The organism is Bradyrhizobium sp. SZCCHNS30572 (assembly GCF_032484415.1).
Classification (GTDB): domain Bacteria; phylum Pseudomonadota; class Alphaproteobacteria; order Rhizobiales; family Xanthobacteraceae; genus Bradyrhizobium.
Map to the genome: position 1 here is coordinate 1 of NZ_JAUESY010000004.1, position 57671 is coordinate 57671.

Annotated in this window: 50 protein-coding genes; 18 read left to right on the top strand and 32 right to left on the bottom strand. The window is 65.2% G+C overall.

Annotated elements, in window-relative coordinates; translation table 11 throughout:
• Window positions 1-583: 583 nt before the first annotated feature.
• The 5 genes from QX048_RS11280 to QX048_RS11300 all read right to left on the bottom strand — a co-directional run bounded on the left by QX048_RS11280 (window position 584) and on the right by QX048_RS11300 (window position 4516).
• The gene (locus QX048_RS11280; protein WP_042340409.1) at window positions 584-1309 is read right to left on the bottom strand and encodes an alpha/beta hydrolase; all 726 of its coding nucleotides are present in this window, start codon (window positions 1307-1309) and stop codon (window positions 584-586) included.
• 97 nt (window positions 1310-1406) lie between these two features.
• Window positions 1407-2297: an alpha/beta hydrolase gene (locus QX048_RS11285; RefSeq protein ID WP_316159288.1), complete on the bottom strand. Its 891-nt coding sequence runs from the start codon at window positions 2295-2297 to the stop codon at window positions 1407-1409.
• A gap of 159 nt (window positions 2298-2456) precedes the next feature.
• Window positions 2457-2747, bottom strand: a complete 291-nt coding sequence (locus QX048_RS11290; protein WP_315706373.1) for a putative quinol monooxygenase — start codon at window positions 2745-2747, stop codon at window positions 2457-2459.
• A 70-nt stretch (window positions 2748-2817) separates the two neighbouring features.
• Window positions 2818-3489 (bottom strand): type 1 glutamine amidotransferase domain-containing protein, encoded by a 672-nt coding sequence (locus QX048_RS11295; RefSeq protein ID WP_015669964.1) that lies wholly within the window; start codon window positions 3487-3489, stop codon window positions 2818-2820.
• Between the two features lie 91 nt (window positions 3490-3580).
• Window positions 3581-4516, bottom strand: coding sequence for a helix-turn-helix domain-containing protein (locus QX048_RS11300; protein WP_015669965.1), 936 nt, complete (start codon window positions 4514-4516; stop codon window positions 3581-3583).
• 338 nt (window positions 4517-4854) lie between these two features.
• On the opposite strand from QX048_RS11300, the gene QX048_RS11305 reads away from it, so the two are divergent.
• The 6 genes from QX048_RS11305 to QX048_RS11330 all read left to right on the top strand — a co-directional run bounded on the left by QX048_RS11305 (window position 4855) and on the right by QX048_RS11330 (window position 11638).
• Window positions 4855-5610, top strand: coding sequence for an alpha/beta fold hydrolase (locus tag QX048_RS11305; protein ID WP_015669966.1), 756 nt, complete (start codon window positions 4855-4857; stop codon window positions 5608-5610).
• A gap of 55 nt (window positions 5611-5665) precedes the next feature.
• Complete coding sequence (locus QX048_RS11310) at window positions 5666-6673, top strand: aldo/keto reductase (RefSeq protein WP_316159289.1); 1008 nt, start codon at window positions 5666-5668, stop codon at window positions 6671-6673.
• Window positions 6674-6875: 202 nt separating this feature from the next.
• A complete protein-coding gene (locus QX048_RS11315; RefSeq protein ID WP_316159290.1) occupies window positions 6876-9764 on the top strand; it encodes an ATP-binding protein in 2889 nt (962 codons plus the stop codon).
• A gap of 512 nt (window positions 9765-10276) precedes the next feature.
• On the top strand, window positions 10277-10507 hold the full coding sequence (locus QX048_RS11320) for a helix-turn-helix domain-containing protein (protein ID WP_083938734.1): 231 nt from the start codon (window positions 10277-10279) through the stop codon (window positions 10505-10507).
• 73 nt (window positions 10508-10580) lie between these two features.
• Window positions 10581-10775 (top strand): JAB domain-containing protein, encoded by a 195-nt coding sequence (locus QX048_RS11325; protein ID WP_315752322.1) that lies wholly within the window; start codon window positions 10581-10583, stop codon window positions 10773-10775.
• A gap of 149 nt (window positions 10776-10924) precedes the next feature.
• A complete protein-coding gene (locus tag QX048_RS11330; protein WP_315825481.1) occupies window positions 10925-11638 on the top strand; it encodes a hypothetical protein in 714 nt (237 codons plus the stop codon).
• Window positions 11639-11649: 11 nt separating this feature from the next.
• Here QX048_RS11330 and QX048_RS11335 read toward each other — a convergent pair whose 3' ends face one another.
• Window positions 11650-12510, bottom strand: a complete 861-nt coding sequence (locus QX048_RS11335; protein ID WP_315715304.1) for a DMT family transporter — start codon at window positions 12508-12510, stop codon at window positions 11650-11652.
• 85 nt (window positions 12511-12595) lie between these two features.
• Between QX048_RS11335 and QX048_RS11340 the strand changes: the two genes are divergently transcribed.
• Window positions 12596-14071, top strand: coding sequence for a PLP-dependent aminotransferase family protein (locus QX048_RS11340; protein WP_315752255.1), 1476 nt, complete (start codon window positions 12596-12598; stop codon window positions 14069-14071).
• A gap of 3 nt (window positions 14072-14074) precedes the next feature.
• Here the strand turns inward: QX048_RS11340 and QX048_RS11345 are convergent, their stop codons facing one another.
• The 7 genes from QX048_RS11345 to QX048_RS11375 all read right to left on the bottom strand — a co-directional run bounded on the left by QX048_RS11345 (window position 14075) and on the right by QX048_RS11375 (window position 20635).
• Entirely contained in the window at window positions 14075-14404 is a 330-nt protein-coding gene (locus QX048_RS11345; protein WP_315715302.1) for a hypothetical protein, read from the bottom strand.
• Between the two features lie 107 nt (window positions 14405-14511).
• Window positions 14512-16164 carry a PAS-domain containing protein gene (locus tag QX048_RS11350; protein WP_316200507.1) on the bottom strand — a complete coding sequence of 551 codons (1653 nt, stop codon included), beginning with the start codon at window positions 16162-16164 and terminating at the stop codon, window positions 14512-14514.
• A 159-nt stretch (window positions 16165-16323) separates the two neighbouring features.
• Window positions 16324-16920 (bottom strand): AprI/Inh family metalloprotease inhibitor, encoded by a 597-nt coding sequence (locus QX048_RS11355; protein ID WP_315715433.1) that lies wholly within the window; start codon window positions 16918-16920, stop codon window positions 16324-16326.
• A gap of 92 nt (window positions 16921-17012) precedes the next feature.
• Window positions 17013-17996, bottom strand: coding sequence for a 2-hydroxyacid dehydrogenase (locus tag QX048_RS11360; protein WP_315825482.1), 984 nt, complete (start codon window positions 17994-17996; stop codon window positions 17013-17015).
• Complete coding sequence (locus QX048_RS11365; RefSeq protein ID WP_315715432.1) at window positions 17996-18724, bottom strand: ABC transporter permease; 729 nt, start codon at window positions 18722-18724, stop codon at window positions 17996-17998. Before QX048_RS11365 ends, QX048_RS11360 begins: the two co-directional genes overlap by 1 nt.
• Window positions 18725-18807: 83 nt before the next feature.
• Window positions 18808-19608, bottom strand: coding sequence for an ABC transporter ATP-binding protein (locus QX048_RS11370; protein WP_315752258.1), 801 nt, complete (start codon window positions 19606-19608; stop codon window positions 18808-18810).
• A gap of 25 nt (window positions 19609-19633) precedes the next feature.
• Complete coding sequence (locus QX048_RS11375; protein WP_315752323.1) at window positions 19634-20635, bottom strand: ABC transporter substrate-binding protein; 1002 nt, start codon at window positions 20633-20635, stop codon at window positions 19634-19636.
• A 122-nt stretch (window positions 20636-20757) separates the two neighbouring features.
• On the opposite strand from QX048_RS11375, the gene QX048_RS11380 reads away from it, so the two are divergent.
• The 6 genes from QX048_RS11380 (at window position 20758) to QX048_RS11405 (ending at window position 29336) form a co-directional block, all read left to right on the top strand.
• Window positions 20758-21588 carry a creatininase family protein gene (locus tag QX048_RS11380; protein ID WP_316200506.1) on the top strand — a complete coding sequence of 277 codons (831 nt, stop codon included), beginning with the start codon at window positions 20758-20760 and terminating at the stop codon, window positions 21586-21588.
• Between the two features lie 146 nt (window positions 21589-21734).
• Window positions 21735-22016, top strand: coding sequence for a hypothetical protein (locus QX048_RS11385; protein WP_315752260.1), 282 nt, complete (start codon window positions 21735-21737; stop codon window positions 22014-22016).
• 345 nt (window positions 22017-22361) lie between these two features.
• Entirely contained in the window at window positions 22362-24347 is a 1986-nt protein-coding gene (locus QX048_RS11390) for a carbohydrate porin (RefSeq protein ID WP_316200505.1), read from the top strand.
• 257 nt (window positions 24348-24604) lie between these two features.
• Complete coding sequence (locus QX048_RS11395; protein ID WP_315752262.1) at window positions 24605-25915, top strand: hemolysin family protein; 1311 nt, start codon at window positions 24605-24607, stop codon at window positions 25913-25915.
• A gap of 370 nt (window positions 25916-26285) precedes the next feature.
• Window positions 26286-28019: an ABC transporter permease subunit gene (locus QX048_RS11400; RefSeq protein WP_315825485.1), complete on the top strand. Its 1734-nt coding sequence runs from the start codon at window positions 26286-26288 to the stop codon at window positions 28017-28019.
• A 15-nt stretch (window positions 28020-28034) separates the two neighbouring features.
• A complete protein-coding gene (locus QX048_RS11405; RefSeq protein ID WP_315752264.1) occupies window positions 28035-29336 on the top strand; it encodes a nitrate/sulfonate/bicarbonate ABC transporter ATP-binding protein in 1302 nt (433 codons plus the stop codon).
• A gap of 11 nt (window positions 29337-29347) precedes the next feature.
• Here QX048_RS11405 and QX048_RS11410 read toward each other — a convergent pair whose 3' ends face one another.
• The 6 genes from QX048_RS11410 to QX048_RS11435 all read right to left on the bottom strand — a co-directional run bounded on the left by QX048_RS11410 (window position 29348) and on the right by QX048_RS11435 (window position 35452).
• On the bottom strand, window positions 29348-29665 hold the full coding sequence (locus QX048_RS11410) for a cupredoxin domain-containing protein (RefSeq protein WP_315825486.1): 318 nt from the start codon (window positions 29663-29665) through the stop codon (window positions 29348-29350).
• A 9-nt stretch (window positions 29666-29674) separates the two neighbouring features.
• Window positions 29675-30196 carry a DUF4142 domain-containing protein gene (locus QX048_RS11415; RefSeq protein ID WP_315825487.1) on the bottom strand — a complete coding sequence of 174 codons (522 nt, stop codon included), beginning with the start codon at window positions 30194-30196 and terminating at the stop codon, window positions 29675-29677.
• Window positions 30197-30292: 96 nt separating this feature from the next.
• A complete protein-coding gene (locus QX048_RS11420) occupies window positions 30293-30979 on the bottom strand; it encodes an RNA polymerase sigma factor (protein WP_315752266.1) in 687 nt (228 codons plus the stop codon).
• 81 nt (window positions 30980-31060) lie between these two features.
• Complete coding sequence (locus tag QX048_RS11425) at window positions 31061-32686, bottom strand: FMN-binding glutamate synthase family protein (RefSeq protein WP_315752267.1); 1626 nt, start codon at window positions 32684-32686, stop codon at window positions 31061-31063.
• Between the two features lie 216 nt (window positions 32687-32902).
• Window positions 32903-34468: an acyl-CoA synthetase gene (locus QX048_RS11430; protein WP_315752268.1), complete on the bottom strand. Its 1566-nt coding sequence runs from the start codon at window positions 34466-34468 to the stop codon at window positions 32903-32905.
• 210 nt (window positions 34469-34678) lie between these two features.
• Entirely contained in the window at window positions 34679-35452 is a 774-nt protein-coding gene (locus QX048_RS11435) for a ferredoxin--NADP reductase (protein WP_315715287.1), read from the bottom strand.
• Window positions 35453-35739: 287 nt separating this feature from the next.
• Between QX048_RS11435 and QX048_RS11440 the strand changes: the two genes are divergently transcribed.
• The 3 genes from QX048_RS11440 to QX048_RS11450 all read left to right on the top strand — a co-directional run bounded on the left by QX048_RS11440 (window position 35740) and on the right by QX048_RS11450 (window position 39555).
• Window positions 35740-36693 (top strand): RimK-like protein, encoded by a 954-nt coding sequence (locus tag QX048_RS11440; protein WP_315825488.1) that lies wholly within the window; start codon window positions 35740-35742, stop codon window positions 36691-36693.
• A gap of 112 nt (window positions 36694-36805) precedes the next feature.
• A complete protein-coding gene (locus QX048_RS11445; protein WP_315825489.1) occupies window positions 36806-37945 on the top strand; it encodes an FAD-dependent monooxygenase in 1140 nt (379 codons plus the stop codon).
• Window positions 37942-39555, top strand: coding sequence for a benzoate-CoA ligase family protein (locus QX048_RS11450; RefSeq protein ID WP_315715283.1), 1614 nt, complete (start codon window positions 37942-37944; stop codon window positions 39553-39555). The genes QX048_RS11445 and QX048_RS11450 overlap by 4 nt, the downstream gene beginning before the upstream one ends.
• Window positions 39556-39593: 38 nt before the next feature.
• On the opposite strand, the gene QX048_RS11455 is transcribed toward QX048_RS11450, so the two are convergent.
• Together QX048_RS11455 and maiA are read right to left on the bottom strand one after the other, a co-directional pair.
• Window positions 39594-40103, bottom strand: a complete 510-nt coding sequence (locus QX048_RS11455) for a MarR family transcriptional regulator (RefSeq protein ID WP_315825490.1) — start codon at window positions 40101-40103, stop codon at window positions 39594-39596.
• Window positions 40093-40725: a maleylacetoacetate isomerase gene (gene maiA / locus QX048_RS11460; RefSeq protein ID WP_315752324.1), complete on the bottom strand. Its 633-nt coding sequence runs from the start codon at window positions 40723-40725 to the stop codon at window positions 40093-40095. The genes QX048_RS11455 and maiA overlap by 11 nt, the downstream gene beginning before the upstream one ends.
• A gap of 102 nt (window positions 40726-40827) precedes the next feature.
• Here maiA and gtdA point away from each other — a divergent pair, with 102 nt between their 5' ends.
• Window positions 40828-41865, top strand: coding sequence for a gentisate 1,2-dioxygenase (gene gtdA, locus QX048_RS11465; protein WP_315825491.1), 1038 nt, complete (start codon window positions 40828-40830; stop codon window positions 41863-41865).
• A gap of 10 nt (window positions 41866-41875) precedes the next feature.
• Here gtdA and QX048_RS11470 read toward each other — a convergent pair whose 3' ends face one another.
• The 9 genes from QX048_RS11470 to QX048_RS11510 form a co-directional block, all read right to left on the bottom strand.
• Window positions 41876-42703 carry an ABC transporter permease gene (locus QX048_RS11470; protein WP_315825492.1) on the bottom strand — a complete coding sequence of 276 codons (828 nt, stop codon included), beginning with the start codon at window positions 42701-42703 and terminating at the stop codon, window positions 41876-41878.
• Window positions 42696-43469, bottom strand: coding sequence for an ABC transporter ATP-binding protein (locus QX048_RS11475; protein WP_315825493.1), 774 nt, complete (start codon window positions 43467-43469; stop codon window positions 42696-42698). The genes QX048_RS11470 and QX048_RS11475 overlap by 8 nt, the downstream gene beginning before the upstream one ends.
• A 42-nt stretch (window positions 43470-43511) precedes the next feature.
• Window positions 43512-44513, bottom strand: a complete 1002-nt coding sequence (locus QX048_RS11480) for an ABC transporter substrate-binding protein (protein ID WP_315715278.1) — start codon at window positions 44511-44513, stop codon at window positions 43512-43514.
• 481 nt (window positions 44514-44994) lie between these two features.
• Window positions 44995-45477: a hypothetical protein gene (locus tag QX048_RS11485; protein WP_315715276.1), complete on the bottom strand. Its 483-nt coding sequence runs from the start codon at window positions 45475-45477 to the stop codon at window positions 44995-44997.
• A 107-nt stretch (window positions 45478-45584) separates the two neighbouring features.
• Complete coding sequence (locus tag QX048_RS11490; protein ID WP_315825494.1) at window positions 45585-46277, bottom strand: alpha/beta family hydrolase; 693 nt, start codon at window positions 46275-46277, stop codon at window positions 45585-45587.
• Window positions 46278-46336: 59 nt separating this feature from the next.
• Window positions 46337-48352 (bottom strand): HAMP domain-containing methyl-accepting chemotaxis protein, encoded by a 2016-nt coding sequence (locus tag QX048_RS11495; RefSeq protein ID WP_315825816.1) that lies wholly within the window; start codon window positions 48350-48352, stop codon window positions 46337-46339.
• A 35-nt stretch (window positions 48353-48387) separates the two neighbouring features.
• On the bottom strand, window positions 48388-49365 hold the full coding sequence (locus QX048_RS11500) for a TRAP transporter substrate-binding protein (RefSeq protein WP_409999200.1): 978 nt from the start codon (window positions 49363-49365) through the stop codon (window positions 48388-48390).
• Between the two features lie 244 nt (window positions 49366-49609).
• Entirely contained in the window at window positions 49610-50254 is a 645-nt protein-coding gene (locus tag QX048_RS11505; RefSeq protein WP_315825496.1) for an NAD(P)H-binding protein, read from the bottom strand.
• A gap of 150 nt (window positions 50255-50404) precedes the next feature.
• On the bottom strand, window positions 50405-52717 hold the full coding sequence (locus QX048_RS11510) for a Tex family protein (protein WP_315825497.1): 2313 nt from the start codon (window positions 52715-52717) through the stop codon (window positions 50405-50407).
• A gap of 196 nt (window positions 52718-52913) precedes the next feature.
• Between QX048_RS11510 and QX048_RS11515 the strand changes: the two genes are divergently transcribed.
• Complete coding sequence (locus QX048_RS11515; RefSeq protein WP_315825498.1) at window positions 52914-54974, top strand: ATP-dependent helicase; 2061 nt, start codon at window positions 52914-52916, stop codon at window positions 54972-54974.
• Between the two features lie 292 nt (window positions 54975-55266).
• On the opposite strand, the gene QX048_RS11520 is transcribed toward QX048_RS11515, so the two are convergent.
• The gene (locus QX048_RS11520; protein WP_315825499.1) at window positions 55267-56226 is read right to left on the bottom strand and encodes a fatty acid desaturase family protein; all 960 of its coding nucleotides are present in this window, start codon (window positions 56224-56226) and stop codon (window positions 55267-55269) included.
• A 14-nt stretch (window positions 56227-56240) separates the two neighbouring features.
• Window positions 56241-57272: an alpha/beta fold hydrolase gene (locus tag QX048_RS11525; protein ID WP_315825500.1), complete on the bottom strand. Its 1032-nt coding sequence runs from the start codon at window positions 57270-57272 to the stop codon at window positions 56241-56243.
• Window positions 57273-57671 lie beyond the last annotated feature (399 nt).

The window sequence follows — 57671 nt, forward strand, 5'->3', positions numbered from 1 at the left end:
ACCACAACGCGCCAATTCGTCCTCGAAACAGATGGCGTTCACGACGAAACTACTGCCGACTTTTTCAACGGAATCGACCCAAAGCCGATCAGCGGCAGCATCCCCGGCGAAAGACTGGTTTTGGTCCAGAGACATCCGCACTTTGTTCAACGGCTCCTTAGCCCACGCGGACGGTATAGAGAAATTTTGGCGAATTAGACCAGCAATCGGTTACTATCACCAGACGATACTGAGCAGCTGCTTCCACACGCTATAGCCGCAACTCGCGAAAGCACTCTGCCAGCGAATGACGCACCCCAGCCTGTTCTAATCAATCCAGTTGCTGAATGTATTTGCAGCGCTGGGCCGAGCATATGCGCGATCAGAATTGCGATCTGTCTGGGCATCGCTGAGAGGACAAACAACCTGCGCCCGCGCTTCGTTGGTTGCGGATAGACGAGCTGTACGACGGGCTTGGCGTACGAAGGCCATAATCCTTCGCGCGCCCCGAGGTTGATGCATCCTGCGCTGACCCATCAGCACACAACCCGCCGTCTTCATTAGCGTCGCTAGGCCTCGAATAAGTTGATCCGTTTTGCGTCGATTACCGGTCGGCAGACTCGATAAACGCGGCCACCTCCCGCGGATGAGACAGCATCACTGCGTGGCTGCTATTTATTTCTTCCACTCGCGCACCGCTTCGCTTAGCCATCTTTCTCTGTGAACTGGGGGTTATCATGCGGTCCTGAGACGGGATCAGGAAGGAACTCGGCTTTGCCTTCCAGCCCACTTTTGTGGTCTTGGCTTCGACGGCTTTCAGTCCCCATGGCACTTGCGCGGCCGCCATGAACTCAGTCAGCGCCGCAGGGGAATCCGCCGCAAAGGAAGTCGGGAACTTCACGGGATCGACCAGCAGGTAACCGTCTTGCGGCGGCAGCAGGGGCGCCTTCGCCTCGCCAGGCTCTGCCGGCCAGTCATTCAGGGATGCGGCAGATTCGCCAGCGTCCGGCGCAAAGGCCGCGATGTAAGCCAGGCTCTTGACCTTCGGATTGTCGCCAGCCTGTGTGATCACCATGCCGCCATACGAGTGGCCAACCAGCACAACAGGGTATTTGGCTGCTGCGATCACGGCTTCCGTGGCGGCGACGTCACCCTCGAGCGTGATGGTCGGATTCTGGACCACCAGCACTTCGTATCCGCCCTTTTTAAGGAGATCGTATACCGCTTGCCAGCCTGAGCCATCGACAAACGCGCCGTGCACAAGGACGACCGATGTCGTTTTCTGTTGCTGAGCTCCCGCGGAGTTCGACGTGATAGCGAGCGCGCACATTGCCAGCAGAGATGCCAAATAGTTCACAGGAATTCCTTTCGTGTTGTGGGGCGTCGTGATAGATCGGCTACCTTTAAGTTCGTGCGAAAGTCTTGCGTCAGGGCCGTTCATTCGTTCGGTCGAGGAAGTCGCTGATCAGCGGCGCCATCACGTCGAGTTGGTCCTCAAGTGCGAAGTGACCGGTGTCGAGGATGTGTAACTCGGCGTCTGGCAAGTCGCGCAAATAGGAATGTGCGCCGGCTTCAGCGAAGACCTTGTCGTTCTTGCCCCAGAGGATTAGAGCGGGCGGCTTCCTTTCGCGGAAAAACGCTTGGAACGCCGGATAAAGCGGGATATTGGTCGCGTGGTCGTAGAGCAGGTCGAGCTGAATGTCCTTATTGCCGGGACGATCCAGCAGCGCTTGGTCTTGCACCCAATTGTCAGGACTTATGCGCGTCAGATCGCGGACGCCATCGGTGTATAGGAATTTAGTCGCGCGGAGAGAGACGAGGGATGAAAGCGCATTCCTCCGCTCCTCCGTTCCTTCCCTCCAATACGCCTTGATCGGGTCCCAAGCTTCCCGCAATCCTTCTTCGTAAGCGTTGCCGTTCTGGATGATGAGGGAAGTCACGCGCTCCGGATGCTTGAGGGCGAGGCGATAGCCGACCGGTGCGCCGTAATCCATGACGTACATGGTGTAGCGTTTCGCTCCGAGTTGATTCAGCAAGGCGTCGATCATCTCGGCATAGTTCGCAAAACTATAGGAAAAGCGGTTGCGATCCGGCGCATCGCTTTGCCCGAAGCCGGGGTAATCGGGCGCGATGATACGGTATCGGTGGGCTAGATTCGGAATCAGATTGCGGAACATGTGTGAGGACGTCGGAAAGCCGTGCAGAAGGAGAACGACGGGCCCATCTGCTGGCCCAGCTTCGCGGTAGAACACGTTCACGCCGCTGATGGCGGCCGTGCGGTAATGAACGGTTAAATCGCCTACGCTGCCGCCGGGCATTGGCCCGCAACGATGAGCGGGCGTTGCCCCCGGTCCACATGCAGAAGCCGTGGACCTCCCGAGCGATGGATGTGCGCTTACAATGGTTAAGGCGATGAGAGTCGCGCAAGAAAGGCGCATGGCAACTCCTTTATACGGTACGTCGTTCCTCAAACCCGATTATCTCACGTCTACGGATTCCGCGATTACTGCCGTACGTTCGGCCAGTTCGGGAACCCTGGCCAAGTAGGCCTGGTAATGTTGCGAGGCGCGATGTGCTTCGACCGCAGTGATATCTCGGTAGAGCTCATCAAGGACGTAACGATGATCGTTCGAAGTGTCGCGCCAAACGTCCCAACGCAGATTACCGGGCTCTGCCCTGCAATGCGGCGCAAGGCCGACCAGAAGTTCTCTCAGCTCATCGCTTTTGCCGGGGTGAGCAACCAGAAGAGCAGTAATCTTCGACGGCATCGCGATCGACCAAAACTTTTCAGAGTGACTGCTGGCTTCAGTTCAGCCAGGCGATGTTCGGCTGCCTGTCTTATAATTTTCTCAGTGCTGCCAGCAGCTCTTTTGCCAGGCGCCCGGCTGAGGCGGGATTCTGGCCGGTGATGAGACGTCCATCGACGACAACGTGAGGTTCCCAGTTTGCCACGGACGTATATTCGGCGCCCTCTGCCCGCAGGGCGTCCTCAAGTTCGTAGGGAACATCTTCGCGCGCGTAGTCGTACTCTTCCTTCTTCGAGAACGAAGTCAGCTTCTTGCCCTGCACGAATGGCTTGCCATCGCCAAGGTCCACCCCGAGAAGCGCGCACGGACCGTGACAAACGGCCGTCACGAATTTTCCCGTGCTCCAGGCGCGCACGACTGCATTTTGAACGATGGGGTTACGCTGGATGTCGACCATCGGCCCGAGCCCGCCGGGCACGAGAATGGCATCAAAATCCGCAGCATCCACCTCGGCAAGTTTGCGGCTGCGATTGAGGCGGCGAAAAGCCTTGCTTTCAAGAAAGGCCTTTTCCGCAGGATCTTTCTCGTCGTAGGCATCGTAGGGCGTCCATCCGCCTCTCAAGGAAGCGAACTCAACGGCGATGCCTGCCTTGTCAAGAACATCGAACGGATGCGCGACCTCGGCGAAAAAGAAGCCCGTCTTACGATTTTGCGGGCCGATCACCGCTGCGTTGCTGACGATAAACAGGACGTGTTGAGTCATGATTCGTTTCCTGGAGGTATCCATAAAGTCGAAGAGCGCCGCAACGACACTACCCGCGCGGCCCAGAACCGTATTTCCGAATCCTGCGGGATCATGAGCAATCCCTGCGGTACTCCGCATCGGAACGATCGGCATTCACCTCGATCTGGCCGCAGCACAACTCGCGATACTGCCCCGGCGTAAGGCTTGCGGCCTTGCGGAAGACGCGCGTGAAGTTTGCTTGCGAGCCAAAACCGAACTCCAGGGCGATTTCGACCAGCGACAGTCGGTTGCGCGCGAGCTCGTGCCGCGCAGCCTGGACGCGCCGATCGGTCACGTATCGGTGCGGTGACAATCCCGTCGCCTCGCGAAACAGCCGGGAGAAATGATAGGGGCTGAGACAGGCCTGAGCCGCCAGATCCTCGAGTCTGATTTCGTCTCCCAGAGACGACTCGATATAATCGAGCACGCGCTGCAGGCGCCGTGGATCGAGCGACGGAGACCTGTCGGGCGCACGCCAGCGGTCGATCGTATAGTTGCCCAGGAGATGCGCTGCAAGCGCGACTTGAATTCCCTCCACGAACAGCGCGTCAGTCGACTGGCGCGGACGATGAAGCAGATCCCGAAGCGGCGAGCAGATGTGGAAGAGCACCTGGTCCGTCAGACCGTGGGCGTAGGCGATCTCGATCCTTGCCGGATCGATATTGAAGTCCGCAAGCGCGCTCTGGTCCAGCAGCGCCGGCGGGAGGTAGAGGTGAAGACACTCCATCCGGTCCGAAAGCTCGAGATGGCTCTCCTGCGTCCCGACCGGAACGAGGTAGCTCATGCCGGGGCGCGCGAGGCTTTTCTGGACTTCACCGTTGCCGGTGCGACACACCATCCCGCCGCCGGACAGTAGCATTACCAGTTCGGTGCAGATAGGCACCGGCGTCGCCTGGCGCCCCGCTTCGAACTTGCGATGTTCGATGCTCAGCCCTGGCCAATCGTTGGCCGCCGCGAGCTTCTCGCTGTTCTGGTACTTCTGATCTCCATGAGTCACGAGTGCCATCACGACCTCCGCAAGTTGCGGCGAATCCCGGCCCCGTATCGCAAGAGAGCGATCATTCCATCCGGTAAATGAGTGCAGCCCCGGCCCGCTGCCACGCCGATCCTGAATTTCTCACAAGGACCGATAGCGAAGTCCAGAGGCGGCACGGTTAAAAGAAGTAAAAGGCAAGCAAAGCAAAAGGTTGGAGCACGCGCACCGCCGCTTCGAAAGCTGCTCTCATCGAAGATGAGCAAGATGCGTCCATCGTCGCGCAGGAATCGGGAATACCGCAACTTCTCAGCTGCGCTAATGAAGCTCATCAAACGGCAATGTCGCCGTATCAAGGATCGGAGCCTGCTATGAAGCCGCTTATTTCCGCGCTTGTTGCAATGTCGATCGCAACGGCCGTCCCCGCGGTGGCCGCCGAGAAAACCGTTTCCATCGTCCTTGTCCACGGCGCTTTCGTCGACGGCTCGGGCTGGAAGGACACCTACGACATTCTCTCGAATGCGGGCTATGAAGTGCTCGTCGTCCAGCAGCCGACGATCTCGCTTCGTGACGATGTCGCGGAGACCGAACGCGTGATCGCCAAGGCGCGGCATCCGGTCATCCTCGTCGGACATTCCTATGGTGGCATGGTCATCACGGAGGCCGGCGACAATCCGAAGGTTCAGAGCCTTGTCTATCTCGCGGCATATGCTCCCGACGCCGGAGAGTCTGTCAGCACGCTGTCGGAAGGCTCAGTGCCCGCCGGCGAGCAAAAGGGTCCGCTCGTCGTCGAAGGCAACTTTATCTTCGTCGACCGCGACAAATTCCCGACCTCTTTCGCCGGCGGCGTCGACGCTGCGACCGCGCGCTTCATGGCTGCGGCGCAATTGCCGTTTGGATTGCAGGCGGTGCAGTCCAAGGTCGACCGCGTGGCCTGGAAGACCAAGCCGACCTATTACATGGTCACGATGGAGGATCACATTATCCCGCCGACCTGGCTGCGCACCATGGCCAAGCGCTCGGGCGCGAAGGTGACGGAGATCAAAAGCGGCCACGCGGTGATGCTGTCGCATCCGCGCGAGGTCGCGGCCTTCATCAGAAGCGCGGATACCTCCGCGACCGAATGAGACGGGCGGCGCCGCGCACGGGCGGACTTGCCTGTCGCAGACGAGGACACGCAACATGGCCCTCAAGAATATTCTGCCGGGAAGATTGGGCTTCGGCGCGGCGCCGCTCGGCAACATGTTTCGCGACATCCCGGAGCAGGAAGCGCTCGCGACGGTGAGTGCGGCCTGGGACGACGGCATCCGCTATTTCGACACCGCGCCCTTCTATGGCGCGGGTCTTGCCGAGATCCGCATGGGCGCCGCGCTCGCCGACCGGCCGCGAAGCGATTATGTCGTCAGCACCAAGGTCGGAAGATTGATCCTGGACGAGATCGAGGATGTCGGCGCCCGCGACCTCGGCGAGAAGGGGGATGTGTTCAAATACGGGCGTCCGAACAAGATTGTGAACGACTATTCCGAAGACGCGACGCTGCGCTCGATCGAAGACAGTCTGAAGCGGCTCGCGACCTCCCACATCGACATCGCCTTCGTGCATGACGTGGCGCAGGACTTCTACGGCGACGAATGGCTTTCGGTGTTCGAAAGCGCACGCAAGGGGGCGTTCAAGGCGCTCGACCGGCTACGCGACGAAGGCGTGATCAAGGCGTGGGGCCTCGGCGTCAACCGGGTCGAGCCGATCGAACTGCTGCTGGCGCTGGAAGAGCCGCGCCCCGACGGCTTCCTTCTCGCGGGCCGCTACACGCTGCTCGACCATGCGAGGGCGCTTCAGCGTGTGATCCCGATGGTTGCGGAGCATGAGCTCGCGATTGTCGTCGGCGGCCCCTACAGTTCGGGCGCGTTCGTCGGCGGCCCGAATTTTGAATATGCGCCGGCGCCCCCGGAAATCATCGACAAGGTGGGGAGGATCAAGGCAATCGCCGACCGCTACGGCATCAGCATGAAGGCGGCGGGCCTCCAGTTCGTGCTGGCTAACCCGGTGGTGGCTGCCGTCATTCCCGGCGCGAGCCGTCCAGGCCGCATTGCCGAGGATCGCGCCGCGCTCGAGGAAGTCGTCCCCGTCGATTTCTGGCGCGAGCTGCGCTCGCAGGCGCTCGTCAACTCCGCAGCTCCGCTCCCCGGTTGAAGTGGGTGTGAGAGGGTGGTTCGCCGAGGTTCCGACCAATGAAGCGTCGAGATTGTGAGCACAGCGGTTCTTCGCAAGCCAAAAAAATAGCCACACCCGCGTGGTTTTGCGCAGCGGTCGTGAAAGTCAGAACGGCTCACTTCAACAAGTTTGCAGTGCATGATAATACCAAGCGATCTCTTCGATCGATTGGCAATGCGAAATGCGGACGGCCAGACGGCAACGGGGCGCACCTCGACAGAAGCTGACATTCAGCTTCGGCCCGTTTCGACTGGTCCCCGGCCGTCAGTTGCTTCTTCTAGACGAGCGCCCCGTCAAGATTGGCGGACGCGCCTTCGAGCTCTTGCGGCTGCTGGTGCAGCGCCGCGGCGAGCTGGTCAGCAAGAACGAGCTGATGGCGGCAGCCTGGCCGGGCACGTTCGTCCACGACAGCAATCTTAAGGTCAATATGTGGAGCTTGCGGCGCTCGCTGGGAGATACCCAGATCGAGCCCATCTACATCGCGACCGTGGCGCGGCGTGGGTACAAGTTCATCGCCGATGTCCGGGTCGGCATCGGCGAGATCGAGGGGGAGCCTGCGCTGGCCGATCCGCTCCCGCTTTCGCATGCGCCATCGCCGCGCGGCATCGTCGGCCGCGAAGCCGATATCGTTGAAATCGCCGATCTGCTCGCCGAGGACAGGCACGTGACCCTGACCGGCGCAGGAGGGATCGGTAAGACGACCGTAGCCCTGGCCGTCGCCCAGGCGTTCGTGTCAAGGTATCGCGACGGCGTCTGCTTCATCGATCTCGCGACAATCTCCGATCCTACTCTGTTCGGCGCGGCGCTCGTGACGGCACTCGGTATCCGAGGCAATACGGACATGGGGCTGGCTGCTGTCCTCGACTATCTGAGGCCGCGGCAGATGCTGCTCATCCTCGACAATTGCGAGCATGTGCTGCCAGCCGCCACGATCTTTGCCAGCAAGTTCATGACGGACACATCGCCATCCCGGCTGCTTGCCACGAGTCGCGAGCCGCTCGGCACCACCACTGAGCACGTCGTGCGGCTTGGCTCTCTATCTGCTCCGAGTTCAGGCCTTGGGCTGTCGGTGGATCAGGCCGTCAGATTCCCGGCGGTGGAGTTGTTCGTTCGACGCGCCGCCGAATGGTCGGATTACGAGTTCGTCGACGAGGATTGCGACGCCATCGCAGCGGTCTGTCATTCGCTGGACGGGCTTCCCCTAGCCATCGAATTGGCTGCCGCCCAGATCGGCAGGTTCACCCCGCGGGAGCTGTTGGTCGTCCTCGATCAGAGGCTTGGCTTTAGCGCGACCGGGGCCGCCGCCGGGCCGCCGCGCCATGAAACCCTGATGGCAACGATCGATTGGAGCTACCGGCTGCTGTCGCAGACGGAAGCCAGGCTCTTCGCCCTGCTGTCAGTGTTCAGTGACGGGTTCGAGCACGAGGATGCGGTCTTCGTCGCGGAAGCGGCAGGTCTCACGCCGATCGACGTCGCGACCGCACTCGGCAGTCTCGTCGCCAAATCACTGTTGAGCGCGCAGGCGCGGGGCGCGAGCCTGCGCTACCGGCTGCTCGATAGCACGCGTCGCTATGCCGCCGAGCGGCGTCGGGGCGATCCGGCGTGCAGCGGGGCGATGCGCCGCCATGCGGAGCGCATGGCTGCGCTGTTCGAGCAATCCGAGGAGGATTGGAAATGGCGCGAGCCGACCGATTGGACCGAGCGCTACCTTGGCCGCATTGCCGATTTGAGAAGTGCGCTTTCATGGTCGTTCGGCGAGCAGGGCGATGACATCCTCGGAATCAGGCTTGCGGTTGCTGCGATCACCCTGTGGTCGGAGACCTCCATCCTGTCGGAGGCGCAAGCGCGGTTGGAGGTCGCACTCGCGTTGGCCAAGCGCGTTCCATGCGACGATCTGTCCAAGGCAAAGCTCGCCTGTGCCCTCGGATGGAGCCTCTTCTACGCCCGCAAGAGTTCGAACGAGAACGAAGTCACCTGGCTTGACGCAATCGCATTCGCAAGGCGTGCTGACAGTGTCGACCTTCAGCAGCGCGCGCTGACGGGTTTTGCGTTCTATCTGCTCCAGATCGGCGAGATCGCACGTGCCATCACTTATCTCGAGGAGGCCACCTCGCTGGCCGACCGAGACCCCGATTCGACGGCGACATCCGAAGCCGACAAGGCCCTGGCCTGGGCCCACGCCTTCGCCGGCGAATTAAGCAAAAGCCGCCCGGTTCTCGATCGTCTCGCGTCAACCCATTCGCTAGTCCGGGGGCGTTCGCGCAAGGATGCGAATGAGGTCTACCGCTTCATCACCGTCCGCACCAACATGCCTTTTGTAGTGTGGATGCAGGGGCAGGCCGACTACGCCGCTCGACTGGCGCGTGAGGCCGTTGATGCTGCGGACCGCGGTGGCCATTGGGTGTCGCAGTCGAACGCACTTGGGCTCGCCGCACTTCCTATCTCGCTTGAAATCGGCGATCTTGACGCGCTCGATATGTTCACGGAACGCCTGCGTCGCAATCTGGAACGCGAGCGCATCTGGCGCTGGGTTTCGGTCGAGCGCTATTTCTCCGCCTGCCTGCGCGAATTGCGCAGCGATCCGCGCGCGGTGGAGGATATTCGGGCCGCGATTGACGAACTGATCGAATGCCGCTTTCTGATGCGGATCGGCAGCTATCTGGCTTTCCTCGCTCGTGCTTATCTGCGGCAAGGGCGGATCGCGCAAGCGCGTGACGCCGTCACGCGCGCCATCGACTATCAGGAAAGGCAGGGCGAGCGCTGGTGCCGCTCGGAACTTCAGCGAGTCAATGCATCTATCCTTCTTGAGGATGGCGAAACAGTCCGCGCTGAAAAGCTATTAAAGGAGGCGCTGGCTGAAGCTCGCGCTATCGGCGCGTTAACTTTCGCGCTTCGGATCGCCACCGACCTCGCCGCTCATTGGGCGGCGACAAACCGCGAGATGGACGCGGTTCAATTGCTCGCTCCGATTTTTGGCGAATTCACCGAAGGGTTTGGTACGCAAGACCTTGTTCGTGCCTCCCGATTGTTGGCTCAGATAGAGAACCGTACAAGTGGCGTAGGACTCTAAAAACATGCCCCCGAGCACAAGTTGGTGCAACTGGCAAGCCATCGGTCAGAAGGGCTACGAGTTCTGATTGGATTTTTACTCGACTTCTGGAGCGCGGCAAATGCCTCGGGCATCCGCTACTCTCGCGGATACTTCCGCTTCTGGTCCATCTCTGACCTTGCCACCGACGCCGGCTGCGTCCGGTGTTGGAGGGAAAGCGGACCAAAACGCGATTGCGCTGTGACGGTCGCTTTTGACCCTAACTCTGTGAAAACGCCGCGGGTCCGAGTTCCGAGCTCGATCCGGGCTGACGAGAAGGATCTTCCGGAGGTCCTTCGGCTCGAGCATGTCCTTCGTGATTTTCACGTGCTCGATCTCGTCGAAATATTCGGCTCGATCTCGGGTTGACGTGGACGATACGCCTTTGCGTGGCCGTTAGCCTTCTCTTTCACTATCGACAATGCATCCAGCTTCCGAGAGCGTTCAGGACCGTGAATTACTGAATTCATGGTCGCGTGATCGGGAGTGCGGCAATGGACGATCGAAAATATCTGACGCCAGAGGAAGTCTCGGAGCGCTACCGTGGCGCGGTCAGCGTCGGGACCCTTCGCAACTGGCGAGCGATGCGCGTCGGACCCGCCTTCGTCAAAATCGGGAAAGCGGTCCTATATCCGGTTGGCGAACTCGATGCTTGGGACAAGAGAAACATGGTGTCCTGCCGTGCGCCAGGACGATCACCGATGACTGGGCCTGATCAGGCGTGATGATCACGATTTGGCGTGCACTACCGTCCCCACTCTCCGTCCCCCGCTTGATGGTCGGCCTGCTAAATCCGTTATTCTTCAATTACATAGCTGCGGCGCTACGCTCATGCACAACCATCCCTCCGGCGATCCGACGCCGTCGCAGGCCGACATCCGGATGACCAAGACGATCGTGGAGATCGCCAAGCCGCTGGGCATCACGGTCCACGACCACATCATCGTCGGAAGGAATGGCCACACCAGCCTGAAGAGCATCGGGGTGATGTGAAGGCGCGACGCCGACGAGACGACGCATGCAGCGTGCTGCGGTCGAAGCTGCCAAAAGATCGCCGCGGGATGGACGAAACGTCGGGCCGGTTTGAACCGGCCGTCTTCCCACGTCGGCTAATACTGGCGAAGCGTGGAGAGGAATGACGGATGCGCGCGGCCTTCATCGGACTGATCCTCGGCGTCCTGACCGTCACGGCGGCGGCTGCCTACGACGCCAACGATCCCGCCAATTGCAATGGCATCGGCTGGGACGATGCGCGGCCGCTCGTCGTCGCCAAAGTGAGTGGCCAGCCGCGCGTGAATTTCGTCAAGAGTCCCTATGACGATGACTTCAAGGCCGCAGGCTGTCCGGCCGCGACCGAGGCCTGCCGGAAGAAGGCGTACCTCGTCGGCGACGACCTCGTGCTGGTCGGCAGGACCCACGGCGATTTCGTCTGCGTCAGCTACCAGGCGCCGCGTGCGAAGGCCCAGATCTGGACCACCGGCTGGCTGCCGCGCGCAGCCCTCACCACCGTCGCGCCAATGGCCGCGCCGGCAATGTCCGACTGGGCCGGAAGCTGGGAGCACCCTGGAGGGGGACTGACGATCAGGAAAGAGACCGGCAACCGGCTCAGGATCGAAGGCGATCAGGTGTTGCCGGCCGGGCGCGAGTTGCGCAACGGATCGCTCGGCGCGACGGCAGAGCCCAAGGGCGGCCTGATCGCCTTCGTCGACGACGGCAGCACACCGTTCGAGCGGCCGAATGCCGGCGACGAGTGCCGCGTGCGCCTGCAGCGAATCGGCGCGCTTCTGCTGGTCGAGGACAACAATGATTGCGGCGGTGCCGGCGTCAGCTTCACTGGACTCTATCATCGCAAATAGCCGCCGACGGCTCATGCCCAGCGGCGCGCCATTGCCACACAGAGGACGACGATTCCGGCTGCGGCAATCATCGTTGCCGACACCGGCTCATGCAGCAGCAGGCTCGCGAAACCGAGGCCGAGGAAGGGCTGCAGCAGTTGCAGTTGGCCCACCGTCGCAGTGCCGCCGCGCGCGAGCCCGCGGTACCAGAAGGCGAAGCCGACGAACATGCTGAAGACGGAGACGTAGGCGAGGCCCAGCCACGCCGCGGCCGTGATGTCGTGTGACGCGCCGGGCAGCGTCAGCACCGCCATCGACAGCATCAGCGGTGCAGACAACAGCAGCGCCCACGAGATCACCTGCCAGCCGCCGAGCCGGCGGGTGAGCATGGCGCCCTCGGCATAGCCCAGGCCGCAGACGACGATCGCAGCGATCATCGCGAGATCGCCGATCGGCGCCGCGACGCCGTCCCGCGACAGGGCGAAGCCCGAGACCGCCGCAGCGCCAAGTGCTGCGAACAGCCAGAACAACGGCCGCGGCCGCTCGCCGCCGCGCAGCACGCCGAACAAGGCGGTCGACAACGGCAGCAGACCGACGAACACGATCGCATGGGCCGAGGTGATGTGCTGGAGCGCCAGGGCGGTGAGCAGCGGAAAGCCGATGACGACACCGAGCGACACGACCGCCAGCGACATCAGGTCGCGCCGGCCGGGAAGCGGCTGCCGCAACAGCGTGAGACAAAGCGCGCCCAGCACGGCCGCGAGCGTCGCGCGTGCGCCCGTCAGGAACAGCGGCGAAAAACCCTCCAGTGCCGCCCGCGTCGCCGGCAGCGAGCCGCTGAAGATCGTCATGCCGATGATGCCGCTCCCCCAGCCTTCGATCGATCCCTTCATGCACGGCTCCTCCTTGCAGATCCCATAGCCCGATCGGGCTTGTTGCGGCAGCGACAGACCGATACAATTTTGACAATCTGTACTGATGCAAAGGGCAACACACTTGGGACCAGGGACGCCCGATTCCCGCCGAGGCGGCTCGCGGACCATCGCCGTGGTCGATGCGATCCGGCAGCGTCTGGCGACGCGCGCGCTCAGCGCCGGCCAGCGCCTGCCCTCGATCCGCGCCTTCGCCGCGGCGATGGGCGTGTCGCCGGCCACGGTGGTCGAGGCCTATGACCGGCTCGCCGCCGAGGGCGTGATCCGTGCCCGGCGCGGCTCCGGCTTCTATGTCGCCGACACGGCGCTGCCGCCGCTGGCCCTCGCCGATCGCGAGCCGCGCCGTCCGCGCGCGGTCGACCCGTTCTGGGTGTCGCGGCAGTCGCTCGACGCCGGACCGGGAACGCTGACGCCCGGCTGCGGCTGGCTGCCGGCCGAGTGGATGCCGCAGGACGCGCTGCGGCGCGCGGTCCGCGCGCTGGCGCGCAGCGCCGGCCCTGTTCTGAGCGATTATGGCGGAGCGCGAGGATCGCCGGCGCTACGACGGCTGCTGCAGGGCCGCCTTGCCGGCATCGGCATCGACGCGTTCAGCGAGCAGTTGGTGCTGACCTCGTCCGGCACGCAGGCGATCGACCTGATCTGCCGCATGCTGCTGCGTGCCGGCGACGCCGTGCTGGTCGACGATCCCTGCTATTTCAACTTCCTCGCGCTGCTGCGCGCGCATCAGGCGCGGATCATCAGCGTGCCGATGACGCCGGGCGGACCCGACATCGCGCAGTTCGAGGCGATACTCGCGGCCGAGCGCCCGCGGCTCTACATCACCAATTCCGGCCTGCACAATCCGACTGGGGCGACGCTGTCGCTGCAGACGGCGCACCGGCTGCTCAACGCCGCGTCGGCGCATGACACGATCATCGTCGAGGACGACATCTACGGCGATTTCGAACCCGAGCCGTCGCCGCGGCTCGCCGCACTCGACGGGCTGACGCGGGTGATCCTGGTCGGCAGCTTCTCCAAGACACTGTCGGCCTCGGTGCGCTGCGGATACATCGCGGCGCGCGCGGACTGGATCGAACCGCTGATCGACCTGCAGATCGCGACCGGCTTCGGCGGTCCCGGACAATTCGCCGCGGAGACCCTGACCCAGGTGCTGACCAGCGGCAGCTACCGCAAGCACGTCGAGGAGCTGCGCGCACGGCTTGGGCGAGCACGGCCGCGCGTGGCGGCACGGCTGCAGCGCATCGGTATCGCCCCATGGCTGATGCCGCGCGGCGGCTTTCATCTGTGGTGCAGGTTGCCGGACGGCTGTACGGCAATCGAGGTGGCCCAGGCCGCGCTCGATGAACACGTGGTGCTCGCGCCCGGCGACGTCTTCAGCGCGGCGCAATCCGCCGCGACGATGATGCGCTTCAACGTCGCGCATTGCGAGGATCCGCGCGTCATCAACGCGCTGGAGCGCGCGACAAAGCCACCGGCCGCGCGTTCGTTGCGCCGCCAAGCGGCCGATTCGACCGGCGGATAAGGCTTAGTAGCAGTAGCGCGGGTGTGCGCGGACCCATGAGCCGTCGCCGCGCTGCAAATAGCAGCCATTGCGATAGGAATAATAGCCGCCACGACGGCGCTCGCCATCGGCCGCGATTGCAGCTCCGGTACCGGCCCCGATCACGGCGCCGATCGCAGCGCCCCGGCCGCCGCCGATCGCGCCGCCCAGGATCGCTCCGCCGGCGCCGCCGAGGATCGCTCCGCCGAGTACGTCCTGCGCGGCAGCCTGATGCACCGGCGCGACGACGGCGAGCGTGAGCAGCGCCGCAGCGCCGAGGCGGGTAGCAAAGGGAATCCCCAGACGTCGGATCATGGACAGGCCTCCGTTCCGGGCACGCTAGTCCGCCCGGCGTGGCCGTTCTTGATGCAGATCAAGGCGACGTCAAGGCAGGGCAATCCACGGCCTTGCCACGTGACGCATCATGCCGCCACGCGCTGATCCTGGGTGCGGTCCTCGATGATGCTGAGGAGATATTTCGGCTCGCCCTCGCCGATCGAGACCGGCAGCCGGCGCACGACGATGTCGCGCGGACCGTTCCCGGGTGTGAGGATGCTATGGGCTCGCGGCTCATCGTCGCCGCGCCCTGCGAGCTGGTCGCGGGCGGCTTCCTCGAGGATTGCGCCGGTCGGCGCGGAGAACAGTTCGCCCGGCGTGCGGCCGATGATGTCGGTGCGTGGCACGCCGAACAGGCGCTCGGCGGCGCGATTGACGAACATGTAGCGCAGCGACTGCGCATCCTTGGCCAGCACCGCCTGCGGGATGTTCTCCAGCAATGCGGCGAGGAAATATTCGGCGCGCGCGAGCTTGCGCTCGGCACGGCGCTGCGCGGTGAAATCCTCATGAGTGGCGATCCAGCCGCCGCCGTCCATCGGACGCTCCGAGATGCGGATGATGCGGCCGTCGGCGAGCTCGACCTCGACGATCTCGGCCCGTCGCTCCTTCATGCGCTCCCGTAGCGCGGCGAGGAACTCCGACGGCTTCTCGCGCAGCAGGCCCAGCTTGGCGCGATGTGCGAGAATCTCGCGTACATGCGCACCGGGCTTCGCAACCGAGGCAGGAAGGCCGTAGAGCTTGCGGTACTGCTCGTTGACGATCAGCACGTAGCCGAAGCTGTCGAGCATGATCAGGCCCTGGGCCATGTTGGCGACCGCGGCATCCAGACGCTGCTGGTTGCTGAGCGCGCCCTGCTCCAGCCGCTCGTGCTCGCGCAGGATGTCGGCGTGCTGGCGCTCGATCTCGACCTCGTGCTGCTCGAGCTCCTGAATCCGGAAGGCGCCGTTCTGGAAAGTCTCCACCGCATGGGCGACCCGTCCGATCTCGTCATGGCGCCGCGCATGGGGAATCTTGAGCTTGATGCGGCCGGCGGCGATGCGGTCGGTGACGCGGGCGATGTCCAGCAGCGGCATCAGCACGCCCCAGCGCAGCGCCAGCGCCGCGGCTGCGATCAGCAGGATGATCACCGCCCCGAGCGCGCCCAGATAGAACGCGGCCATGCCGCGCGCGTCGGCCGCCTCGCCGAGCTCGCGGGTGCGGTCGGCATAGAGCCGCGACAATTTCTCGAGGTCCTCGTTGAGCGCGGTGCGCACCGCGCGATTCTCGTCATTGTCGCCGAGCTCGCGCGCCACCGACGATCCGACCGAGATCGTCTGCCGCGCCATCTCGGTGCGGAATGCGACGAACTGATCGATCCGCTTCCTGAACGGGGCGAACAGCGCGGCGTCGTCATCTGTGACCCGGCTTTCCCATTCGTCGACCACCTTGCTCAGCTGCGCGATCTTCGCAAGCTGCGAATCGGCGTAGCGCCGCGCGACGGTGCGGTCCAACGACATGTAGATGCCGCGCGATTCCATCACGACCGCGTAGATCAGCGCGTTGGTGCGCTCGATGTTGTGGGCTGCAATGGAAAGCGCTTCGAGCCGATCGTAGAACAGGCGCTGCTCGCGCAGCGCCGACAGCGCGCCCAGTGTCGACAGCATCACCAGGACGGCGAACGCGGCCGCAGCCGCAGAGATCTTGTCGTTGAGGCTGAACGACGGCAGCGACCTGTTGAACCGGCGCAACAACTCACGCATGGCGGTCCCCCTCGATGGAGTACAACCATCAGACGCAAGATGCGTAAACAACAAGTTCCAATCAGTGGAACAGGCGTGTAACCGGCCGTTAACCAAATCCGATGCCGGAAGAAGCTTGCCCGCCGCGCGGCAAGGGCGCTCAACGGCGCGCGTCTCGTCCTACTGCCTGAGCATGATCAGCGGATTGGCGCTGTCGGGCACCAGCCGCCACTGCGCATTGTCGTCCGCCTCGAACCGCCAGGTCTCGCCGCGGTCCGACATCAGCATCATCTGGCCGTGCTCGAGCCGCCACTGGCTCGGCGCGAACGCTGCGATCATGGGGTCGCATTTCGGCTTCACGAACACTTGGAAATTGTCGTGGCCGGCGTCGTTGTTGGTCAGCACCAGGCTGCAGATCGTGGCGCCATTGCCGCGGACCATCGCCCAGTCGCCGATCATCTGGTCCATCGATTTCGCCAGCGACCGCGCCGCCGCCAGGTTCTGCAGGATGTAGACGCCTTCGCCCTGGCGCAGTCCCTCGAAGATGCCGGCCTCGACCTCGGTGAAGTCGATCACCGCTTCGCCATTGGCGGCCTGGAGACTGACGATGTCGAGGCCCTTCACGTTCCAGCCGGCGATGTCCTTGGTGAAGGGCAGCGCGGCGGCGCAGCTCGGCTCCAGCTCGAGCTTCTGCCCGCGCGGCGCCGCGTCCGGCTTCAGGGTCACGACGCAGGTCTTGCTGCGCTCGGTGGTCGCAAGCTCCCACTGCCCGATCATCGCTTTCTTCAGGCCGGCGGCGTCCTGCGCGACGGCAGGGACGCTCGCCACTGACGACAGCAGCGCGATCAGCATTGGGAGCGAGCGTTTCATCAGCGGCCTTTCACCGGCGTTTCCGGAACGGGCGTCAGCGGCGGCTTGCCGGCAAACCAGACCTTGAGATTGTCGACCACCAGCTGATCCATCGCGTTGCGGGTTACGATGGCAGCCGAGCCGATGTGTGGCAGCAGCACGACATTGTCCATCGCCTTGAGCTCGTCGGGTACCGCCGGCTCCTTCTCGAACACGTCGAGGCCGGCCCCGAGAATCGTGCCGGACTTCAGCGCCGCGACCAAAGCCTGCTCGTCGATCACCGAGCCGCGGGCGACGTTGACGACGACGCCCCGCGGCCCCAGCGCCTTCAGCACCTCGGCGTTGACGATTTTGTTGGTGCCGGCGCCGCCGGGCACGATCACGATGAGCGTGTCGACGTCCCTGGCCATCGCGAGCAGGTCGGGATAGTGCTTGTTGGTGACGCCCGCCGCCGGGTTGCGCGAGTGATAGACCACCGGCACCAGCGAGGCTTCGAGCCGGCGCGCGATCGCCTGGCCGATGCGGCCCATGCCGACCATGCCGACGGTGCGGTCGCGCAGCGAGCCGACGCTCAGCGGATAGGGCTTCGACGTCCACTCGCCGGAGCGCACGAAGCGATCGGCCTTGATGAACTCGCGGCAGGTGGCGATCAGCAGGCCGAGCGCGACGTCGGCGACCTCCTCGGTCAGCACGTCCGGCGTGTTGGTGACGATGATGCCGTGCTGGCCGGCATGGGCGGCCGCGATATGGTCATAGCCGACGCCGAAGCTTGCGATCATCTCCAGCTTCGGCAGCATCGCCATCACGGCGGCATCGGTCTTCACGGTATGGAAGGTCACGGCGACGCCGCGGATCCGCCCTTTCACGTCCGCCGGCAGCGCTTCGAGATCGGCCTGCGTCGTCGCATGGTGCACGGTGAAGCCGTCCGGGAACCCTTTCTCCAGGATCGGCCGCAGCGGCCCATAGATCAGAACATCGATCTTGTCAGACGAAGTAGCCGCCATCAGTTGTCCTTTCCAAGCGCGCTCTCGTGCCAGCGCCGCAAAACGAGGTGCGAAACTAGCGCCAGCAAGCCATAGATGACAATCCCGGCGACCGACAGCAGCACCAGCGCTGCGAACATGCGGGGTATGTTGAGACGATAGCCGGATTCGGCGATGCGATAGGCGAGCCCTGAGCCCGCGCCGGCGCTGCCCGCGGCGATCTCGGCGACGACGGCGCCGATCAGCGACAGGCCGCCGGCGATGCGCAGACCGCCGAGAATGTAGGGCAGAGCGGCGGGCAATTTCAGATAGCGCAAGGTCTGCCAGCGCGAGGCGCCGTAGAGCTGGAACAGGCCGGCGAGATTGCGATCGACCGAGTTGAGCCCGAGCGCGGTGTTGGACAGCACCGGGAAGAAGCCGACGATCCAGGCGCATACGACCACCGCGGTCTGCTGCGGCAGATAGATCAGGAGCAGCGGCGCGACCGCGATCACGGGGGTGACCTGCAGCACCACGGCATAGGGAAACAGCGCCCATTCCAGCCATCTCGACTGGTTGAACAACAGCGCCAGCGCGATGCCGCCGAGCGCGGCAGCGATGAAGCCTTCGAGCGTGGTGACCAGTGTCGTCAGCAGCGACTGCGCCAGAATGTCCCAGTCGGCAACCAACGTCTTCAGGATGAGCAGCGGGCCCGGCAGCACATAGGGCTGGATGCCGTTGACGCGCACCACCAACTCCCACGCCGTCATCGCTGCGACGAAAACCAAGGCCGGAAAGGCGAGGCTCGCCAGCCGCTCGCCCGCAACGGATGTCGCTCGCTCGGAGGCACCGCTCACAGCGCATGCACTCCGGTGTAGGCCGGCGCCAACGCGTCGGAGACGCGACGGCAGTATGCGGCGTAGTCCGGCGAGGCCCGGAACGCATCATCGCGCGAGTCGACGTCGATCCGGATTTCGGCACTGAGCCGGCCGGGCCGCGCCGTCATCACCAGCACGCGCTGCGACAGGTAGACCGACTCGAACACCGAATGGGTGACGAACAGGACGGTCATGTTCAGGCTGCGCCACAGCGCCAGCAGGTCGTTGTTGAGGCGAAAGCGCGTGATCTCGTCGAGGGCCGCGAACGGCTCGTCCATCAGCAGGATGTCGGGCCGCGTCACCAGCGCCCGCGCCAGCGAGGCGCGCATCTTCATGCCGCCGGACAATTCGCGCGGGAAAGCATCGGCAAAATCCGACAGGCCGACCTGCGCCAAGGCCGCATCGATCCGCGGCCGCGCCTCCATGGCCGGGACATGCGCAAGCTTCAACGGCAATCCGACATTGTCGCGCACGCTGGTCCAGGGCATCAAGGTCGGCTCCTGGAACACGAAGCCGATGCGATGGCCCGGATGCGTCTCGGACGCGGACGCCGCGACATCGACCGCGCCGCCGCTCGGGCGCGCGAGGCCTGCGATCAGCCGCAGCGCCGTCGACTTGCCGCAGCCGGAGGGGCCGAGCAGCGAGACGAACTCGCCTTTGGCGATGGTCAGATCGATCGGCCCCAGCGCGGCGACGCCGGACTCGTACACCTTGGTGACGCCGCGCAGGCGTACCGCGGTCGCGACGGCGCGCTCGGACGAAAGGGGTGAGCTCATTTGCTGAAAGTGCCGCTCAAGCGTCCTACTTCTTCGGCCGGAGATCGATGCCGACGCTCTTGTTGACGAAACGCAACGTGTAGGACTTGCGATAGTCGATCGTCGACTTGACCACGCCGGCCCGCACCATCTTGTCGAAGAAGCTGGCGATGCGCTCCTCCGTCATGGCGCCGATGCCCTTCTCCACGCTGTCGCCGGAATCGACGATGCCGTACTCCTTCATCTTGGCGACCGAATAGGCCAGCAGGTCGTCGGTCATCTCCGGGTTCATCTTCTTGATCAGCGCATTGCCCGCGGAATTGTCGCCGTAGATGTAGTTGTACCAGCCGATGATCGAGGCATCGACGAAACGCTGCACCAGGTCCGGCTTGCTCTCGATCAGGTCGCGGCGCGTCTCGATCAGGGTCGAATAGGTGTTGAAGCCGTTGTCTGCGAGCAGGATCACGCCGGGCTTGAAGCCGGCGGCGCGCTCGACCGCGAACGGCTCCGACGTGACATAGCCCTGCATTGCGCTCTGCGGCGTGGCGATGAAGGGCTGCGGATTGAACGTGTAGGGGCGGACGTTCTTCTCGGAGAAACCGTATTCCGATTTCAGCCATTGATAGTAGCTGGAGATGCCTTCCTTGGAGACGAACAGGGTCAGCGGCTTCAGCTCGTCGAGCTTGGTGATCCTGGACTCCGGGTGGGTCAGGAACACCTGCGGGTCCTTCTGGAACATCGCCGCGATCGACACCACCGGCACGTTGTTGGCGACCGCGTCGAACGACATCAGCGTGTTCGCGGCCATGAAGAACTCGATCTTGCCCGAGATCAGCAGCATGCGGTTGTTCTCGTTCGGACCGCCCGGCACGATCGTCACGTCCAGACCGTAGCGCTTGTAGGTGCCGTCGGCGACCGCCTGGAAGAAGCCGCCATGCTCGGCCTCGGCAACCCAGTTGGTGCCGAACGAGACCTTGTCCAGGGTCTGGGCATGGGCCGCCGAGATCATCCCGCCCAAAGTCCCGCCGAGGACCAGCAATGCCGCCATTAACGTTCGCGGCAGAAGCGCCTGCGCCATGTCTGGTCTCCCCGGTTCTTTCTGGCTGAACATGTTAAGATCGTTCGGGTGATACCTACCCTGCCCCACGGACGAAGGAAACTGCCCGCGCGATGACCCTGCCGCCCCGCGACTGGACCGAGCTGCACTGGCCCGCTTTGGCGACGTCCGAGGCGGGAACGCCCGAGAGCGCGCGCTGGATCGCAGTGCTGCCGCTCGCCGCCACCGAGCAGCACGGCCCGCACCTGCCTCTCGGCACCGACGTCTACATCGCCGAGGCCTATCTCGCCCAGGTGCGCGCGCTGCTGCCGCCGTCGCTGCCGGTGACGGTCCTGCCGGTGCAGCCAGTGGGGATCTCGACCGAGCATATCGACTATCCGGGCACGCTGACCATGCCGACCGAGGTCGCGCTGCGGAGCTGGCGTGCGCTCGGCGACAGCGTCGCGCGCGCCGGGATCAGGAAGCTCGTGATCGTCTCCAGCCATGGCGGCAACAGTGCCGCGATGACCCTGGTCGCACAGGATCTGCGCGCTGATCACCGCATGCTGGTGGTGACGACGTCGTGGTCGCGCTTCGGTGCGCCCGACGGCCTGTTCTCGCTCGATGAGCTGCGGCACGGCATTCACGGCGGCGCCGTCGAGACCTCGATCATGCTGGCCCGCCATCCCACGCTGGTGCGCAGCGATGCGATCGCCGCATTCTCCTCGCGCGGCGCTGAGATGGAAACGACCTACAAGGTGCTCTCGACGCAGCGGCCGGCGCCGATGGCCTGGCAGACGCAGGACCTGAATGCGGGCGGCGCGGTCGGCGATGCCACGCAGGCGTCGGCGGAGAAGGGCGAGCGCGTGCTCGACCACGGCGCGCGGGCGTTCTGTGCGCTGCTGGCGGACATCGATAACTTCGACGTGAACACGCTTCGCCGCGGCCCCCTGCCGGGCGGCTGAGCCAAAGATAACACTCTGGATCTTCTGATGAATCTTCGAACGGCGTCGATCGCGATCAGGCGATTCGAACCGGTTTCGAAAAGGCTCCGTCCAATTTGGCAAGCGGCCGACGCCGGCTGCCGCAACAACAAACAGGAGCCTTCACCATGTCGATCAAGACCAAGATTGCCGCCCTCGCGCTGACCGCTCTCGCCGTGACCGGCAGCATCGCCGCAACGTCGACGCCTGCCGCGGCCAACGGCTTCCATCATCACCATTGGGGCTGGGGCGTCGGTGCCGGCCTCGTCGGAGCCGCCGTCGTCGGCAGCGCCATCGCCGCCAGCAACGACGGCTACTACTATGGCGGTGGCTATCGGTACTGCCGCTGGGTGCCGCAGTACAACGTCTACGGCCAGTATGTCGGCCGGGTCAGGGCCTGCGGCTATTGATGCTGGGCTTTCGTCGCGCCCCGCCCAGCCGCGGCCAAGGCTCGCCTCGCCAAATTCGCCAAGGCCGGGCGTCTACCTGCCCCGATCTGCGATCTCGACAGCCCGCCCGGCCACCCGGGCGGGCCGATTGTTGCGTGGGCGCAACACCCTCGATCAGAAACCGGGTCAGATCGCCCCACGCTTGCTCTTGCGAATTAATCGCAATATAAATCATCCCTGGATTGCCGCGTATCATCCACACTTCCGATCAAACATCGACGACTCCGTAATCTTCTCGTGACTGTGCGCGGGCAATCAGTTGTGACGTTGCCTGTGTCGTTTGCCTTGCCTTGGGAATCCGCCGCCATGATCCGTTCGAACTGCACCCGGGAAGTGATCGCGGCCGGTGCCATGATCGCCGCGCTCGCTGCCCCCGCCGCTGCCGCCGACCTGCCGGTCAAGGCCCGGATGGCGCAGACGGTGTTCGACTGGACCGGCCTCTATGTCGGCGTCCATGCCGGCTATACACGTGACCACGGCCGGGCGACCCTGACGGACCCGAGCGGCACGGTCAGCACCGGCAGCCCTTTCAGCGGTCTCACTGGCGGCGTTCAGGCGGGCTACAACTGGGTCACCCGCTCCGGGCTCTTGCTCGGGCTCGAGGGCGATTTCAGCTTTCCGAACTATCTCACCTCCAACCACACCGTCGCGATGCTCGGCACGCCCGGCTCGAACGTCTCGGAGCTGTGGGACTATGTCGCCACCGCCCGCGGCCGCGTCGGCTACATCAGGGGCGACTGGCTGGTCTATGCCACCGGCGGACTTGCCTGGACCGGCGGCCGCTTCATCAACACCAATGCAGCCGGCGACACCGAGAAACTGCTGACGACGCGGCTCGGCTGGGCCGCCGGCGTCGGCATCGAACGCAGCTTTGCGCCGCATTGGAGCTGGCGCCTCGAATATCTCTACAGCCATTTCGAGAACGGTGGCGTCCGCTTCTCCAACGGAGCCAGCTACAATTCGCAACTTGACTTCCAGACCCTGCGGGTCGGGCTCAACCGGAAGCTCGACTTCGCCAGCGGTCCCGACCTGAAGCTCAAGAGCGATCCGTCCGATCCCGAATCCGACCGCTGGGAGATCCACGGCCAGGCGACCGTGATCGGCCAGGGCTATCCGGCGTTCCGCGCCGCCTACACCGGCGCCAACAGCCTGACACCCGCGCGCCAATTCCAGGAGACCTGGAGCAACAGCCTGTACATCAACGCGCGGCTGTGGGACGGCGGCGAGGTCTACTACAATCCCGAGCTGCTGCAGGGCTTCGGCCTCAGCAACACCGTCGGACTCGGCGGCTTCCCCAATGGCGAAGCGCAGAAGTCCGACTTCCCCTATCCGCACTACAACACCTCGCGGCTGTTCCTGCGCCAGACCTTCGGCTTCGGCGGCGAGCAGGAACAGCTCGGCAGCGGCCAGCTGCAGCTCTCCGGCAAGCAGGACATCTCGCGTCTCACGGTGCAGATCGGCAAATTTCCGGTGCTCGACGTGTTCGACGGCAACGCCTACGCCAAGGATGCGCGCAAGGACTTCATGAACTGGTCGATCTGGGCGCCCGGCGCCTTCGACTACGCCGCCGACAAGCTCGGCCTGACCTATGGCGCCACCGCCGAGCTGAACCAGAAGAACTGGGCGCTGCGCGCCGGCTATTTCCTGGTCGACGCCACCTCGAACTCCAACAATTTCGACACGAACGTGTTCAGGCGCGGCAGCTATGTCGTCGAGCTGGAGACGCGCTATCAGCTGTTCTCGCAGCCGGGCCACCTGCGCACCATCGGCTTCTTCAACAACACCTTCTCCGGCAGCTACCGCGAGACGCTGGACAATCCCGCGCTTAATGCCGACATCACCCAGACCCGCCGCGGCCGCCCCAAATACGGCTACGTCGTCTCTTTCGACCAGGCGCTGTCAGACGAGCTCGGCCTGTTCGGCCGCTGGAGCTGGAACGACGGCAAGACCGAGATCATGGCCTTCACCGACATCGACAACAGCCTGTCGTTCGGCACCTCGATCAAGGGCACGCGCTGGGGCCGTCCCGATGATACGATCGGCCTCGCCGGCGTGACCAACGGGCTGTCGCGCGACCACCGCGCCTTCCTCGCCGCCGGCGGCCTCGGCCCGCTGATCGGCGATGGTGCGCTGAACTATCGACGCGAGAACATCATCGAGGCCTACTACGCCTACTCGATCAACAAATACCTGACCTTCACGGCGGACTACCAGTTCGTCAACAACCCCGCCTACAACGCCGACCGCGGCCCGGTGTCGATCTTCTCCGGGCGGTTGCACGGGGATTTCTGAGGGCGACAGGCTGCGCCGCCGTCGAGGCCGGCAGTCGAGCGCCGATGAGAGCCACAATTCGCGCCACAAATGGGTGTCGTCCGGGCTCAAGGCCGGGACGACAGCGGAGGATGATGCGCCCGTCGGTGCGCCAAGCTGACCTGCCGCCAGGGTGCAGTCCCCCATGCGCTTACCGCAATGCGGCATTGGGCGCTTGCCATCCCCATATGCTAGGACCTGTCTCCATTCCCCGCCCCTTCGGGCGCTCACAGGTCGAAATGCTCTCAGTCGAACTCGCCATCATCGTCGTCCTCATCGTCGTCAACGGGCTGTTGTCGATGTCCGAACTCGCGATCGTCTCGTCGCGGCCGGCCCGGCTGGCCATGCTGGCCGAGAAAGGCGTGTCCGGCGCGCGGCGGGCGCTGACGCTGGCGTCCGACCCGGGGCGATTCCTGTCGACGGTGCAGATCGGCATCACCCTGGTCGGCGTGCTCTCCGGCGCGTTCTCGGGCGCCACGCTCGGCCAGCGCCTGACGCAATCGCTGCTGGAGCTCGGCCTGTCGGCTTCCGTCGCCGACATCGTCGGCGTCGGCCTGGTCGTCACCATCATCACCTATGCCACGCTGATCGTCGGCGAGCTGGTGCCGAAGCAGCTCGCGCTGCGTGATCCCGAGGCGATTGCCGTCCGCGTCGCGCCGGCCATGCAGGTGCTCGCCAAGGTGTCGCTGCCGCTGGTGGTCCTGCTCGACCTTTCCGGCAAGCTGATCCTGACGCTGCTCGGCCGTTCCGGCGAGGCCGAGGAGAAGGTCTCGGAGGCGGAGATCCATCATCTGGTGCGCGAGGCCGAGACTGCCGGCGTGCTCGAGCCGGGCGAGAAGGAGATGATCGCGGGCGTGATGCGGCTCGGCGACCGCCCGGTCGGCGCCATCATGACGCCGCGTCCCGAGGTCGACGTCGTCGACCTCAACGACGATCCCAAGGCCATTCGCGAGCTGCTCGCCAGGAGCCCGCATTCGCGCCTGCCGGTGTCGGACGGCGAGCGCGACCGTCCGATCGGCGTGCTCCAGGCCAAGGACCTGCTGGCGGCCTATCTGCGCGACGAGACGCCGGACCTGCGCAACCTGGTGCGCGAGGTGCCGATCATTCCCTCCACCGTCGATGCGCGCGACGTGATCGCGATCCTCAAGGTAGCGCCCGTGCATATGGGGCTGGTCCACGACGAATACGGCGCGTTCGAAGGCGTCGTGACCGCGGCGGATATTCTGGAGTCGATCGTCGGCGCATTCTCGTCCGAGCAGGGTCCCCCCGAGCCCGCCTGCGTCCGCCGCGACGACGGCTCGCTGCTGGTCTCCGGCTGGATGCCGCTCGACGAGTTCGCCGACGTCCTCGCCATCGAGGTGCCGCCACATCGCGGCTATCACACCGTCGCCGGCCTGGTGCTGCAGCACTTCGGCAGCGTGCCCGAGGTCGGCCAGAGCTTCGAGCTGCAGGGGTGGCGCTTCGAGATCATCGACCTCGACGGCCGCCGCATCGACAAGATCCTGGCGACCAGGCTCGCGCCGGAGGGCGGCGAGCCGAATGTGGGGTAGCTGAACCCGTGCTGTCGCCGCAACGACAGTGCGCCCCGCCGGAGCATTCTCGCACCCGCTTCGCATCTGCCATGCGATGCGACCTCCCTCGCACGCGGCGGAGGCGCAGATCGAGCGAGTGGCGCGCGATCAGGCATACCCCGGACAGCCGATGTCGCGGGAACGTGAAGACGCGGCCTGCGTATCCTTTGATAGGCCGACATGTGGTACCGGATCCCGGCCGCCGCCGCTTGATATCAAACCATCACACAGGGCACTTAGGGTACGGATTCGGTCGGCAGCCCAGCCGGCGCGAACCAGCCCATACGCCATGACAAGCACCGTCCGCAGCCACCGCCGATGGCTGCGGACGACAAGACGAGACACGCCGATGATGCTTCAGGAGCTCCGGACCACAGTGCTGCGCGACGCCGTCCGTCCCAACATCTGGGACGTGGTCGCGCTGGTGATCGTGGTGGGCGCGATGGTGCTGATCGTCTATGGCGGCGAGCAGACCACCCAGCCGCTGTCGGCGCTGGATACCGCCCCGGTGTCGCTCGATCCGGCCAACCTTCCGCTCTACGCGCTGCGCACGACCTTGCGCATGCTGCTCGCGATCGCGTGCTCGCTCGTGTTCACCTTCGTCTACGCCGCGCTGGCGGCCAAGAGCCGGCGCGCCGAGATCGTGCTGATCCCGCTGCTCGACATCCTGCAGTCGGTGCCGATCCTCGGCTTCCTCACCTTCACCGTCGTGTTCTTCATGAACCTGCTCCCCGGCAAGGTGCTGGGCGCCGAGCTCGCCTGCGTGTTCGCGATCTTCACCAGCCAGGCCTGGAACATGACCTTCAGCATGTACCAGTCGATGCGCAACGTGCCGAAGGATCTGGAGGAGGCGACGCGCAGCTTCCACCTCTCCGGCTGGCAGCGCTTCTGGCGGCTCGACGTCCCCTATGCGATGCCCGGCCTGATCTGGAATGCGATGATGTCGATGTCCGGCGGCTGGTTCTTCGTCGTGGCCTCCGAGGCGATCACGGTCGGCAACACCACCGTCACCCTGCCCGGCATCGGCTCCTACGTCGCGCTGGCAATTCAGCAGAAGGATCTCGCCGCGATCGGCGCCGCGCTGCTGACCATGCTGCTGGTCATCACCGCCTACGATCAGCTGCTGTTCCGTCCGATCGTGGCCTGGGCCGACAAATTCCGCTTCGAGCAGACCGCCTCGGGCAATCCGCCGAGCTCGTGGATGCTCGACCTGTTCCGGCGCACCCGCGCGCTGCGCTCGCTGTCCGTCCCGTTCGCCGCGGTCAATCGCGCCGTCTCGAACCTGCGGATCAACTGGCCTAAAACCTGGAGCGGCCCGGTGCGGCACGCGCCACCGTCGCAGCTCGTCGACGGCCTCTGGCTCGCCGTCGTCGTTCTCGGTTGCGCCTATGCCGGCTGGAAGACGTACCTCTACCTCTCGGCCACGCTGGCGCCCGCCGATGTCCTCTCCGCCATCGGCTATGGCCTGATCACGCTGATCCGCGTGGTGGTGCTGATCGGGCTGGCGTCGCTGATCTGGGTCCCCGTCGGCGTCTGGATCGGGCTGCGGCCCAAGCTCGCTGAGCGCATCCAGCCGCTGGCGCAGTTCCTCGCCGCCTTCCCGGCCAACCTCGCCTTCCCGGTGTTCGTCGTGCTGATCGTGCGCTTTCGCCTCGACGCCAATGTCTGGCTGAGCCCGCTGATGATCCTGGGCACGCAATGGTACATCCTATTCAACGTCATCGCCGGTGCCAGCGCCTTCCCGACCGACCTGCGCGAGGCGGCCGCGAGCCTGCACCTGACCGGCTGGCGCTGGTGGTTCAAGGTCGTGCTGCCCGGAATCTTCCCCTATTACATCACCGGCGCCATCACCGCCTCGGGCGGCTCATGGAACGCGGCGATCGTCGCCGAGGTCGCGAGCTGGGGCGACACGCATCTGACGGCGTCGGGGCTCGGCGCCTACATCGCCGCGGCGACGGAGCGCGGCGACTTTCCGCGCGTGGTACTCGGCATTGCCGTGATGTGCATCCTCGTCACTCTGTTCAACCGGCTGCTGTGGCGGCCGCTGTATGCCTTCGGCGAGCGCCGGCTGCGGCTCGGCTGACCGGGAGAGATCATCATGCGCGACCAGGTCAAGGACACATCGCTGATCGAGATCAAGAGCGTCAGCCGGCTCTTCCCGAAGGGCAGCGGCGAGGATCTCGTCGTGCTGGAGAAGGTCGACCTCACGATCCGAGCCGGCGAAATCGTCGGCCTGCTCGGACGCTCCGGCTCGGGCAAGTCGACCCTGCTGCGGATCATCGCCGGCCTGGTGTCGCCATCCTCAGGCGAAGCACGATGCCGCGGCGAGATCATCGCCGGCCCCCCTGTTGGCGTCGCCATGGTGTTCCAGTCGTTCGCGCTGTTTCCCTGGCTCACCGTGCTGCAAAACGTCGAACTCGGCCTGGAGGCGCTCGGTGTCGACAGTGCCGAGCGGCGCAAACGCGCGCTGGCCGCGATCGACCTGATAGGTCTCGACGGTTTCGAATCGGCTTTTCCGAAGGAGCTGTCCGGCGGCATGCGCCAGCGCGTCGGCTTTGCCCGCGCGCTCGTCGTGCATCCTGACCTCCTGCTGATGGACGAGCCGTTCTCCGCGCTCGACGTGCTCACCGCCGAGACGCTGCGCACCGACCTCGTCGATCTCTGGACCGACGGCCGGCTGCCGATCAAGTCGGTGCTGATGGTGACGCACAACATCGAGGAAGCGGTGCTGATGTGCGACCGCGTCCTGGTGTTCTCGTCCAATCCCGGCCGCGTCGCCGCCGAGTTCAGGATCGACCTGCCGCATCCGCGCAACCGGCTCGATCCCGCGTTCCGCCAGCTCGTCGACAGTCTCTATGCCCGCATGACGCAGCGGCCCGAGCCGAAGCTGCCGAGCACCGCCAGCGCCGGCGTGGGCATGGTGCTCAACCACGTGTCGTCGAACTCGATCTCCGGCCTGATCGAGACGCTCGCCGGCGAACCCTATAATGGGCATGCCGACCTGCCGGTGCTGGCGGGCCATCTGCAGCTCGAGGTCGACGAGATCTTTCCGCTGGCCGAAGCGCTTCAGCTCTTGCGCTTCGCCCAGCTCAGTGAAGGCGACCTGACCTTGACCGAGGACGGACGGCGGTTCGCCCATCAGGAGACCGACGAGCGCAAGAAGCTGTTCGCGAAGCATTTGATGGAGAACGTGCCGCTGATGGGGCTGATCCGCCGCGTGCTCGACGACCGCCCCTCGCACGCCGCTCCGGCTGCGCGCTTCCGCATCGAGCTCGAGGACTACATGTCCGAGCACTACGCCGACGAGACCTTGCACACCATCGTGTCATGGGGCCGCTATGCCGAGCTGTTCGCCTATGACGAGCAGTCCGAGACCTTCAGCCTGGAGAACCCGCATTGAGGCCAACGGCGTCACGGCGCGATGGTCAGTGTCGCCTTCATGTTGGGATGAAAGCGGCAGTAGTAGTCGACCGTGCCCGCCTTCTTGAGGACCGAGCTCACCGTCTTGCTCGGCGGCAAAGTGACATCGAAGGCGCCATCCCGCGCCGTGGCCGTATGAGCCAGCGCATCCTTGTTGACCCATTCGACGGTATCGCCGACCTTGGCCGAAGCCACGGCCGGCGAGAATTCGAGCTTGTCCACCAAGATCCGGATCGTGGCAGCGCGCGCCGGAACGCTCATGGCGGCGAGCACAACCACACTCACGAGAGTGATGCGTCCCGACAGCATCGGATCGTCCTACTTCAGATCCGCCGCGACATGCTCGGCGTGCTGCTCGTGGCCCTGGAAGAGCTTCAGGCCGGTCTGCAGCAACTCCTTCAGCTCGGCGTTGGTTGCGGACGGAATGAGCTGCGTCTCCAGCGCGCCGTTCACCGTCTTGTGGTAGGCGACCTCGTTGGCAATATAGGCCTTGTCGAATGCCACGCCCTTGAGCTTGCTGAGCTCGTCGAGCTTCTCGCTCGCCTGCTTCGACAGCGCGCGGCTGGTGTCGTTGTCTTCCGGCGTCACTTTCAGCTTCTTGACCAGGGCGAGGGCCTGCTTGTTGACCGCCTCGTGGTCCCGCACCATGCCTTGCGCGAACTCCTTGATCTCCTTGCTGCCGGACTTGTCCAAGGCCTGCTTCGCTGCCTTGATGTCGATTTCGCCGGCGGTGTAGGCGATATGCGCGATCTGCGGATCGCTGAGCTTGGCGCCCTGCGACAGGGCCACGCTGCTCGTGAGGCAGAGCGCGAGGGCGATCGTGCCGATATGCTTGAACATGGTTCTCATCTCCTGTGCCGCCGGAGCTCGTGGCCGGCGGGTGAATGACTGCACAGGGATTGGATGAAAAGCGGGAGCCGACGTTCCCGAGAATCTTCAGGTCGGACGCCGAAGACGATCGAGCACGGCCTCGGTCAGCCGCTCGCAACGCGGGCCGGCGAAGGGAAACGCGTCCAGAAGGACGGGACCGATCTCTTTTTCGACGTTCTCACGCAGCATACCGCGGGCGCGATGCAGGCGCGTCTTCACGGTCTCGGGCTTCAATCCGAGCAAGTCCGCCGTCTCGTCGATGCTCATCTCCTCGATCACGCGGGCGATGAACACCAGGCGAAACGGCTCGGACAGGTCATCGATCGCCCGCTCGACGACGGCCTGGATCTGGCGCTGCGCCACCGACTTCTCCGGATCGCTCGACGTGGCGGGAAATTGGATCACCTCGGCCCGAGGCTTGTTCTCTCGCTCCGCATCCAGTTGCAGCGCGGGTCGCCGCCCGCGCAGCCGCCCCATCGCTTCGTTCATCGCGATGCGAACCAGCCACGTCGACAGGCTGGACTGGCCGCGAAACGCGTCCAGGTGGGTGAGTGCGCGGACATAGGTTTCCTGCACGACGTCCTCCGCCTCGCTGTCGTTGCGCAGGATGCCGCGGGCGATCCGGAACAGGCGGCGGTTGTTGGCCTGCAGGATGGCCCGAATGGCCGCCTCGTCGCGGGCTTTCGCCCGTCGGATCAGGTCATCCTCGCCGCTCGTCGCCGCGGAGACCGTGGTCGCTGTGGTCCAAGGCATTGTCGATCATCCAAGCTGAGTACACGTGGCTTAGATGGAATTGGAGCCGGAAAGTTCCCAAGAACGATCACGCAAGGCGTTTCACTGCACCGCCGCAAACGTATCGGCTCGCGCCATCGCCCAGGCGTCGCGGAAGCGGACGTCCTGGGTGCCCTCGAGCAGTTCGCCCGGCCGCAGCGATGGATACAGCTTGGCAAAGGAGGAGACATCGGTGGTCGACGTCCGCTGTGAGAAGTGGATGGGCCGCAGATCCTGCGGATGCTCGAGGCCGGCGGCGGCGAGCAGTTCGGCCAGCGCATGCAGGGTCGCGTGATGATAGTTGTAGACGCGGTCGAGCTTGTGCGGCACGACCAGCGCGCGGGCGCGCGTCGGATCCTGCGTCGCGACGCCCGTCGGGCAGCGGTCGGTGTGGCAGCTCAAGGACTGGATGCAGCCGAGCGCGAACATGAAGCCGCGCGCCGAGTTGCACCAGTCGGCGCCGATCGACATCGCGCGCGCCATGTCGAAGGCGGTGGCGATCTTGCCGGAGGCGCCGATCTTGATACGATCGCGGACGTTCAGCCCGACCAGCGCATTGTGCACGAAATTGACGCCCTCGCGCATCGGCATGCCGAGGTGGTCCATGAACTCCAGCGGCGCCGCGCCGGTGCCGCCCTCATTGCCGTCGACCACGATGAAGTCGGGATAGATGCCGGTCTCCAGCATCGCCTTGCAGATCGCAAGGAACTCCCAGGGATGGCCAATGCACAGCTTGAAGCCGGCCGGCTTGCCGCCCGACAGCCGCCGCATCTCGCCGATGAACTGCATCATCCCGATTGGCGTCGAGAACGCGCGGTGCGCCGCCGGCGAGATGCAGTCCTCGCCCATCGCGACGCCGCGGATCTTGGAGATCTCCTCGGACACCTTCGCCGCCGGCAGCACGCCGCCGTGGCCGGGCTTGGCGCCCTGGCTGATCTTGAGCTCGACCATCTTGATCTGCTCGGCGGCTGCGACCCGCGCGAACGCGTCGGGGTCGAACGTGCCGTCATGGCGGCGGCAGCCGAAATAGCCGGATCCGATCTCCCAGATGATGTCGCCGCCCATCTCGGCATGGTACGGGCTGAAGCCGCCCTCGCCGGTGTCGTGCGCGAAGCCGCCGCGCTTGGCGCCACCATTGAGTGCGCGCACCGCATTCGGGCTCAGGGCGCCAAAGCTCATCGCCGAGATGTTGAACACCGAGGCGGAATAGGGTTTTGCGCAGTCGGGGCCGCCGATGGTGATGCGGTATTTTTCCTCCGCACGCGGCTTGGGCGACATTGAATGGTGCATCCATTCATAGCCCTCGCGGTAGACGTCTTCCTGGGTGCCGAACGGGCGCTTGTCGAGCACCATCTTGGCGCGCTGATAGACCACCGCACGGGTGTCGCGCGAGAACGGCATGCCGTCCTTCTCGCTCTCGAAGAAATACTGCCGCATCTCAGGCCGCATCTCCTCGAGCAGGAAACGCAGGTGTGCCGCGATCGGGTAGTTGCGCAGCACCGCGTGGCTCTTCTGCATGAGGTCGCGCACGCCGAGCAGGGTGAGCGCGCCGAAGATCAACAGCGGGATCAGGACGAGATCAAAGATCTTGCGGTCGTAGATGCCGAGGATCAGCAGCAAAGCGGTCGCCGTGGCGCAGATCGTCAGCACGATGAAGCGCGGCGAAAACGGGAGCAGCAGCGTATCCATGGAAGGCCTCGGGGCGGCTCGTGGAAGATCTTTGATCACGATACTACTGATATCGCGAAGCAATCGTTACACAAGCGCGCGCAATCGGCCATCGATCATATCACAACGTCGATAGCCGCCTTCTATCGACTGCCGCGCTGCGGGATCGAGCCGCAGCGCCGGGCCGGCCTCCGGGACTCCCGGCGCCGCTACGCGTTGCTCGACGACGGCAGCCGCTTACCCCTGCGCAAACAGCCCCGAATGCGTCTCGCGCAACTGCCGCTTCAGCAGCTTGCCGCTGGGGTTCTTGGGCAGCGCATCGACGAACACGATCCGCTTCGGCGTCTTGAACGAGGCCAGCCTGGCCGAAGCCTGCTCGAGCACGGCCGCCTCGGTCAGCTCACAGCCGGACTTGACCACGACCATCGCCACAACGGCCTCGACCCAGCGCGGATGCGGCAGGCCGACGACGGCGACCTCCGACACTTCCGGGATCAGATAGAGCGCCTCCTCGACCTCGCGGCTGGCGACGTTCTCACCGCCGGTCTTGATCATGTCCTTCTTGCGATCGACGATGGTGATGTAGCCTTCCCCGTCGATGGTCGCGAGATCGCCGGAGTGAAACCAGTCGCCCTGGAAGGCGGCGGCGGTGCGCTCGTCGTCGTGGAAGTAGCCGAGCATCAGATGCGGCGAGCGATGCACGACCTCGCCGACCTCGCCTGGTGCGACATCATTCATGTCGTCATCGACGACCCGCGTCTCGACGTTGAGCACGGCGCGGCCGCAAGAGCCCGGCTTGCGCAGTTGATCCTCGGGACCGAGCATCGTCGCCAGCGGAGCGATCTCGGTCTGGCCGTAGAGATTCCACAGCCGCACCTTGGGCAGCCGCTGCGCCAGCTCGCGCAGCACCTCGACCGGCATGATCGAGGCGCCGTAATAGCCCTTGCGCAAAGTGGATACGTCGGTGGTCTCGAACAGCGGCGAGCGCAGGATCGAGATCCAGACGGTGGGCGGCGCGAAGAACGATGTGATCCGATATTTCGCGATCAGCGGCAGCAGATTGTCGGGCGTCGGAAACGCCGTGATGATGTTGGTCGCGCCGACATAGATCGAAGGGCCGAAGAACACGTCGAGCTGCGCGCAATGATACAGCGGCAGCGCGTGCAGGGTGACGTCATCGGCGGCGATGCCAGCATCGACGATACAGCTCACATACTGCCAAATGACGGCGTCATGGGTGAGCATGGCGCCCTTCGGCAGCGACTCCGTACCAGAGGTGTAGACGATCTGCGCGACGTCGCTTCCGGCGATCTCGACGGCAGGCACCGTCGCCGTCGACGCCGCGAGCTCCGCAAAGTCGATCATGTCGCTTTGCCGCTCGCTCGGACCTTCCGACGGCAGCCAGATCATCTGCTCGACAGCCGGCACCAGCGTCTTGGCGGCGCGGGCCACGCCGGCAAAGCCGCTGTCGGTCGCCAGCAGCCGCGCGCCGGCATGCTTGAGGATGTAGGCAACCTCCTCGGGCTTGAGCATGAAGTTGATCGGCACCAGCACGGCGCCGAGCCGCGCCAGCGCGAAGCGCAAGGCCGCGAAGGCATGCGAATTGCGGGCGAGGATGGCCACGCGCTCGCCCTTGCCGACACCGCGGGTGGCGAGGCCGGCCGCGAGGCGGTCGACGATGGCGTTGAACTCGGCGTAGGTCCAGCTGACCTCGCCGCAGATCACGGCCGTCTTTCCCGGCGTGCGCGCCGCGCTCCGCCGCAGGAGGTCACCGAGCGTCTGCCTGCGAACGATGGAATCCATGGCCGTACCCCTTATTGTATCGGGGATGGCCGCCGCTCAGGCAATCCAAGTCCCCTCCCTGTGTCGCGCCGGACGTCTGCAGGTCCGGTCTTGCTGCCGAAAATCGCACAGCCGCTTCGAAACGCGCAAGGAGGATATTGCCAACGAAAAGAGCGCCCCGATTGCGTCGAGGCGCTCTTTCAGAAAAGTCGGAGACGAAGGGGCGACGGCTCAGCGCTCGACGAAGGCCTTCTCGATCACGAAATGGCCCGGCTCGTTGCCGCTGCCTTCGAGGAAGCCGCGCGACTCGAACATGGTCTTGAGCTCCTCCAGCATCGCCGGGCTGCCGCACATCATGATACGGTCCTTGGCGATATCGAGCTCATGCTGGCCGATATCGTTGAACAGCTGCTGCGACGAGATCAGGTCGGTGATGCGGCCACGGTTGCGGAACGGCTCGCGTGTGACGGTCGGATAATACTGCAGCTTGCCGTCGAGCAGTTCTCCGAACAACTCGTCCTCGCGCAGCTTGGCGACGACGCTCTCGCCATAGGCGAGCTCGGCGACCTGGCGGCAGCCATGGACCAGCACGATGCTCTCGAACCGCTCGTAGACGTCGGGGTCCTTGATCAGGCTGGCGAACGGGGCAAGGCCGGTGCCGGTCGACAGCAGCAGAAGCCGGCTGCCGGGCAGCAGGTTGTCGGGGATCAGCGTGCCGGTCGCCTTGCGGCCGACCAGGATGGTGTCGCCTTCCTTGATCTTCTGCAGCCGGGAGGTCAGCGGGCCGTCTTGCACCTTGATGCTGAAGAACTCGAGTTCCTCCTCGTGATTGGCGCTGGCCATGCTGTAGGCGCGCAGCAGCGGGCGGCCCTCGACCTCGAGGCCGATCATCGCGAACTGACCATTCTGGAAGCGGAAGCCCGCATCGCGGGTGGCTCGGAAGGAGAACAGGGTGTCCGTCCAGTGGTGAACGGAAAGAACTTTCTCTTTATAGAACGCGCTCATGTCGTTTGTTTTTTCACGTGGGCTGAAGTTGGAAGAAACAAGTCGTGACGGAGGCAGGACCGCAAAACCCTATAGATCCAGCGATTTCGGCGCCTGATGTACGTGAAAACAGCGAATAATCAACCCGCATGGACGCACCATTGATCACGATCAAATGCATGCCGGCTGATGTCCGGATTCGCCTCGATCGGGCATTCGTTCGTACACAAACGATATGGGTAATTTACTTGCCGATATTCCGATTTTCCAGCACTTTAATTCCGCATCTCTGGCCCAATCCTTGAGCAATGATTAACCATCCGCAGGCCCAGCTCGCCGCCATCACCCGCTACTGCGCCGAACGAGGCATCGCGCTCGACGTGCGGGAGGACGGCTGGCTGCTGGTGCTCGAGGATGCCACCCGGCGTCACCTGATCTTCGGCTATGATCTCGGCCTGAACAGTGCGGTGGCGCACAGACTGGCCTGTGACAAGGCGGCGACCTCGGCGCTGCTGAGAGCCGACGGGATTGCCGCGGTTCCACACGCATTCTTTCTGGCGCCGGCCCTCGGCGGCCAGTCGGCGCAGATGGCCGAGGCCGCGCTGGCGCTGCTCGAAACGCATCCGCGCGGGCTGGTGGTCAAGCCCAACGAGGGGACCTCTGGACGGTCGGTGGTCCGCGTCACGGCGAAGGATGACCTGCTGCGCGCAGTGAACAGCATCTTCGAGACCGGCGCGAATGTCGCGATCGCGCCGCTCATGGACATCGTCGACGAAGTCCGTGTCGTGCAGCTCGATGACGCGTCCCTGATCGTCTACCGCAAGCAGCGCCCCATCGTGGCCGGCGATGGCGTGCAGCCGCTGCTCGCCCTCGCGCTGGCGGCCACTCCGGCCACGGGGCACGCCCAGCTCCTGCGGCGCCTCGATGCGGAATTCGACGCGTCGGCCTTGCGCGCCGTCGTGCCGCGCGGCGAGCAGCGCCTGCTGAGCTGGCGGCACAATCTCGAATTCGGAGCTCAGCCAGTGCTGCTCGAACCAGGCGCGCAGCGGGACCTCTGTGCCGCACTCGCCACCGCGGCGGCACGCGTCATCGGCATCCGCTACGCATCGGTCGACCTCGTGCTGGCCGATGGACACTGGCAGGTGCTCGAGATCAATTCGGGCGTGAAGATGGAGGCGCTCGGCCGGCATGCGCCGGAGCTGGTCGAAAGCACATATTTCGCCGCGCTCGACGCGATCTTCGGCAGAGGCCGGTCGGGATGACTTGCGGCCGCCGGCCCGATTTCCAGCAATAAGATTTCCCTGGCCTCGATCGAGATGAGGGATTATTCTCCGATCCAAAATAAACAGTATACTGTCAATGTGGAGGACGCCCTTGCGCATCGCCGTGCTCGGCGGCGGCCCTGGCGGGCTGTATTTCGCCTATCTCTGGAAGAAGCGGCACCCCGCCGCCGTGGTCGATCTGTTCGAGCAGAACCCGGCCGGGGCGACCTGGGGCTTTGGCGTCGTGTTCTCCGATCAGGCGCTCGAATTCCTGCGCGCCGACGATCCCGACACCGTGGACGCGATCGCGCCGCACATGGAGAGCTGGCGCAACATCACGCTCAATCTGCGCGGCGAGACTGTCGAGATCGACGGCGTCGGCTTTTCCGCGATCGGCCGGCTCGAGCTGTTGAAGCTGCTGCAGGCCCGCGCCGAGAGCGTGGGCGTCGTCGCCCGCTACGGCACGACCATCCAGTCGCTGGACCAGCTCGCAGGCTACGACCTCATCGTCGCTGCCGACGGGCTGAACTCGCTGGTTCGCCGCAGCTTCGAAGGCGATTTCGGCTTCTCCGTCTCCTACTCCAGCAACAAGTTCGCATGGTACGGCACGTCGAAGACCTTTGCCACGCTGTCGCAGACCTTCGTCGCGACCGACCGCGGCAGCTTCAACGCGCACCATTATCGCTATGCGCCGGACATGAGCACGTTCCTGGTGGAATGCGATCGCGCCACGTGGCACGCCCATGGCTTCGCCGAGATGTCGGTCGATGAATCCCGGCGCGTCTGCGAGCAGGTGTTCGCCGCCACGCTCGACGGTCACGCGCTGGTCTCCAACCGATCGGTATGGCGCAATTTCCCTTGGGTCTGGAATGAGCACTGGTGGCACCGGAACATGGTGCTGATCGGCGACGCGCTGCATACGGCGCACTTCTCGATCGGCTCCGGGACGCGGCTGGCGATCGAGGACGCGATCGCGCTCGCCAAGGCGCTCGATGCCGAGACCAGCCTCTCGGACGGCCTCGCCCGCTATCAGGCCGAGCGCCAGCCGATCGTGAAGAAGCTGGTGACGGCGGCCCGGACCAGCAGCGACTGGTATGAGTCCTTCCCGGCTCACATGACGCTCGGCCTGTTGGATTTTGCCTACAGCTACATCACCCGGTCCGGGCGCATCGATGAGACCAGGCTGCGCGCGATGGCTCCGCGGTTCATGGCCCGCTACGAGGCATCTCGGAGCACGGGAGCACGCGCATGACCAGAGAGATCGCCGACCAGGTTCCGCGCGACAGCGCCGGCGCGCGCGAGATCGGCTTCGCAATTCCCGCCCGCTACAATGCCAGCCGCGTGCTGTTCGACAACCTCGCCAAGGGCAACGCCAACAAGACTGCGCTGATCGGTCCGGCCGGCCAGCGCAGCTATGCCGAGCTGTGTGCCGACGCCTGCCGTTGGGGCAACGGCTTCACCGCGCTCGGGCTCAGCCGCGGCGACCGGGTCCTGCTGTTCCTCGACGATACACCGGCCTATCCGGCCGCGTTCTTCGGCGCAGTGCGCGCCGGCTTCGTGCCGCTGCTGATCAACACATTGACGCCGCCGGATCTGCTGCAATTCTATCTCGCTGATTCCGGCGCCAAGATCGCGGTCGCCGACGCCGAGTTTGCCGCACGGTTCGACGCACAGGCCTGCGCCGAGACCGCGCTGCGCACACTGGTCGTCGTCAATGGCGAGGCGCCGGCCACCGCCGTCGCAACGACGGTCGCGGTCGATGCGTGGCTGCCCAACTTCACCGATCAGTTGGCGGAGGCCGACACCCACCGCGACGAGATGGCATTCTGGATGTATTCGTCCGGCTCCACCGGACGCCCCAAGGGCATCGTCCATCTGCAGCACGACATGGCCTATAGCGAGCAGGCGTTCGCCCGCAACGTGCTGCGGCTCAAGCCGGACGACATCTGCTTCTCGGTGCCCAAGATCTTCTTCGCCTACGGCTTCGGCAATGCGATCACCTTTCCATTCTCGGCCGGAGCGACGACGCTGCTGCTGCCCGGCCAGCCGAAACCCGCCGCCATCTTCGATGCGATCGGCCGCTTCCGACCAACCGTGTTCTTCGGCCTGCCGACGCTCTACACCGCGCTCACCAAGGCCGAGGGTGCGAAGCAGGCCGACGTCTCGTCACTGCGGCTCGCGGTTTCCGCGGCCGAGGTGCTCTCGGCCGAGGTCTTCAACGGCTGGAAGAGCCTGACCGGCTTGGAGATCGTCGAAGGTCTCGGCTCGACCGAGGTTCTCCACGTCTATCTCTCGAACCGCGAGGACCGCAAGAAGCTCGGCGCCGCCGGACTGCGCGTTCCCGGCTACGAGATCGCGCTGCGCGACGGCGAAGGACGCGAGGTCGCCAACGGCGAAGAGGGCATTCTCTGGGTACGCGGCGACTCCAACACGCCGCTCTACTGGAACCGTCCGGACAAGACCGCGGAGACGATCCGCGATGGCGGCTGGATCTACACCGGCGACCGTTTCGTGCGCGATGCCGACGGCTTCCATTTCTTCCGCGGCCGCGCCGACGACCTGGTCAAGATCTCCGGCCAATGGGTCTATCCGCTCGAGGTCGAGCTCTGCCTCGCCGAGCATCCCGATATCAGAGAATGCGCCGTGTTTGCGCACGAGCTGCCGGATCGTCGCATGAGCCTGAAGGCCGTGGTGGTCACCAACGGCGGATCCCCCGACCAAATCCCGACCGTCAAGGCGCTGCAGGACTACGTGAAGGCGAAACTGCTGCCCTACAAATATCCACGCGAGATCGTCTTCATCGACGAATTGCCGAAGACGGGCACCGGCAAGATCGATCGTCAGGCGGTGATGCGGCTGTGAGCCTACGCCTTGCGCCCGACAACCGCGGAGTTCCGCGATCAGCCGGTCTTGCCGAGATGCTCCAGCGCATCCTCGGCGCGCAGCGGCACCCGCGACACCTCGTTGTTGAGATCGACGAGCTGCGCCAGCAGCGCCATCAGCATCTTGCGATCCGCGGCCTTCAGGGGCGCCAGCATGCGGGCCTGGGCGCGATCGACCGCCGGCATGATCGCACGGAGAAGGGCTCCGCCCGCCCTGGTCAGATAAAGCAGCTTGACGCGCTTGTCCTCGGCCGACGGCCTGCGCTCGATATGGCCCTTGCTCTCCAGCCGCTCGATCACGCTGCCGAGCGTCGAACGGTCGAAGGCGATCACCGCCGACAGCCTGGTGGCATCGATGCCGGGGTGCGTCTGGATCGCGACCAGCGCCGCATATTGCACCGGCGTCAGGTCGAACTCGCGGCACTCCTCGACGAAGATGGACACGGCAATCTGCTGCATCCGCCGGAACAGATAGCCCGGCTTGGTGTAGACTGCGTCCATGGTGATGTCGGGCGGCCTACTCGGCATCGGGCTGACGCTCCGGAGCAGCAGCGGCGAAGGCCGGCAGCGCCTTCGCCGCGGCTTCGGCCTGCAGCAGGCGCGGAAACGCTGCGACATCGACGCCAAAGCGGCGTGCATTGCCGAGCTGCGGCACCAGGCAGAGATCGGCCAAGGTTGGCGCCGCACCGAAACAGAATGGGCCAGGCTCATGCTTGATCAGCGCTTCGCAGGCAGCGAGCCCCTCGCGGTTGGCCCAGCCGGCCCAGGCCGTGACCTTGTCCTCGGGCAGGCCGAGCTCCCGGAGCCGCGCCAGCACCTTCAGGTTCTGCACCGGATGGGTGTCGCAGGCGAGCACCTGCGCGAAGGCGCGGACCTGGGCGCGTCGCAACGGATCCTTCGGCAGCAGCGGCGGCTCGGGATGAGTCTCGTCGAGCCATTCGATGATCGCAAGCGACTGGATCAACGTGGCGCCGCTGTCGTCCTCGAGCGCCGGGACCAGACCCTGCGGGTTGAGCGCGAGATAGGCGGGCGCGCGCTGCTCGCCCTTGCGGAGGTGATGCGGCAGATGCTCGGCCGTGAGACCCTTGAGGTTGAGCGCAATCCTGACGCGATAGGATGCGCTGCTGCGGAAATAGCCGTGCAGCTTCATCATGGCAGTCCTCCCGATGCGACAGCTCTGGTTGTATTTGACGGTAATCAAATTGGCAGTATACTGTCAATCAAGAACGACATCTGATCATGGGAGGCGCGCATGGCCGCGGTTTCGACACCTGAGCGCGAGGCGTTCTACAAGAAGATCGACGGCGAAAACATGACGGCGCTGTGGACCGTGATGAGCGATCTCATCACGCCCGAGCCGAAGAGCGCCTGCCGCCCGCATCTGTGGCAGTTCGCGGCGATCCGCGACTACATGGTCGAAGCCGGGCGGCTGATCACGGCGAAGGAAGCCGAGCGGCGCGTGCTGATCCTGGAGAATCCGGGACTGCGCGGGCAGTCCAAGATCACCACATCGCTCTATGCCGGCGTTCAGATGGTGATCCCAGGCGATGTTGCGCCCGCCCATCGGCACAGCCAGTCCGCATTGCGCTTCGTGCTGGAAGGAAAGGGAGCCTTCACGACCGTCGAGGGCGAGCGCACCCTGATGGAGCCGGGCGACTTCATCATCACCCCGTCGATGACTTGGCACGATCACGGCAATGAGACCACCGAGCCGATGTTCTGGCTCGATGGCCTCGACATTCCCCTGGTGCAGTTTCTCGACGCGTCGTTCGCGCAAGGCGCGCAGGAGGACCAGCAGAAGGTCGCGCGCCCCGCGGGCGACAGCTTCGCCCGCTACGGCCACAATCTGCTGCCGGTCGATGCGAAGCGCAAATCCAGGACATCGCCGATCTTCAACTATCCCTACGCCTATACGCGCGAGGCGCTGGAGAACGCGAAGCGGAGCGAGGAATGGGACGCCTGCCACGGGCTGAAGCTGAAATTCTCCAACCCGGAGACGGGTGATTTCGCGATGCCGACGATCGGCACCTTCATCCAGCTGCTGCCGAAGGGCTTCAAGACTGCGCGCTATCGCTCGACCGACGCGACCGTGTTCACCGCGATCGAAGGCAGGGGCCGCAGCCGCATCGGCGACCAGACCTTCGAATGGGGCCCGCGCGACCTGTTCGTCGTTCCGAGCTGGCAATGGGTCAGCCATGAGCCGGACGAGGATGCGGTACTGTTCTCGTTCTCGGATCGCCCGGTGCAGGAGAAGCTCGACTTGTTCCGGGAAGACCGCGGCAACGCCTGACACCGCCGGATCAGCGCCAGCGCAGGAGCCGCGCTTCGAGCATGCTGATCAGCCGGCCGACGGCGAGACCGAACAGCGACAGGATCAGGATCCCCGCCATCAGCTGATCGGTCTGCATCAGATTGCCGGCCTGCAGCACGAAGGTGCCGATGCCGGTCTCGGCGCCGATCATCTCCGCCGAAACCACGAGCATCAGCGCGACCGACGCGGTGATGCGGAAACCGGCGAGGATCGACGGCAGCGCGCCGGGCCAGATCACGCGGCGGACGATGGTCGGGAACGGCACGTTGAAGCTCTGCGCCATGCGGATCAGGTTGCGCGGCACCGCATCGACGCCGCTATAGACCGAGATCGTGGTCGAGAAGAACACGCCCAGCGCGATCGTCGCGATCTTCGGCTGCTCGCCGATGCCGAGCCAAAGAATCAGCAGCGGCAGCACGGCGATCTTCGGAATCGGAAACAGCGCAGAGACGAACGTGATGCCGATGCTGCGCGCAATGCGCCAGAGGCCGATCGCGAAGCCGACGACGATGCCGGTGGCCGTGCCGAGCGCCCAGCCGGATACAATGCGCACGAACGATGCCGAGACATGCTGCCAGAGCGCGCCGCTTTCGGCCAATCGATACAGGGCGCGCAAGATCGTCAGCGGCGCCGGCAGGAACAATGGGTTGGCCAGTGCGAGGCTGCCGATGAGTTGCCACAGGCCGAGAGCCGCCGCGAGCGCGAGCCAGCCGGCCCATCGGCTTGCGGCTGGCGTGAAGCCGCCGCCCCGGAACGGCACTTTCCGGCTCTGCTTGCCGACGACCTCAGGCGTTCCGGCCGGGGAGCGTTCAAGCATTCTGAACCTCGCGCTCGGCATCGATTGCCTCGGTCCGGATCAGCCCCCAGAGCTCGTTCTGCAGGTCCAGCAGTTGCGCGCGTACTCCGGCATCGCCGCGGCTGCGCCGCGTCGCCGGGACGCTGACGACCTTCCGGATGCGGCCGGGACGACGCGACAGCACGACGATGCGGTCGGCGAGCCGCACGGCCTCCTCGAGATTATGCGTGACATAGACCGCGCCCATGGTGCCGTCGGCGAGCAGATCGACGAAGTCCTCCATCAGCAGTTCGCGGGTCTGCGAGTCCAGCGCCGACAACGGCTCATCCATCAGCAGGATCGCCGGGCGGACCGCCAGCGCCCGGGCAATCCCGACCCGCTGTCGCATGCCGCCCGACAACTGCTTGGGATAGACGGTCCGGAAGTCTGCCAGGCCGGTTCGCCGCAACGCATCGTCGACGGCGGCGGCGCGCTGCTGCGTCGACAGGGATGTATGGAGGAGCGGAAAGGCAACATTGTCGGCGACGCTTGCCCACGGCAGCAGCGCGAAGTCCTGGAACACGAACGTCAGGGGATTGAGGCTGCCGGGCGGCGGAGCTCCGCGCAGCACCGCCTGTCCCTTGCTTGGCTGCAACAACCCTCCGAGGATTGCCAGCAGCGTGCTCTTGCCGCAGCCGGACGGCCCAACGAGGGCGACCACCTCGCCGGCTCCGACCGTGAACGACACGCCATCGAGCACATCGAGCGCGTCGAAACGGTGGCTGATGGTCTCGGCGATCAGGTCCATATCAAGCGATCCCGCTGCAGGCCCGCGCTGCGCCTGCCTTCATCAATCCGGCTTCACGAAGTCTTTGGCGATGATCGCGGCCGCATCATAGCCCTGGTCCGCGAACCCCTGAGCCTGCAGCCATTTGATCTGGCTCTCGATGTTCTTCACATCGAGCTTGCCGTCGGGATCGATGTAGGCGCAATTGCCCACGACCTGCTCGACCGGCAGGTTCGTGTACTTGCCGATGATCTCGAGTAACGGCTTGGTCTTGTCGTCGATGGCGGCGGTGCCGTCCTTGACCGAGGCGAGCACGACATCATGATACTCGCGCTCGGCGCGCTGAAGCGACGCCAGCAGCTTGCCGACCAGCGCCGTGTTGGCAAGTGTCTTCGGCCCCGCGAACACGCCGCTGACCTGCCACGGCGTCTCGTCGCCGACCCAGCCAAGATGCTTGACGGCGCCCTCCTCCATCAGCTTGCGCGCCACCGAAACCGGCATCAGCGCCGCGTCGACGGTTTCCCCTTTGATGGCCGCCGACATGTTGGACATGGACTGCAGCGGCACGATCTTCACGTCGGCGAGCTTGAAGCCATATTTATCGGCCAGCAGCCCCACCGAATAGTGAAAGCTCGACCCGACCTGGGTCATCGCCACGCGTTTGCCGGCAATGTCCTTCGGCGTCCTGAGACCTGCCTCATAGGCCTTGTTGCTGGCAAAGTAGCCAATCAGCGGAAAGCCCGGGCGGTCACGGCTCATACCGGCGATGATCTTCAACGCGCCCTTGCCTGCGAGGTTATACAGTCCTGCGGTGAAGGCGGTCACCCCGACGTCGACGTCGCCGGTGGCCGTCGCCACGGCGATCGGTTGCGCTGCATCGAAAAACTTCAGCTCGACGTCCAGTCCAGCTTCGCGGAAATAGCCTTTGTCCAACGCGATGAACACTGGCGCGGACGAGGACAGCCGGAGAACGCCGATCCGGAGCTTGGCGTCGTCGGCCAGCGCGGTGCTGATCGATACGAGGCTCCAGAGCAGCCCCAGGACGACCCCAACGTATCGGAACATCACACTCTCCAAGTTCTGGCGACCCGCACGCCCGGCCTCACCCACGACGCCGACTTGTTGCAATATTTCGCGCTTGATGTCGCGCCAAATTTTCGGGAGTCGGGAGATCGCAGCCTCAGAGGCCGGGCGTCTTGCTCCAAGCCGCCTCGTCCGTCACGGTAACGCGTATTGAGCTAAACGCCCTTGCAATCGGCGGTCCGGTCCTTTGCCGCGACCGTGAGCTTCCTGCAGGGGCCGTGAAACGTCTCGATCCCTTTCAATCCGTCCTCTGCACGGACCGACATGGCCGGCGGCTCGCCGCACCGAGGGCCAGCAGCCAAACGGATGAAGCTGTCTTTTTCATCGCGATCTTCTGACAAAGTGGATATTGCCGAGCGGGCCGGATTTTGCCGCGTGGACCGTACGATCGCGAGTGACGACCGGCGACGCCGCGACGAGCTCTCCTGCTGGCCCATCCTGCTTGTGCGCAGGGGTAACGGCCTCAGAAGGTCTGCATCACCGGCTTCTCGCCATTGGACAGAAATAGCCCTTCAAAACGGCCGATCTCGCTGTCGGCTGTGCATTCGAGCAGGTCGGGTCCCTTGAATGGATTGCCGTGACGGCATTGCCCCTTGGCCGTCACCTTGTTGATCGTCTTGCGACTTTGGCCAATGATCATCATGTCGACCGGCGTGACGAACTTGTCAGGCCCCGGTTGCTCTTGCAGATCGCCGCGGTTCGAGAACGTGACCACGCTGCCGTCGAGCAAGGTGAAGTAGAAGCCGGTGCGCTGATCGTCATAGTCGGTATTGAGCAGCGCGCCCTTGCATTCCGAGCTGCGATCCTTTCCCGCGACGATGAGCTTCTGGCAAGTTCCCTTCACGACCACCATGCCGGTCAGCCTGGCATCGGCGAGCGATGGAGCTGCAGAGATCATCAGCACGCCAAGCGCGCACACCGATAGCGCCACCACTGCTGACTTCATCGAACCCCCTCCCTACCTTTCAATATGACTATGCCTCAACCTCCGGTGACAGAAAAGTTCTGTTTTTGTTCTCATGCCATTTTTCTCCGAAGGAGGCGCTAGGCGCGTCAGCCGGCACACGCTTCGAGAGTCTCCAGCCACGCCGCAAACGCCTTCGTCAGGTCCTCCATGACGGCCCGATCATTCCGGCCGGAGCGCGCAGGCACGTGGAAGGCGTGGTCGGCCTGATCGATCCAATGCAAGGTCGCACGCGGTCCCAGCCGCTTCACGACGGGCGCGAGCAGCTCCATCTCCGCCAGCTTGTCGCGCGTCCCCTGCAGGAACAGCATCGGGACCTCGATCGCATCGAGATGATCGGCGCGCGCGATGGAGGGCTTGCCGGCGGGGTGAAGCGGAAAGCCGAGAAAGGCGAGCCCGGCTATGCCTGGCAGCGGCGCTGCACTCTGCGCCTGCGACGTCATGCGCGCCCCGAACGACTTGCCGCCCGCGACGAGCGGCAGCCCCGGACAGAGCCGCGCGGCCTCCGCCACGGCAGCCCGCACCGCGGCGTGGGCGAGCGCGGGCGGATCAGGGCGCTTGCTGCCCTTCTCCATGTAGGGAAACTGGAAGCGGAGCGTCGCGATGCCGCGCGCGGCAAGGCTTGCCGCCGCTTGGTTCATGAAGACGTGGGTCATGCCGGCGCCCGCGCCATGGGCGAACACGAAACCGGCGCGCGGCCGCGGCGGGGCCATGAACAGCGCGGACACGATGTCCGCGCCGTCGACGGGAAACGCAAGGGAACGCGGCTGGTGCTCGGTCATGCCCCAGAGTGTGAGCCTGCGCTCCTTGCGTCAACTCCAGTCGCCACCGACTTTGCAGCTCAGGCCGCGGTCCGGATCGTCTGCAGGAAGTCGGCGACATTGCTCTTCAGCGAAGCGGCCTGCTGCTGCAGCGCCGCGGCCGCCGCCAGCGCAGCTTCAGCGCCGGCATCGGTTTGCCCGGCCACGTTGCGCACGTCGCCGATCTCCTGCGTGACCGCCGCCGTACCGCTGGCCGCCTGCTCGACGTTGCGGGCAATCTCGCTGGTCGCCGCCCCCTGCTGCTCAACCGCGGCGGCGATCGCATTGGAGATCTCGGCAATCTCCCGCACGGTCGTGCCGAACTGGGCGATCGCGCCGACCGTCTCCTGCGTCGCGCTCTGGATGGTCGCGATCTGGCTCGAGATCTGCTCCGTCGCCTGCGCGGTCTGCGACGCCAGGTTCTTCACTTCGCTCGCGACGATCGCAAATCCGCGGCCGGCCTCGCCGGCGCGCGCCGCCTCGATGGTGGCGTTGAGCGCCAGCAGGTTGGTCTGGCTCGCGATCGCCTGGATCAGCTGCACGATGGTGCCGATCCTCTCCGCCGCGCTGGACAGCCCGTCGATCAGCTCGGATGTCCGCTGCGTCTCGTGCGTCGCCCGGGTCGACACCGTGACCGAGCGCTGGACCTGGGAGGAGATCTCCCTGATCGAGGCCGCGAGCTCCTGGGTCGCCGAGGCCACGGTCTGCACATTGACGGAGGCCTGCTCGGCCCGGCTGGCGACCGCTTCCGCAAGGCCACGGCCGCGTTCGGCGACGCGCGCCAGCTCGCTGGCGCTCTCGCCCATCTCGGTCGCACGCCCGCCGACGCCGGTGATGACACCCTGCATGCCCTGCTCGAATCGACCAGCCAGATCGGACATCATGCGGGCGCGCTCGGCCTCCGCAGCTTCACGCTGTGCCGCAGCCTCCTGCTCCATGCGGCGCACGGCAAGCGCGTTGTCACGGAAAATCTCCACGGCGCGCGCCATCCGGCCGATCTCGTCGCGCTGCTCGCCGCCGGGAATCGGCTGATCCAATTCGCCGGCCGCCAGCGACTGCATGCGGTCGGTCATGCCGCGGATCGGGGTCGACACGCTGGCGCCGATCAGCCAGGCCAGCACCGCTCCGAATATCACCGCTGCGGCTGCGGTCACGATCACGGTCTGCTTGGTATCTTCGACCGCGACGCCGGTCCTCGCGGCCTGCTCTGCACGCGCGGCACCAAGCTGCCGGTTGATCTGGCTGACCTGGGTATCGATCGAGGCGCTCGCCTTGGCGAGCTCCGCCTGCTTGGCGCGCAGGTCAGCGGCCACCTTGATCACCTCCTCGAGCGCGGCGGCATCCGCCGTGAGAGCCTCTTTCAGCGCAGCAACCAGCGCCTTCAGCTTGGCATCATCGACACCCGCGATCTCGCCCTCCGTATCGGCAATCGCGAGCTTCGCATAGACGAAGGTGAGCCTGGCATCGTCGGCATCGCCATTCGATAACGTGTTGGTATAGCGCATCACCGCGATGCGAACCGCGTCGACGACGCTGGCCAGACGTAACGGATTCATCAGCGGCTCGCTGCCCGCACGATTGGCAAGGGCAACCTGGATGCCGCCCATGTTGATGCCGGCAACGGCGCCCAATGCGTCGGTCTTGGTCGTCGCCGCCCGCAGGCGGTCCACGGCCTCGGCCGCGGCGGCGAACGATGAGCGGTAGGCCGCCAGCGCGCTCCGTACCGGCCCCACGCCGTCAGCCAGCACCTTCAGGCTGCCGGACTGCTTCTCGACCTGATCGGCGAGACCGCCGACAGCGTCGATGGCCTTGCTGGCCGCATCCTTGTCACCGACGTTCCAGGTCCGGACGAATCTCTCGACCGCGCCGTTGGCGCCGAGCAGCGCGGCACGCACCTGCGACATGCCGGCGTCCCCGGCCGCGCTGGTAACGAGTTCATCCACGGTGCCGCCGATGCGGCCGACCTGGACCATGGCGAAGCCGCCGAGCAACACCAGGAAGCTCAGGATCAGGGCGAAGCCGCCGAAGATGCGCGGGCGGACGCCGATCCAAGACATCAGAGAAGACAATTTCATCGATTTGCCCGGCTGTTTCACGGAGTGGACCTGATGGTGGCGAGCAGCTCCTTGCCGAAGCGCTTCTCGAAGTCGGCATCGAGCGGGCTGACCGCATCGACGAAGGTCTTGCGGTCGAACGTCTCGATCACCTCCATGCCGGTCTTGCGCAACTCATCGAGCTTCTGCGCATCGAGCTGGGCCTGCCAGGTGACCTCCGCAGCCGCCTTGGCGGCGGCAACCAGCGCATCACGATCCGCCGCATCGAGATGGTCGAACATCGCGCGGTTGGCGACGAAGGCGATCGGCGCGAAGAAATGCCCGGTGAGCGTCAGATATTTCTGCACCTCGTCGAAGCGATTGGCCGCGATGGTGGCAACCGGATTTTCCTGACCGTCGAGCCGACCGTCCTTGAGGGCGGCATAGACCAGCGGGAAATCCATCGGCATCACGTCGGCGCCGAGCGCCTTGAAAGTCATCTGGTAGACCGGATTGGGGATCACGCGGATCCTGAGTCCCTTGACGTCATCGACGGTACGGACCGGGCGCTTCGAGTTGGTGAGATTGCGAAAGCCCTGCTTGCCCAGCGCCAGCAGCACCAGTCCCTTGTCGGCGAACTTGGCGCCGATCGCGGCGGCGACCGGCCCTTGCGCAACCGCCTTGGCATGCGCAGTGTCACGGAACAGGAACGGGATGTCGAAGACGCCAAGCTCGGGGACCACCGCGCTGGCGATGCCGCCGGACACCACGGCCACGTCCACCGCGCCGCTCCGGGTTGCAGCCAGCACCGCCGCCTCGCTGCCGAATGCGTTGCCCGCACGCTCATCAATGATAAGCCGCTTGCCGGCCAACGCCTGCAGCTTCACGCGAAATTCGTCCGACCCGACCTGCTGCGGGTTCTGAATCTGCGAGTTGTAGACCAGCGACACCATTCGCGGAGACGCCGTCGCCGCTTGGGATCCGAGCAGGGTTCCCATCAATGCCAAGAAGCAAAATTCAAGCAGCTGTCTGCGCATGAAACACCGGGCTGTTTTTCCTCGATGCACAACTAACAGCGATATATGGTTAAGATGTTAAGATGCGATTCCCGTCTTGCCCGCTCCAGCCATTCACTCGCTGATAGTCGCATGCGAGAGAGCCGTAAAACTACGGGGCGGGTGTGTCGACCAGTCGATCCGAGCTTGAGGCGCGGCGCGATATCAGATTTCGATTTATCGTAAATAGCGAGACCGGGCCGCTACGCAAGAGCCGCAGGCTCGATCATCGGCGCATGGCCCCTGACAGCATCACTCGCTTGCCGGCAACCGTAGGAACAGCCATCAGCAGGGCGTTGGCGACGTCCGCCGCCGCGATGGGCTTGTAGTTCGCCGGGATCAGGAAGCCGATGATGTTGTGCAGCCTGTTGCCCCATTCCTCGCCCGGACGACTCGGCTGTCCGAGCTCCGCCCGCGGGCCGACCAGCAGCGAAGGCCGCGCAATCACCAGTCCCTCGAAGGGCAACGCGGTCAGATTGTCCTCGAGCTCGCCTTTCACCCGGCTATAGAAGACGGGCGAGCTGCTGTCGGCGCCCATCGCGCTGACCAGACCAACGCGCCTGGTGCCGCTCGCGAGCGCGGCCTTGGCGACGGCGAGGTTGGCGTCGTGATCGATGGCGCGGAAGGCGGCCCGGCTCCCGGCCACCTTGATCGTGGTCCCGAGAGCCAGATAGAGCTCGTCGGCCGGCGGCAGGGGCGGCATCGCGGTGAAATCCACGACATGCGCCGTCAGCTTGGGCGAATGGTCAGTCGGCGCGCGGCGACCGACGACATGCACATGATCCACGGCCGGGTCGGCAAGCAGACCGCGAAGCAGCTCCCGTCCCACCAGCCCAGTCGCGCCGGCAATGATCGCGGTCCGGTTCGTCATGCGCGGTCCCCACTCACAACTCGCCGCCCAAGGTAAGCCTGGCCGCGGAGATAGGGAAGACCGCAACGACACGACGCCGAATGCCATGGCGCCCCAGAAATGACGCCGCAGACGAGACATTCCCTCCGCGGCGCCTCGTCACCATTCGCCTCAGGCGCCCTTGCGCCGCTCTGCGGCCTTGGCCATCGCCGCGGCGAACGCGCCGCCGCCAGACGGCTTCTCCTCGCGCGTGGTCATGCGCCCTGCGGGCGGCCGTGCGCTGGTCCGCTTCTCGCCCTTGGCCGGCAGCGGATCGGACAGCCGAAGCGTCAGCGAGATGCGGTTGCGCGGCACATCGACGTCGAGCACCTTGACCTTCACGACCTGCCCCGGCTTCACCACCTCGCGCGGATCGTTGATGCGCTTCTCCGACATCGCCGAGATGTGGATCAGGCCGTCCTGGTGCACGCCGATATCGGCGAAGGCGCCGAAGGCCGCGACGTTGGTGATGGTCGCCTCCAGGATCATGCCGGGCTTGAGATGGGTGATCTTCTCGACGCCCTCCTGGAAGGTCGCGGTCTTGAACTCCGGGCGCGGATCGCGGCCGGGCTTCTCCAGCTCCTTGATGATGTCGGTCACGGTCGGGACGCCGAAGCGCTCGTCGGCGAATTTCGCCGGATTGAGCGTCTTCAAGGTCTTGGTGTCGCCGATCAGCACCTTGATGTCGCTCTTGGTCGTCTCGAGAATCTTCTTCACGACCGGATAGGATTCCGGGTGGACGCCGGAGGCATCGAGCGGATTGTCGCCATCGCGGATGCGCAGGAAGCCGGCGCACTGCTCGAACGCCTTCGGTCCGAGCCGCGGCACCTCCTTGAGCTTGTCGCGGGTCGGGAACGGACCATTGGCGTCGCGATGCGCGACGATGTTCTGCGCCAGGCTCTCGCCGATGCCCGACACCCGCGCCAGCAGCGGCGCCGAGGCGGTGTTGAGATCGACGCCGACGGCATTCACGCAGTCCTCGACGGTGGCATCGAGCGCGCGGGCGAGCTCATACTGGTTGAGGTCGTGCTGATACTGGCCGACGCCGATCGAGGCCGGCGGCACCTTGACGAGTTCGCCGAGCGGATCCTGCAGGCGGCGCGCGATCGAGACGGCGCCGCGGATCGAGACGTCGAGATTGGGGAATTCCTTCGCGGCGAACTCCGAGGCCGAATAGACCGACGCGCCGGCTTCCGACACGATCGCCTTGGTCAGCTTCAGATCCGGCTTCAGCTTCATCAAATCGTTGACGAGCTTCTCGGTCTCGCGCGACGCCGTGCCGTTGCCGATCGCGACGAGATCGATGCCGTGCTTCACGCAGAGCTGCGCCAGGGTCAGCATGCTCTCGTTCCACTGCCGCTGCGGCTCGTGCGGATAGATCGTGGCGTGATCGACGAACTTGCCGGTGCGGTCGATGACCGCGACCTTGACGCCGGTGCGGAAGCCCGGATCGAGCCCGAGCGTGGCGCGGCCGCCGGCGGGAGCTGCGAGCAGCAGATCGCGCAGGTTCGCGGCGAACACGCGGACCGCCTCCTTTTCCGCCTCCTGCCACAGCCGCATGCGGATATCGAGCGCCAGCGAGGTCTTGATGCGGGTGCGCCAGGCCCAGCGCACGGAGTCCGACAGGAACTGATCGGCCGGGCGGCCCTGGCGCGAAATGCCGAAGGTCACGGCGATACGGTTCTCATACAGCGACGGGTCCTTCGAATCCTCCGGCTCGCCATCGCCGAAATCGAGCTGCAGCACCTCTTCCTTCTCGCCGCGCAGCATCGCCAGGATGCGGTGCGACGGCAGCTTGGTGAACGGCTCGGAGAAATCGAAGTAGTCGGCGAACTTGGCGCCCTCGGTCTTCTTGCCATGCCGCACGGACGATTTCACCGCGCCGCGGGTCCACATCTCCTCGCGCAGCGAGCCGACGAGATCGGCATGCTCGGCGAAACGTTCGACCAGGATCGCGCGGGCGCCGTCGAGCGCGGCCTTGACGTCCTTGACCGGGTTGTCGCCATCCTTCTTGATGAAGGCCTTGGCCTCGACCTCCGGCGCCTTCATCGGATCACCGATCAGCATGTCGGCGAGCGGCTCGAGCCCGGCTTCCTTCGCGATCTGCGCCTTGGTGCGGCGCTTCTCCTTGAACGGCAGATAGATGTCCTCGAGCCGGGCCTTGGTGTCGGCGGTCGCCAGCGCCAGCTCGATCTCGGGCGTCATCTTGCCCTGCGCCTTGATGCTCTCGATGATCGCGGTGCGCCGTGCATCCATCTCGCGCAGATATCGCAGCCGTTCCTCCAGCGTACGCAACTGCGTGTCGTCCAGCATGCCGGTCGCCTCCTTGCGATAGCGCGCGATGAACGGCACGGTCGCGCCGCCGTCGAGCAGGTCGATCGCGGCCTGGACCTGGGCATCCTTGACTGAGAGCTCAGCAGCGATGATGGAGGCAAAATTCGACACGGTGTTCTTCCGAGATTCGTGACGGGGCTGATTGGATAGGAGTGCAAGCGCGCCAGCGCAAGCGGCTGGCAGACGCTCTGTGGGCAACCGTGACAAAAAAGACCGGTTGCGAATCATGTAAAACGCTGCCGCGACCGGGCCATCGCGTTGCACATGCGGCGCAAATCGCTGATTCTTGCAGGCTGAGGGACGATTCGTGCAGGCCACGGCGGCGACATATCTCGACGATCTCAATCCGGAGCAGCGCCGCGCCGTCGAGCATGGCGGCGCCTGCGCCGCGCCTGGCCCGCCGCTGCTGATCATTGCCGGCGCAGGCTCGGGCAAGACCAACACGCTCGCGCATCGCGTCGCACATCTGCTCGTCAATGGCGCCGATCCGCGCCGTATCCTGTTGATGACGTTCTCGCGCCGCGCGGCGAGCGAGATGAGCCGCAGGGTCGAGCGCATCGCCCGCAAGGTGCTGGGCGGCAAGGCCGAGCCGATCACGGCCGCGCTCACCTGGGCGGGCACGTTTCATGGCCTGGGCGCGCGGATGCTGCGCGACTACGCCGAGCGCGTCGGCCTCGACCCTGTGTTCACGATCCATGATCGCGAGGATTCCGCCGACCTGATGAATCTGGTGCGGCACGAACGCGGCTTGTCCAACACGCAGCGACGCTTCCCGACCAAGGGAACCTGCCTCGCGATCTATTCGCGCTGCGTCAACGCCGACATGCCGCTCGACGAGGCACTGGTGCGGCATTTTCCGTGGTGCGCGGAATGGGCCGGCGAGCTGAAGGGCCTGTTCGCGGCCTATGTCGAAGCCAAGCAGGCCAATGCCGTGCTCGACTACGACGACCTGCTGCTGTACTGGGCGCAGATGATGGCGGACGAAACCATCGCACGCGAGATCGGCGATCGCTTCGACCACGTGCTGGTCGACGAATATCAGGACACGAACCGGCTGCAGTCGCAGATCCTGCTCGGCTTGAAGCCCGACGGCGCGGGACTGACGGTGGTCGGCGACGACGCGCAGTCGATCTACGCCTTCCGCGCCGCCACCGTGCGCAACATCCTGGAATTTCCCGATCAGTTCAGCCCGCGCGCCGACATCATCACGCTGGACCGCAACTACCGCTCGACGCAGCCGATCCTCACGGCGGCCAACGGCGTGATCGGGCTGGCGCGGGAGCGCTTCACCAAGAATTTGTGGACCGACCGCACGAGCCCGCGCAAGCCGCAGCTCGTGACCGTCAGTGACGAGACCGATCAGGCGCGCTACATCGTCGAGCAGGTGCTGGCGAAGCGCGAGGAAGGCATTGTGCTGAAGCAACAGGCCGTGCTGTTCCGCACGTCGTCGCACAGCGGTCCCTTGGAATTCGAGCTCACGCGCCGCAACATCCCGTTCGTGAAGTTCGGCGGGCTGAAGTTCCTCGATGCCGCCCACGTGAAGGACGTGCTGGCCTGCTTGCGCTTCGTGGCCAATCCGCGCGACCGCATCGCCGGCTTCCGCGTGCTGCATCTGATCCCGGGCATCGGCCCGGCGTCGGCGCAGCGTCTGCTCGATGCCGTCAGCGACAGTGCCGATCCGATCGCGCGCCTGTGCGAGCAGTCCGCACCGGCGCGCGCCGGCGATGACTGGACCGCGTTCGTGCGCACGCTGGAGCAGTTGCGCGTCTCGGAATGGCCCGGAGATATCGAGCGCGTCAGGCACTGGTATCAACCGCATCTCGAGCGCGTTCATGAGGATGCGGAGGTGCGAGCCGCCGACCTGCTGCAGCTCGAGCAGATCGCGAGCGGCTATCCGTCGCGCGAGCGCTTCCTCACCGAGCTGACGCTCGACCCGCCCGACGCCACCTCCGATCAGTCCGGCGTGCCTTTGCTCGACGAGGACTATCTGATCCTCTCCACCATCCATTCCGCCAAGGGCATGGAGTGGAATTCCGTGCACGTCCTCAACGTCGTCGACGGCTGCATGCCGTCCGATCTCGGCGCCGGCTCCAGCGCCGAATTGGAGGAGGAGCGCCGGCTGCTCTATGTCGCGATGACCCGCGCCAAGGACGATCTGCATCTCCTGGTGCCGCAGCGGTTCTTCGTCCACGGCCAGCCGGTGCGCGGCGATCGTCATGTCTATGCCTCACGCACGCGGTTCATTCCGGAAGCGCTGGTGCCGCTGTTCGAACGCGCCAGCTGGCCGCGGGCGCAGCCGGGGTCGGCATATGCGCGCTCCGGGCCGCGCATCGATCTCGGCGCGCGGATGCGCGAGCGATGGCGGTGAGCCAGCGTCGCTGCGACCATATCAACACGACGCCAATCACTGCACTTCTCCCACAAGGGGCGTGCCGGGAGGACGCGCACCGGTCGGGCACGATGGCTTGCTGACATCCCTGGCGACGTGGTCGGTCTGCGCCTCCCCCGCTTGCGGGGGAGGTCGCATCGCATCGAGAGATGCGATGCGGGTGGGGGATGCTCTGGAAAGACTGCCGTTGTGGCGCCCCCACCCCAGCCCTCCCCCGCAAGCGGGAGAGGGAGCGCACCGGCCGAGCGGCGATAACTCGGATCCAAACTCATCATGGATGAGACTTCGTTTCCTTCCACTGCGCGCGAAACCACGCCCAGGTCTGCCGCGTCACGGCGACGTATCCCTGCCCGCGATATTTGATCTCGCCGTCGACGATCGCGTGCAGCTTCGGCAGCGCATGGAACGGCACCGCCGGATAGGCATGGTGCTCGACGTGATACGGCATGTTCCAGGCCAGCCAATGCACAAACCGCGTGGTGAGGGTGGTCCGCGTGTTCTGGAAGGCGCTCCTCGCATGATCGCAGCCGGTGTGCTCGGCGTAGAGATAGGGCCGCAGGATGAGTTGTCCGACGAGCAGCGGCAGCACCCAGACCCACAGCAGCAGCGCGCAGTGCAGCGCCAGCGAGGCGATGAACAGCAGTGCATGGCCCGCGACATAGGCGCGCGCCTCCCGCACGACGATCGCCCGGCGGCCCGCGGGGACCCACGGAACCGTCACCTCGCCGGTCACCGCATGCTTCAGCAGCAGCCTGAGACGGCCGGCCACCTGGACCAGGCCGGAATAGGCAATCGCGAGTTGCGTCTCGGAGCGCGGCTTGGGGCCGACGATCAGCTCCGGATCGCGCAGGGGATCCTGGGTGTGGCGGTGATGCTCCCAATGGAACAGGCAGTAATATTCATAAGGCAGTCCGATCAGGAAGCCGGAGAGATAGCCGACCGCGAGGTTGAGCCTGCGGCTGTCGAAGGCGGTCTTGTGTGCGGTCTCGTGCACCGCCATGAACAGGAACGCGATGAGCACGCCCTGCACCGGCAGCAAGGACAGCGCCCACAGCACACCATGCGTCGATGCGATCGCTCCGATCAGCGCACCCACGCCGATGATCGCGCCGTAATGGCTGAGCGTGCGTAGGGCGCCCTGCATGTTGGAGCGCGTGCAGAGCTGCTGCAGCACCGGCGGTGTCAGCCGCTTCGGACGGGGCGCGAATTCGTCGGTGGGCACGTCGGTCATGTCGAGCTCGGGTGTCAGCTCTGGAGAAGGGCGGAGACGTTGGCGTTGATGAAATCGCGGTCCGCCGGGATGCGGATCGGATTGCCCGCGCGGTGGCCGTGGATCGAGGGGATCGGCCGCAGCGCCGCGGAGCGGGCGTTCACGAGCTTGGGGAGTTCTCGCTCGTTGTCGCGCCAATCGAAGTAGCGGTCGGTCTGGCCCGGCATCAGCAACATGCGGGCGGTGATCGCGCCGAGCGCCCGATCCAGATCGCCGCCGAACGCCGCGCAGTTGCTGATATCGCCGCCCTGCCAGATCGCGATCTGCGCCAGCAGGTTGTCGGCATCGCGATGCGCGAAGGCCAAGTCCCAGGTGGCGGCGAGATAGTCCTCCTGCGAGCCAAAGCCCTGCTCGCGCCAGACCTCGTCGCGGTAGAACTCGTAGGACATCGCCCAGCCCGCATAGATCCGCCCCATCGCGCGCAGGCCGGCCACCGGCTTCTCGGCGAAGCGGCCGTTGCGAAACGCGGGATCGGCCATCAGCGCCGCCTTCACCGCGTCGAGAAACAGGTGATTGTAGGGCGAGCAGCGCGCGCTGCCGCACACCACCGCCGCACGCTCCACCATGTCCGGATGACAGGCGGCCCAGTGATAGGCCTGCATGCCGCCCATCGACCAGCCATAGACCAGCGCGATCCGGCTGATCCCGAACTGTTCCTCAACGAGCCGGCGCTGCACCGCGACCGCGTCGTGATAGCTGATGGCCGGGAACGGCGCGTCGCCGAACAGCTCGCGCGTATTCGAAGGCGACGACGACAGCCCGTTGCCGAACAGGTTGGGAATGATGATGAAGTAGCTGCTCGGATCGAGCGCGCCGCCGGGCGCGATCAGCCACTCGGTGTCGACATGCTGGGCGCCGAACGAGGTCGGATAGATGATGACGTTGTCCTTGGCCGCGTTCAGCGTGCCATAGGTCTTGTAGGCGAGCCGCAGCGACGGGAACGTCACGCCCGATTGCAGCACGACGTCGCCCGCCTCGAAGATCTGATAGTCGCTGCCCGCCGCCATGCACGTCATCCCGTGTGATCGATGAACGGAGCCTAGGTGATGCGCGGCCGGGCCACACGCCCATTTTTTGGCATGGCATGACCGCGCAGGAGGCGCGGGCGGCAATCGCATCAGCCGAGGCCATGGGTTCGTACCCTCGCGGCCGCTCAAGCCCGAGCTTTGTCCGGATCGCGTGCCCTCTGAAACGTGAGGGCGCAGGGAAGACCGGGAGCTAGCCGCCCCCATGGCCCGCCTGCGAAAAAAATGCAGGCGGCAGGAACCACAGGTTCGGCTGGAACATCCCGGCCTTCCCTGCGCGATGGTCTTAACAGCTGCTTCGCGCTCTCCCTGGGGACCGGCTGTGTTGCCCCCATCGTCGGCGTGATGCGCTTCCGCACCATCATCCGGCTTGACCTCAGC

Bases quoted from the DNA above. Each gene is read 5' to 3' on its own strand.
- QX048_RS11295 (WP_015669964.1), bottom strand. From the start codon at position 3,489: ATGACTCAACACGTCCTGTTTATCGTCAGCAACGCAGCGGTGATCGGC.
- QX048_RS11525 (WP_315825500.1), bottom strand. From the start codon at position 57,272: ATGGCGGCGGGCAGCGACTATCAGATCTTCGAGGCGGGCGACGTCGTG.
- QX048_RS11355 (WP_315715433.1), bottom strand. From the start codon at position 16,920: ATGATCGGGCAGTGGGAGCTTGCGACCACCGAGCGCAGCAAGACCTGC.
- QX048_RS11470 (WP_315825492.1), bottom strand. From the start codon at position 42,703: ATGCTTGAACGCTCCCCGGCCGGAACGCCTGAGGTCGTCGGCAAGCAG.
- QX048_RS11375 (WP_315752323.1), bottom strand. From the start codon at position 20,635: ATGGCGGCATTGCTGGTCCTCGGCGGGACTTTGGGCGGGATGATCTCG.
- QX048_RS11410 (WP_315825486.1), bottom strand. From the start codon at position 29,665: ATGCTGTCGGGACGCATCACTCTCGTGAGTGTGGTTGTGCTCGCCGCC.
- QX048_RS11475 (WP_315825493.1), bottom strand. From the start codon at position 43,469: ATGGACCTGATCGCCGAGACCATCAGCCACCGTTTCGACGCGCTCGAT.
- QX048_RS11300 (WP_015669965.1), bottom strand. From the start codon at position 4,516: ATGGCACTCGTGACTCATGGAGATCAGAAGTACCAGAACAGCGAGAAG.
- QX048_RS11345 (WP_315715302.1), bottom strand. From the start codon at position 14,404: ATGATCCGACGTCTGGGGATTCCCTTTGCTACCCGCCTCGGCGCTGCG.
- QX048_RS11285 (WP_316159288.1), bottom strand. From the start codon at position 2,297: ATGCCCGGCGGCAGCGTAGGCGATTTAACCGTTCATTACCGCACGGCC.
- QX048_RS11500 (WP_409999200.1), bottom strand. From the start codon at position 49,365: ATGCGCAGACAGCTGCTTGAATTTTGCTTCTTGGCATTGATGGGAACC.
- QX048_RS11405 (WP_315752264.1), top strand. From the start codon at position 28,035: ATGCGCGACCAGGTCAAGGACACATCGCTGATCGAGATCAAGAGCGTC.
- QX048_RS11440 (WP_315825488.1), top strand. From the start codon at position 35,740: ATGATTAACCATCCGCAGGCCCAGCTCGCCGCCATCACCCGCTACTGC.
- QX048_RS11520 (WP_315825499.1), bottom strand. From the start codon at position 56,226: ATGACCGACGTGCCCACCGACGAATTCGCGCCCCGTCCGAAGCGGCTG.
- QX048_RS11305 (WP_015669966.1), top strand. From the start codon at position 4,855: ATGAAGCCGCTTATTTCCGCGCTTGTTGCAATGTCGATCGCAACGGCC.
- QX048_RS11380 (WP_316200506.1), top strand. From the start codon at position 20,758: ATGACCCTGCCGCCCCGCGACTGGACCGAGCTGCACTGGCCCGCTTTG.
- QX048_RS11415 (WP_315825487.1), bottom strand. From the start codon at position 30,196: ATGTTCAAGCATATCGGCACGATCGCCCTCGCGCTCTGCCTCACGAGC.
- QX048_RS11335 (WP_315715304.1), bottom strand. From the start codon at position 12,510: ATGAAGGGATCGATCGAAGGCTGGGGGAGCGGCATCATCGGCATGACG.
- QX048_RS11365 (WP_315715432.1), bottom strand. From the start codon at position 18,724: ATGACGGCGTGGGAGTTGGTGGTGCGCGTCAACGGCATCCAGCCCTAT.
- QX048_RS11420 (WP_315752266.1), bottom strand. From the start codon at position 30,979: ATGCCTTGGACCACAGCGACCACGGTCTCCGCGGCGACGAGCGGCGAG.
- QX048_RS11485 (WP_315715276.1), bottom strand. From the start codon at position 45,477: ATGAAGTCAGCAGTGGTGGCGCTATCGGTGTGCGCGCTTGGCGTGCTG.
- QX048_RS11495 (WP_315825816.1), bottom strand. From the start codon at position 48,352: ATGTCTTGGATCGGCGTCCGCCCGCGCATCTTCGGCGGCTTCGCCCTG.
- QX048_RS11315 (WP_316159290.1), top strand. From the start codon at position 6,876: ATGCGGACGGCCAGACGGCAACGGGGCGCACCTCGACAGAAGCTGACA.
- QX048_RS11310 (WP_316159289.1), top strand. From the start codon at position 5,666: ATGGCCCTCAAGAATATTCTGCCGGGAAGATTGGGCTTCGGCGCGGCG.
- QX048_RS11505 (WP_315825496.1), bottom strand. From the start codon at position 50,254: ATGACGAACCGGACCGCGATCATTGCCGGCGCGACTGGGCTGGTGGGA.
- QX048_RS11370 (WP_315752258.1), bottom strand. From the start codon at position 19,608: ATGAGCTCACCCCTTTCGTCCGAGCGCGCCGTCGCGACCGCGGTACGC.
- QX048_RS11390 (WP_316200505.1), top strand. From the start codon at position 22,362: ATGATCCGTTCGAACTGCACCCGGGAAGTGATCGCGGCCGGTGCCATG.
- QX048_RS11480 (WP_315715278.1), bottom strand. From the start codon at position 44,513: ATGTTCCGATACGTTGGGGTCGTCCTGGGGCTGCTCTGGAGCCTCGTA.
- maiA (WP_315752324.1), bottom strand. From the start codon at position 40,725: ATGAAGCTGCACGGCTATTTCCGCAGCAGCGCATCCTATCGCGTCAGG.
- QX048_RS11290 (WP_315706373.1), bottom strand. From the start codon at position 2,747: ATGCCGTCGAAGATTACTGCTCTTCTGGTTGCTCACCCCGGCAAAAGC.
- gtdA (WP_315825491.1), top strand. From the start codon at position 40,828: ATGGCCGCGGTTTCGACACCTGAGCGCGAGGCGTTCTACAAGAAGATC.
- QX048_RS11360 (WP_315825482.1), bottom strand. From the start codon at position 17,996: ATGGCGGCTACTTCGTCTGACAAGATCGATGTTCTGATCTATGGGCCG.
- QX048_RS11455 (WP_315825490.1), bottom strand. From the start codon at position 40,103: ATGCCGAGTAGGCCGCCCGACATCACCATGGACGCAGTCTACACCAAG.
- QX048_RS11435 (WP_315715287.1), bottom strand. From the start codon at position 35,452: ATGAGCGCGTTCTATAAAGAGAAAGTTCTTTCCGTTCACCACTGGACG.
- QX048_RS11350 (WP_316200507.1), bottom strand. From the start codon at position 16,164: ATGCGTGAGTTGTTGCGCCGGTTCAACAGGTCGCTGCCGTCGTTCAGC.
- QX048_RS11395 (WP_315752262.1), top strand. From the start codon at position 24,605: ATGCTCTCAGTCGAACTCGCCATCATCGTCGTCCTCATCGTCGTCAAC.
- QX048_RS11490 (WP_315825494.1), bottom strand. From the start codon at position 46,277: ATGACCGAGCACCAGCCGCGTTCCCTTGCGTTTCCCGTCGACGGCGCG.
- QX048_RS11330 (WP_315825481.1), top strand. From the start codon at position 10,925: ATGCGCGCGGCCTTCATCGGACTGATCCTCGGCGTCCTGACCGTCACG.
- QX048_RS11385 (WP_315752260.1), top strand. From the start codon at position 21,735: ATGTCGATCAAGACCAAGATTGCCGCCCTCGCGCTGACCGCTCTCGCC.
- QX048_RS11425 (WP_315752267.1), bottom strand. From the start codon at position 32,686: ATGGATACGCTGCTGCTCCCGTTTTCGCCGCGCTTCATCGTGCTGACG.
- QX048_RS11340 (WP_315752255.1), top strand. From the start codon at position 12,596: ATGCAAAGGGCAACACACTTGGGACCAGGGACGCCCGATTCCCGCCGA.
- QX048_RS11430 (WP_315752268.1), bottom strand. From the start codon at position 34,468: ATGGATTCCATCGTTCGCAGGCAGACGCTCGGTGACCTCCTGCGGCGG.
- QX048_RS11280 (WP_042340409.1), bottom strand. From the start codon at position 1,309: ATGTGCGCGCTCGCTATCACGTCGAACTCCGCGGGAGCTCAGCAACAG.
- QX048_RS11450 (WP_315715283.1), top strand. From the start codon at position 37,942: ATGACCAGAGAGATCGCCGACCAGGTTCCGCGCGACAGCGCCGGCGCG.
- QX048_RS11400 (WP_315825485.1), top strand. From the start codon at position 26,286: ATGATGCTTCAGGAGCTCCGGACCACAGTGCTGCGCGACGCCGTCCGT.
- QX048_RS11320 (WP_083938734.1), top strand. From the start codon at position 10,277: ATGGACGATCGAAAATATCTGACGCCAGAGGAAGTCTCGGAGCGCTAC.